Genomic DNA, 40,592 nt, shown 5'->3' on the forward strand with positions numbered 1-40,592 from the left:
CCGGATCCGGTGGCCCGGTCGGGGGTTCGGGTCGGGGAACATCCGCGGGCGGGTCGCGGTTGTATCCCCCGTACGACCGCAGCAGCGGGCGACATCACCGGCCTGTCCCGGCGTTTGTGGCCGGATGGGTGTGGTGTCCGGTTTCCGGGTCGTGATCGACTCGGCCGGGTGGGCGGATCCGTGGAATGCTCACCACCCGCCGACGGTTGTATCCCCGGTACGACCGCAGCAGCGGGACAGCCCCTCCGGTTTCCCCACCGAGAGCAGGGCATCCTCTTCTCTCCCGTTTTCGACCCACGCTCCCTGTCGGGGGTGTTCGGGTCTTTCATCCCCGGAAAATGGAAGGCGACCATCATGACTTTCGTCAACCGGTGGCTACCGGCCATCACCGAAACCCCGATCCGTAAGACCGCGCTCGGCATCGCCGGACTCGCCGTCGTCGGCGGCGCGATCGCCGGCCCCGCCGTCACCATGGGCACCCCGGCACCGTCGATGGACATGACCCCCACCGCCGTGACCCAGCAGATCGGCGACCTGGACAAGGGTCAACCGTCGAAGGTCCTCGACGTGAACTACGAACCGCAGTCGACGTACTTCTACTGCGCCCCGGCCGCGACCCGGATCGCACTGTCCGCGCAGGGACACACCCCCAGCCAGGACGACGTGGCCCGACAGCTGGGCACCACCGAGGCCGGCACCAACTCGGCCGAGGACACCACCCGCGTGCTCAACAACGCCGGCGGCAAGGACTACCACACCGTCGCCATCCCGGACGAGACCGCCAAGCCCGCCGAGATGGACCGACTCCAGGTCGACGTCGTACACGCCATCGACAACAACCGGCCGGTCGTGGCCAACATCAAGGGCACCGCGGTCGACACCGACGGCATGGCCCACTCCTACGAGGGCGGGCACTACCTGACCGTCGTCGGCTACGACGACCACGGCCGCAAGGTCAAGATCGCCGACCCGGCCGAGCCGAACCACAGCGAGTACTGGATGAGCACCATCAACCTCGCCAACTGGGCCGCCGAACGCGGCTACTCCGCCTGACCGACAAACCCGCACCACCACAAACGGGCCGGCTCCCCACCACGGGGAGCCGGCCCGTTCCGTCGTACCGCGTCACCCACCCACCCCCACCGGGTCGGTCGGCCGGCCGGGCGGTGGGTCTGTGGCGGGTCGGTCAGTCGGTCAGTCGGCCGGGCGGTGCTCGGCGAACCGGACGATCAGCCGGGAGACCACGATGGCGTAGCCGACCAGGACCAGGGCGAGCAGTGGCAGCAGGCTGACCGGCTCGGTGGCGACCACGGTGACGGCGACGACCAGGACGACACCGAGCGCCGCGAGGACCAGCCGCTGTCGGGGCAGCCGCCCCAGGGAGATCCGTTGCAGGGCAAGGCCGCAGCCGATCCAGGCGCAGAGCGAGACGGCCACCAGCAGACGCAGGATGCCGGGCAGTTCGCCCGCACCGGCGGCCACGTCGCGGACGATCTGTCCGAGGGCCCACCCGAGCAGCAGCAGGGCCGCTCCGAGCACCCCGTGCACCGCCGAGTAGCCGACTCCGGCGCGGAGCCGACGACTGCTCAGCCCGATGGTCACGAAGGTGGTGTAGACCCACCACACCGAGGCCGGAATGGCGAAGGCGACGGCCGCGCTCAGCACGGTCGTCGGCGTCGGGTGGCCCGGTACCGCGTCCAACAGGTCGGTCAGGCTCACCCCGAGCAGGATGATGGTGAACTGGCCGATCCGTTCGGGCAGGTGCAGCGGGTGGACCGGATGCCGGACCAGTCGGCGGCGGCCGAGCCACGGGGTCAGCAGCTCGATGGTCAGCGCGACGATCCAGAGCAGCGGTCGGACGTCCACCGGGGTGGCCAGCGACGCGGCCCAGAGCAGCCAGCCGGTGCCGAAGCCGACCAGGTAGACGGTGGTCAGCTCCCGTACGCCGGGACTGGTGCCGCGGACCCGGAGGTAGAGCACGAGCAGGGTGCCGCGTACGACGAGGTAGCCGATCGGCAGGAGCAGGGTGGTCGGCGCCTCCTCGGCGCCGATCGCCATGGCGCCGGCGCCGAGCATGCCGACGAGTACGGCGAGCCGGTGCGTGAAGTCGTCCGGGTCGAAGCGGGTGTCGTAGAACGCCTGCCCGCCCCATGCCCACCAGACGACCGCAAAGAGCCCGGCGGTGTAGAGGATCTCCCCGGGCGACGGGGTCGCGTCGTGCAGACGTTCCTGCACGGCGACCAACGCCAGCACAAAAACCAGGTCGAAGAAGAGTTCCAGCCAGCTGGCGTGGCGTTCCTCCTCCTCAAGGCTCGGTAGCGCGGACGGTTCGAGTCCCCAGCGGGCGGCCAGCCGGGGCGGGCGTGGTCCGGCGCGTCGGCGGGACGTCTCCGGAGCCTCCCGACGGCGCACCCGGGGAACACGGCGACTCAGACCGGGTACGCCCCGGCGGTGCCGGTTCGGCGTACCCGGTCCGCCCGCGTCCTCCCGCTCCGAGCTCACAGGCGGTAATCATCTCGGTTCGCCGTCCGGACCGGGACGCAAATCACAGACCCGCCCGCCGTACGCGTGGACGTCGCACAACATGAGAAGTTTTAGGGGGAAAAAGAGCTGGTTGAGGCTTTAATCCATCAGCCGTTCGGCTAGATTTCGCGGATACGAACGGGCTAAGGTGATGACCTGAACGGGCCACACACCACGTGCCCCGCCCACAAGCCACGAAACACGAACCAGGAACCACACGCGCTCGGTGCAGGGAGGACCACCATGACCGCGACCACCAACCGGCAAGTAGTCACACCCGACACCACCCCGGCCCCGGCACCCGACCCGGCCACCCTCACCGACAGCGCCACCAACCTCCTGCACACCCTCGCCGCCCTGCCCACCAACCACCCCGACCGGGCAACCCTGCGCGAGAAGACCATCGAAGCCTGGCTCCCCCTGGCCAACCACCTCGCCCACCGCTACAGCGGACGCGGCGAACCCACCGACGACCTCATCCAGACCGCCGCCATCGGCCTCATCAAAGCCATCGACAAGTACGACCCCACCCGCGGCGTCGACTTCGCCGGCTACGCCATCCCCACCATCATCGGCGAACTCAAACGACACTTCCGCGACCGCACCTGGGACATCCGCGTCCCCCGCCGCCTCCAGGAACTCCGCCTCGCCATCAGCGAAGCCAACAGCAACCTCCTGCAGACCCTCGGCCGCTCCCCCACCGTCACCGACATCGCCACCCACCTCAACCTCACCGAGGAAGAAGTCCTCGAAGGCCTCGAAGGCGCCCGCGCCTACAACGCCGTCTCCCTGTCCACCCCCACCGGCGACGGCGACCGCACCACCGAACTCGGCGACCTCCTCGGCACCGACGACAACGAATACGAACTCGCCGAACTCCGCGTCGCCCTCGGCCCCGCCCTCGCCACCCTCGACGAACGCGAACAGAAGATCCTCACCCTCCGCTTCTACGGCAACCTCACCCAATCCCAGATCGCCGAACAGATCGGCGTCTCCCAGATGCACATCAGCCGCCTCCTCACCCGCGCCCTCACCAAACTCCGCACCCAACTCGCCGACACGTACTGAGCGAGCGTGGGCCGGCTGGTCGCCAGGGGTCCCGTACACCGCGTGTCGGGGGGCCGCCGCCGTACGCCGGACCCGGGTAATCACGGCCGCGTAGCAGGTCCGGCGTCCGGTACTCTGTACGGGCTGGCGGGCTGTTAGCTCAATAGGCAGAGCAGCTGACTTTTAATCAGCGGGTTCTGGGTTCGAGTCCCAGGCGGCCCACATCAGAGGCCCAGGTCACCGGCATGATGCCGGGGCCTGGGCCTCCGCCGTGGAGGCTGGTGCCATTGCCCGGGCGACACGTCGACCCCGGTCCCGGCGAGGTCGGTGAACGTCACCCCATCGAGAGTGGATCATGAACGATTGGCTGATCCGTGCCGTACGGCGCGCGGATCTGGACAGGCTGACCGAGCTGGCGGGGTCGAGGGAGCGGGCCGAGGTACGTCTCCAGGCCGCCGAACGGGGCAACGAGGACATGCTCGTCGCCGTCGTCGCCGAGGATGTCGTAGGGGTGGTGAGCCTCCGGTGGCTGGACGGCTGCGACGCACCGAATCCGTGGCTGTACGGGCTGGCGGTGGTCCCGTCGGCCCGTCGTCGCGGAATCGGACGTGCGCTGGTCGAAGCTGGCCAGGCGACAGGCGCGGTGCGCGGCGCCGACATGATGAGCCTCGACGTGGATGTCGACGATGATGCCGCCGTCAGGTTCTACGAGCGGTTGGGCTACGTGATCGTCCGCCCGCACGAACACCACTGGCGGGCGATCGACCCGCGTACCGGCGGGATCACCGGTGAAGGAACGGCAGCGACCTGGATCATGCGTCGTCAACTTCGTTGAACGCGACACGGACCCCTCGCGGCACGGACACCGGAGGTGGCCCCGCTGACGACGTGGCACGGACACCGGAGGTGCCCCGCCTCGGTGACGGACGGCGACCGACCCGAGTGCGGCCGGGCTGCCGACGACGGCGACGGGACCGCGACGGAGGCGGACGGAGCGCCCGGCACCAGAAGGCCGCACCTGGTCCCGGAACCAGCCGGTACGACTAGCATTGTCCAGGTCATGCTGCTGCGGGTGCTTGGGCCGTTCGAACTCGAACTCCACAGGGGCGAACCGGTCGACCTCGGTGGCCCCCGCCAGCGCGCCGTACTCGCCCTGCTGCTCTCCGCCCGTGGCGAGGTCGTCTCCGTCGACCGGATGATCGACGACCTGTGGCGGGGCGAGGCGCCGCCCCGGGCCATCGCCTCACTGCAGGCGTACATCTCGAACCTGCGTCGCCTGTTGGAGCCGGAGCGGGAACGCCGGGCACCGGCCCGGCTGCTGGTGACCGCCCCGCCCGGTTACGCGCTCCGGGTGCCCACCGACGCCGTCGACGCCTGGCGGTTCGAGAAACTGCTCGCCGAGGCACGGTCGGTCAGCGACACCGAACCGGTCCGCGCCGGCCGGCTGCTGCGCACCGGTCTCGAACTGTGGCGCGGCAGCCCGTACGCCGAGCTGACCGGGGAGCCGTGGGTGCAGCCGGAGGTGACGCGGCTGGAGGAGCTGCGGATCGTCGCCCGGGAGCTGCTGCTCGAAGTGACCCTGCGTACCGGGAGCGCCGCCGAGGCGGTACCGGAGGCGGAGGCGCTGACCAGACAGGCACCGCTGCGGGAGGAGAGCTGGCGGCTGCTGGCGCTGGCGCTGTGGCGTACCGGTCGGCAGGGTGAGGCGCTCGCCGCGCTGCGCCGGGCGCGCGCGACCCTGGCCGAGGAGCTCGGCCTGGACCCGGGACCGGCGCTGGTCGAGGTGGAGAACGCGATCCTGGGCCAGCGCCTCGACCTGCTGCCGGCCCCGGCAGGGACGACGGCGACGGTGCCGGACGACGCCGCTGTGCCAGCACGCCCGGCGTCACCGCACGGCCGACCGCCGACCGTCGCGGCGCCGGAGGAACTGTTCGTCGGGCGGGAGGCGGAGCTGGCGCAGCTCGCGGAGAGCGCGGCCGAGGCGGTTGCCGGCGGACCCGGGATCGTGCTGCTCACCGGGGAGGCCGGCGCAGGCAAGACCAGCCTGCTGGCCCGGTTCCGGCGGGACCTCGCCGCCCACGGCTGGCTGGTCGCCGTCGGCCGCTGTCCGGAGGTCGACGGCGCGCCACCGGCCTGGGCGTGGGTCGAAGCACTCCGGCAACTGGCCAGGGAGGCGCCACCCGGGGACCTCGCCCCGGCGCTCGCCCCGCTGCTCGACGACAGCGATCGTGACCTCGGCGGCGACGTCGCCGCCGGCCGGTTCCGGCTGCACCGCGCCGTCGGCACCTGGCTACGCGCCGCCGCGGGCCGTGGACCGGTCGCCATCCTCCTCGACGATCTGCACGCCGCCGACGCCGAGACGCTGCTGCTCCTGACCAGTGTCACCGCAATGACCGACGTGGCCGTCCTGTTCGTCGCCGCCTTCCGACCATCCGACAACCACGAGCGGCTCGCCGAGAACCTGGCGGCGCTGGCCCGGCTGTCCCCGCGACGGATCCGGCTGGACGGGCTCGCGGCCGCCGACGTGGAGCGCCTCATCGGGTCGTTCACCCGGACGACCGTCGACCCGGACACGGTCGCCGCGTTGACCGAGCGGACCGGCGGAAACCCGTTCTATGTCCGGGAGGCGGCCCGGTTGCTCGCCTCCGAAGGGGCACTCGTAGCCAGGTCCGAGGTGCCGGCGGGAGTCCGCGACGTACTGCGCCGACGCCTTTCCCGGCTGCCGCAGCCGGCGGTCGCGGTGCTGCGCCTCGCCGCCGTCGCCGGGCGGGAGGCGGACGTGGAGACGCTGGTCGGGGCCGCCGACGCCGGCGAGGACACCGTGCTCGACGCGCTGGAGGCCGGTCTGGTCGCCGGGCTGCTCACCGAACCGGCGCCGGGGCGGGTCCGGTTCGTGCACGACCTGGTCCGCGACACCCTCTACACCGACATCTCCCAACTGCGCCGCTCCCGTCTGCACGCCCGGGTCGCCGCCTGCACCCGTCGGCTGCGCCCCGACGACTACCCGGCGCTGGCCCACCACTACGCCCGCTCCGCGTCGTCGGAGACCGCACGGCTCGCGGTCGACTACGCGGTCCGCGCCGCGAGCTGGCCGAACGGCGCTACGCGTACGACGCTGCGGTCGAACTGCTGGGCAGCGCCGTGGACAGCGCCGCGGCGGTCACCGGGGACCGGGACGCGCTGCGGGTGGATCTGCTGGGCCGGTTGCTCCGGGCCCAGGCCCGGGCCGGCGCGGTCGCCGCCGCCCGCCGGACCCGTGCCCACGCTGTCGAGGTCGCCGCCGCCTCCGGCCGCGACGAGCTGCTGGTCTCGGCGTTCACCGCGTGGAAGGTCGCCACGCCGTGGCTGATCCGGGCGTACGGCGTCGTGGAGCACCGGGTCGTCGAGCTGCTCACCCGGCTGCTGGCCAGGGACGACCTGACCCCGGTCGACCGCTGTCGACTGCTGGAGGCGCTGACCAACGAGCTCGACGGGGAGTCGGATCCACGTGGCCCGGCGGCCGGGCTGGAGGCGTTGACCATCTCGCGCGGCTTCGACGATCCCGAGCTGCGGGCCCTCGGGCTGGCCGCCCGCCTCCGTACCCTGCGGTTCGACCGGGAGGCGCGGCAGCGGCGGGAACTGGCGCGGGAACTTCGCGACCTCGCCACCAGGCACGGCCTGGTGACCTACCAATGGCTGGCCGAGCAGGCGCTCAGCCAGAGCGCCGCCGCGCTCAACCAGCCGGAGGAGCTACGCGCCAGCATCGACCGGCAGGCGGCGATGGTCAGCACGTACCAGCTCAACGAGGCGAAGGCGATCGGTCTCGCCACACAGGGCGCGTTCGCGCACATCGCCGGAGACTTCGTGACGGCGCAGCGCCGCTACGACGAGGCCGCCGAGCAGATGCGGCGACAGGGTTCGCTGCACGCCGACGCCCTCCGCTACTACGCCACCGCGACGCTGCTGATCAGCCAGCGGCGCCTCGGTGAGCATCTGGAGCCGACCCGGGCCGCACGGGAGATGTTCGGCCCGATCGTCGACGACCTGCTGGCGCTGGCACTCGTCCAGAGCGGCAGGCTCGACGAGGCCAGGGCGGTGCCGGTCGGCGTCCACCCCTACCGTCCCGACTACTTCCAGTCGACGCTGCTCACCGTACGGGCGATGGTCGCCGTGGCGCTGGACCGCAGGGATCTGGCCCAGCCGGTCATCGACGGGCTGCTGCCGGTCCGTGCACAGTTGGCCGGCTTCTCCAGCAGTGCGATCACGCTACGCCCGGTCGCGTTGACCCTCGGCGAGCTGTTCCGACTCCAGGGCCGCCCGGAGCTGGCGGCCTGGCACTTCCGGTTGGCGGCCGAGGTGGCCCGCCGGTGGGAGGCGCCGTACTGGCTGGCGGAGGCCGAGTCCGCGCTCGCCGCCTGACCGCGCTTCCCGGTCCGGGCTCGTCGCCTGACCGCGCTTCCCCGTCCGGGGTGCCGCACAGCGGGGCGGCGCGCGTTTGGTGATCTCCAAGTCGGCTGCAAGTCGCGTCGGGCAGGCTTCCACGGGCGGCGCCGGCGCAGGATCCGACGCCCCACGACATCAGAACAGTCATACCGGCAGCACCCCTCGGAAAGGTCGCAGTGAATCCCCACCACAACGAACCCATGGCCGACGTACGCGACATGTACATGGCACACGCCAACCTCCGTCGTGAGATCAGCCTGCTGCCGAAGCTCGTCGAAGGTGTCGCTCCCGGTGACACCAGGCGCGCGGAGGTCGTCGGTGCCCACGCCGAGCTGGTGTGCGGCGTCCTGCACCAGCACCACGAGGGCGAGGACCTGCTGCTCTGGCCTCGGTTGGCCGAGCGGGGCGGTGCGGAGGCCGAGGCCGTCGTTCCCGTGATGGAGGCGCAGCACCACGCCATCGAAGGAGCCAACGCGGAGGTGTCCCGGCTGCTCCCCGGCTGGCGGGCCACCGCACAGGGTGGTGTCGAACTCGCCGCCGCCTTCGAACGGCTGCGCGCCGCACTGATCGAGCACATGGCGATGGAGGAGAGCGAGATCCTGCCGCTGGCGGAGAAGTACGTCACCGCCGCGGAATGGAAGCAGATGGGCGAGCACGGAATGCGCGCGACCCCGAAGAAGCACCTCCCGGTGATCGTCGGCATGACGATGTACGAGGGGGACCCCGAGGTGATCAAGGGAGTTCTCGCCGAGGCTCCGCTGCCGGTCCGGCTGCTCATGCCGATCATCGGTCGGCGCGCCTACGCCGCCCACGCCAAGCGTGTGCACGGCACCGCGACCCCGCAGCGCTTCTCCACCGCCGCACGCTGACCGATAACCGGAGGACCACCGTCGGATGGCGGTGGTCGAGCCGCGGACGTCGGTGGCCGCCAACGGCAGGCGGTCCCGGCCGTGGCATTCCGCCATCGGCGGCTGAGCCGTACCGCAGAGGCGGTCACCCGCCGCACGCGGCGTAACCGATCGACGGCCTGCCGCACCACCATGACGGTGCGGCGGCCCGGTCGGGCCGGGCGACGTGCGGGGTCAGTTCGTCGGCAGCCGGTCCACCAGTTTGTCGGACTGGATCGGCAGCTCGCGGACCCGGATCCCGGTGGCGTGGTAGACCGCGTTGGCGACCGCCGCCGCCGAACCGACGATCCCGATCTCACCCAGTCCCTTGACGCCGAGCGGGTTGACCCGCTCGTCCGGGTCGTCGACCCAGCCCGCGTCGATCTGCTCCACGTCCGCGCAGGAGGCGATGTGGTACGTCGCCAGGTCCCGGTTCACCCAGTCGCCGAAGCGCTGGTCGAGTGCCCCCTCCTCGTGCAGGGCCATCGACAGTCCCATGGTCATCCCGCCGATCAGCTGGGACCGGGCGGTCGTCGGGTTCACCACCCGTCCGGTGGCGAAGACCCCCAACATCCGGGGGACCCGTACCTCGCCGCTGTCCATGTCGACCCGGACCTCCACGAAGTGCGCGCCGAAGGCGTACCGGGCGTACCGGGGCTGTTCCGCCGCCTCGGTCATGGTGTCCACCCGAACCGTCAACCCGTCGGCCGGCACGGTGCCGCCGTGCTGCTCCTGGAGTTGCCGACGCAGCGTCCGGCACGCCTTGTCCACCGCCCAGCCCCAACCGGCGGTACCGAACGATCCGCCGGCGACGAAGGCAGCCGGCAGGTCGCTGTCGCCGATGTCGACCGTCACCCGCTCACCGGGTACGGCCAGCGCGTCGGCGGCGATCAGCCACAGCGCCGTCCGGGCGCCGGTACCGATGTCGGTGGCGTTGATGCCGACCTCGTACGTCCCGTCCGGGTTCACCCGGGCGCAGGCATGCGCACCGGCTGCCCGGGCCGGGTAGATCGCCGAGGCCATCCCGGTGCCGACCAGGCAGCGGCCCTGTCGACGGACCCCCGGGGCCGGGTCCCGGTCCGCCCAGCCGAACCGGCGGGCGCCCTCCCGGAGACAGGCGACCAGGTTGCGGCTGGTGAACGGCAACCCCTCCTCCGGGTCGACCTCGGTGTCGTTGCGGATCCGCAACTCGACCGGATCCGTCCCGCAGGCCACCGCCAGCTCGTCCATCGCACACTCCAGCGCGAACGAGCCCGGACACTCCCCGGGTGCCCGCATCCAGGACGGCGTCGGTACGTCGAGCCGGGTCACCCGGTGGGTGGTCCGCCGGTTCGGCGCGGCGTACAGGCTCCGGGTCAGCACCGCGGTCTGCTCGGTGAACTCGATGCTGGTGGAGGTCTGGCTGATCGCGTCGTGGCAGATCGCCGCCAGCCGCCCGTCGGCGTCGGAACCGAGCCGGACCCGCTGGATGGTCGGGGTGCGGTAACCGAGCGGTCCGCAGATCTGCTGTCGGGTCAGGGCCAGCCGCACCGGCCGGCCGAGGTGCCGGGCCGCCATCGCGGCCAGCACCGGGGTGCAGCGCGGCGAACCCTTGCCGCCGAAGCCGCCGCCGACGTGCGCGGAGATCACCCGTATCCGGTCGACGGGCAGGTTGAAGAGCTGGCCCAGGGTGTCCCGGACCAGAGTGCCGCCCTGGCTGCTGTCATGCACCAGCAGCCGCCCGTCCAGCCACTGCGCGGTCGCGGAGTGCGGCTCCATCGGGTTGTTGTGGTACGCCGGGGTCCGGTACGTCTGGTCGAGCTGGACCTCGGACGCGGCGTACCCGGCCTCGAAGTCGCCGAGCCCGGTGTCGGTCGGGTACGACGGGTTCACCTTCTCCGGTTTGTACAGGCCCGGATGGTGTTCGGTGAGCAGGCTGCTGTGCGGTTCGGTGTCGTAGTCGACCCGCAGCAGCAGTGCCCCCTCCCGGGCCGACTCCAGGGTCTCGGCCAGCACCAGTGCCAGGAACTCGCCCCGGTAGTGCACCTGCGGGTGCTGCAACAGGAAGAGTTCGCTGCTCGCGGTCGACTGCAGTCGGGGGGCGTTCTCGTACGTCAGCACGTCCAGGACCCCCGGTTCGGCGAGGGTCGCCGTCGGGTCGATCCGGACGATCCGGCCCCTGGCCACGCTGGACTGCACCGCCCAGCCGTAGACCATGCCGTCCGCCGGGTACTCCGCCGCGTACCGGGCGGTGCCGGTCACCTTCGCCGGCCCCTCCAGCCGGGGGTGGGCCTGGCCGATCCCGACCGTCGAAGCGCTCACGTCCTCACCTCGCTGCGCTCGGCGCCGCCGTGAGCTGTGGGGCGGAGTTGGCTGGTTCGCTCGCTGCGCTCGCTCACGTCGTCACCTCGCTGCGCTCGGCCAGCTCGGTCAGGGTCCGGACGGTCAGGTTGCGGATCAGGGGGATCTTGAAGGCGTTGTGCGACAGCGGTCGGGCCGCCGCCAGTTCCTCCTCGGCGGCGAGTCGGAAGGTCTCCTCGGTGGCGGGCCGGCCGCGCAGGGCGTCCTCGGCAATTCGGGCCCGCCAGGGCCGGTGCGCGACCGCGCCGTACGCGATCCGGACGTCCCGGATCAGCGGGCCGTCCAGGTCGAGTGCGGCCGCGACCGAGCCGAGGGCGAACGCGAACGACGCCCGGTCCCGGGCCTTCCGGTACGTCGACCGGCGTGCGAACGGCAGCGCGGGGAGCCGTACGGCGGTGATCAGGCCGCCCCGGGCCAGCGTGGTCTCCTGGTCCGGGCGGTCCTCGGGGAGCCGGTGGAGGTCGGCGAGCGGGATCTCCCGGGGACCGGTCGGTTCTCGGACCTCGACCACCGCGTCCAGCGCGGCGAGCGCGACCGCCAGGTCGGACGGGTGGGTCGCGACGCACTGCGGCGACCAGCCGAGAATGGCGAGGTCGCGGTTCTGGCCCTCGATCGCCGAGCAACCGGTACCGGGTTCGCGTTTGTTGCACGGCCGGCTGACGTCCTGGAAATAGACGCAGCGGGTACGTTGCAGCAGGTTGCCGCCGATGGTCGCCATGTTGCGCAGCTGCCCGGTGGCGCCGGCGAGCAGCGCGCGGGACAGCACCGGGAAGTCCCGGCGGACGGTCGGGTGCGCGGCCAGGTCGCTGTTGCGGACCGTCGCGCCGATCCGCAGCCCGCCGTCGGGCAGCGGATCCACCGAGCCGAGCGGGAGTCGGGTGACGTCGACCAGCAGCCTGGGGCGGGCCACCCCGAGTTTCATCAGGTCGACGAGGTTGGTGCCGCCGCCGAGGTACGCCGCCTCCGGCTCGCCGGAGACCAGCGCCACCGCCTGGCCGGGGTCGAGCCCGCGTTCGTACCGGAACGCCCTCATGACGGGGGACTGATCTGGGACATATGCCCAGATTACTGGGAAATGTGGAGTCTGACCGGCTACTCGTAGCGCCAGACCCGCACCTCACGCTCGTCGGCGTGACAGGCGACCACACCCGGCACCACCGCGCAGAACGAGAGGGCGTGTGGGACAACGTCCAGGGTCCGGACAGCCGTCGCTCCCGGGGCGAGCAGCCCCAGCCAGGTCTGCCGCGTGTCGGTCTGGCGACGCAGCAGCAGCGGCGCCGGTTCCGACGGGGAACTGTCGGCCTCCCGCCACGCCGTCAGATCGGCCACCGTCCGGCCGGTGCCCGGGTCGACCACCCGGTGGACCCGGGGCTGTTCGTCGGACACGACCAGACCCGATCCGCTCGGCTGCAGCGATCCCGTCCTGGCCATCCGCCAGGCGACCGCACCGGTGGCCGGATCCCGTACCTCGACGCCGTTGTCGGGATCGCTCGTGCAGAGCATCGGTGCGCACACCCCGAAGTGCGGGCTGTGCAGGTCGGGTTTCGTCGCCTCCCACAGCCGCTGCCCGAGGTCCGTCGAGTACGCGGCCAACCCGGCGTCCCGTCCGGTCCGACTGAGCAGGAGAACGTCACCGAACTGTGCCGCGTACCGGACCGGCGGGACGGACCGGTCGAGCGACCAGCGGACCGCCCCGGTCCGGGGATCACGCAGCTCCACCCCGCCCTCGCGCGGGCTGACCAGCACCACCGGCTCCCGGCCGCCGCCGGCCGGCAGCGCGATCGCGGCGGAGACCAGCGGCGTCCTCCAGAGCACCGCCCCGGTGGCCAGGTCGACCACCTGGGCCGTCACCCCGATCGACTCCGCCGTGTAGGTGGTGCCGTCGGAGGCGACGTGCAGCACGGGCGCCGCAGGCACCGGCTCGCCGGGCTCGAACCGGGACTCCGGCGGGAAGACGTCGTTGGTGACCAGTGCCGTACTGGTGCCGGGAAGCGCCGTCAGCCAGTCGGGGAAGGACCAGAGCGGGCGGCCGGTCACGGCGTCCAACGCGGTGGTCCGGACCGACCGGTCGCCGGGATCGTTGCTGGTGGACAGCAGCAGCCCAGGTGCCTCGGACAGCTGGAGAGGTTCGCCGGCCGGCTGCGGAACACTCCAGATCCGCCGTCCCGTCAGGTCGTACGCGGCGATCCTGGCCTCCCCGCCCGCCGGCCGGTCGGCCACGTAGAGCCGGTCCCCGGTCAGCAGGAAGCGGTCGTCGACCGTCAACGGCACGGCGTACACGTCCCGCAGCGGCGACGGTGCCGGCGGGGCGGCTCCACCGGCGGTGAGCGCCAGGGCACCGACCAGGGCCAACGCGGCGGCCCGCCAGCGGTGTGCCGGCAGTGCCAGTGGCCGGCCCTCGTCCTCCACCGGCGGGTCGTACCGGTCGCTACCGAGGTCGATCACGACGGTCCCGTTGTCGTCCATCCGACCTCCGCGTCGATCCGACCGGCCGCCGTGCGGTCGTCCGCAGGACCGCCGGTGGCGTCCGGCCCGGCGCGTCGGGCACCGTCCGGAATGGTCGCCGGCTCGGCGTGCCGTCCGCACCCCGGGTCGGCCCATTATTCGTCATCAACCCGGCCAGCGGGATCCCGCCGGTCCGGCCGGGCGACTGACGGCGGGCGGCGGGTCAGAGCGGAGCGGCGGCGGTTGCGGTCGGCTCGTCGGCGGCCGGGACGACGTCCGCCACCACCAGGGTGACGTTGTCCGGCGCGCCCGCCTGGTGAGCCAGCTTCACCAGGTGGTTCGCGCACTGCTCCCGGTCCGGGTAGCCGACCAGCACCAGCGCGATGAGGTCGTCGGTGACGACGTCGGAAAGCCCGTCGCTGCAGAGCAGCAGCCGGTCACCCGCCGCCACGTCCAGTACGGCGACCGCCGGATCCAGCAGTTCACCCTGCACCACCCGGGTCACCAGGGAACGCTGCGGATGGTGGCGCGCCTCCTCCGGGGTCAGCCCGCCCTGGTCCACCAGCGTCTGGACGAAGCTGTCGTCCCGGGTCAACTGCCGCAGTACGCCGTCGCGGAGCAGATAGCCACGGGAGTCGCCGACGTGCGCCACGGCGAGTCGCCCACCGTGCAGCAGCATCGCCGTGACGGTGCTGCCCATGCCCCGGGTCGCCGGGTCGGCGTCGATCACCGCGCTGATCCGCTGGTTGGCGGTGCGGACCGCCTCGGCCAGCGCGGTGAGCGGTTCCCGTTCGTCAGCGGCCTGCTCGATCGGCGCCAGCGCGGTGATGACGATCTCGCTGGCGACCTCGCCGGCGGGGGCGCCACCCATGCCGTCCGCGACGGCGACCAACCGGGCGCCGGCGAAGGCCACGTCCTCGTTGTTGGCCCGGACCAGACCAGGGTCGCTGACGGCCAGGCTGCGCAGGATGAAGCTCATCCCCAGAGCTTGCCCCGCGACCGCGCCGATGTCTCTACGCAGTACTGCGTAGGGTGGACGCCATGATGCCGGTGTCGATGGTGGGACGCGCCGGCGAACTGGCCGAGTTCGCCCTGGCCTGGGCCGCCGTCGCCGGCCAGTCCCGCCCGCCCGGCGCCAGATCCGCCGCCGGTCAGCGCTCGTCGGGCGCCCGGTCCGCCGCGCCGGTCACCGGCCAGTCCCGCGCAGTGGTCGCGGGCCAGTCCCGCTCGTCGCTCACCGGCCAGTCCCGCACGCTTCGCGCCCGGTCCGCCACCGGCCGTCCCCGGGCGACCGGCACGGTGGTGGTCACCGGTGACGCCGGGGTCGGCAAGAGCCTGTTGATCGCCGCCGCGCTGGACGGGCTGGCGCCCCGACCGGCGACCATCCTGACCGGCGCCGCCCGGCTGCACAGCCCGGCCCCGTACGACTGGCTGGCCGCCGTGCTGAGCGGTCGGGACACCCGGGACATGCCGTTGCCCGCCGACGCGCTCGCCTGGCTGGCCCAGCACCCGAACACCCCCCGGGAGCGGTACGCCCCGGACGCCCTGCTGCGGCTCGCCGTGCGCACCGTACGGGCACTGGTCGGCACCGGCCCGGCGGTTCTGGTGGTGGAGGACCTGCACGCGCTCGACCCGGCCAGTCTGAACCTGATCGGTGAGCTGGCCACCGCGTCCGACCTGCCGGCCCTGCTGGTGGTCGCGAGCCGGCCGGCGGAGACGGCGGTGTCCCCACCGATCGTCGAGGCGACCCTGGCCCGGCTGGCCGGAGCACCCGGCGCGGTACGACAGCACCTCGCCCCGCTGGCCGTCGAGGACGTCGCGCAGGTGCTCGGCCAGGTCTACCCCGGTCCGGTCGAGGTGCCGGAGGACGTGGTGCTGGCGGTGTGGCGACGTACCAGGGGAAATCCGTACCGGCTGATCGAACTGCTGGCCACCGAGGGCAGGCGGGGAGTGGCGGAACTGGCCCGGGAGGTGCGGCCGGCGCCGGCCCCGTCGGTACGACCGGCCGCGCTGGTCGAGGTGACCGGCCGGGACGTCGAACTGACCGGACGGGAGGTCGAGGTGCTCGCCTGCCTGGCCGCCGGGATGTCCAACAAGCAGGTGGCCCGGTCGCTCGGGATCTCGGTCCGGACGGTCACCGTGCACGTGTCGAACCTGCTGCGCAAGACCGGCTCCGCGTCCCGGACCGAGGCCGCCCTGTGGGCGGTCCGGCAGCGGGTGGCCGACCCGGCGCGGCAGGGATGACGGCCTCCGACGGGCCGGCGGTCGCCTCCCCGGCCCGCGGACCGGGCCGACGGCCGGTCACCGCCACCCGGCGCCGGGCGGGCGGGGGGAGAGTTCCCGCCAACTGTCCGTGCCGGCCAGCAGGGCGCGGATCGTCTCGTACGCCGCTTCCTCGGTGTTGAACTCGTAGAACCGGGAGATCCCCTCGGCGCCGCCCGCGCGCTGTTCCACGTGCCACTGGTCGGCGTCGGCCCGTAGGTAGACATCGCGCCGTGCCAGGCGTCCCCACTTGCCGTTCCACCAGTGCTTCCGCTGCTCCACGACGGGAGCTTATCGAACGTACGTTCGAGTAGATCCCCGGGTCGGGGAAATCCGTCGCGGCGGGCCGGCCGTGCCTCGGCCGGCCCGTCCACGGCGGCGCGGGTCAGGGGCGGCGGGGCGCCGGCGGGTAACCCTGGCCGTACGGTTCACCGGGGTGACCCGGTTGCCCCGGCGCCGCTCCCGGGTGCTGGCCGGGGTGCTGTCCCGGCACCCGGCCGGCGGCGACCAGTGCGTCGCGGATGTCGGTGAGCAGCTTGATCTCCTCGCTCGGGGCGGCCGGCGGCGGTACCTCGCCGCGCTTGCGCCGCTCGGCGAGCTTGTTCATCGGGAAGACCACGAGGAAGTAGAGGACGGCCGCGGTCATGAAGAACGTGATGACCGCGTTGACGAACGCGGCCCAGTCGATGAGGACGTCGTTGGGCAGCTTCCACTTGCCCGCCGTGATCGCCGTGCCGCCGCCGATCAGGCTGATCAGCGGTTTGAGGAACGCCTCGGTGAACGCCGTGACCAGGCCGGTGAAGGCCGCGCCGATCACCACGCCGACCGCGAGGTCGACGACGTTGCCACGCATGATGAAATCTCTGAAACCCTTGAGCATCCGCGCCTCCGTGAGGGGTGTCGTTTCCGGGGTGTCGCCGATGGACAACCTATGCCCAGGGCGGCGTACTCGATCACGCGTGTCCCGGTCGTCGAATCGACGCCCGGCGGTGCCGCGGGTGTGGCCGGCCGCCCGGAGGTTTCGGCCGCCGATTGTCCGGCGTGACCGCTGCGGACCGTCCGGCGGCGGCGCGGGATGCGGATCGTCCGGCGCGGCGCGGCGCGGGATGCGGATGGAACGGCGTATACCGCCGAGACCGGGAGAATATCCGCATTACTAGGATCCTCGGCCATGATCATACTGCGTCGGTCCATCGGAGTCCTGTTAGGACTGATGGCCGCCATTGTGCTGCCGGGCACTCCACCGGCGATCGCCGACGAACCCGGCGCCGAACCGCCCAAAGTGGAGCTCGTGCTCGACGTGAGCGGTTCGATGCGGGCGAACGACATCAACGGCCGTAGCCGGATCTCCGTCGCCCAGCAGGCGTTCCGCGAGGTGGTGGACGCGCTGCCGGACGAGACCCACCTCGGCATCCGGGTGCTGGGCGCCACCTACCCGGGCGACGACAAGGAGAAGGGCTGCCAGGACACCCAGCAGATCGTGCCGGTCGGCCCGGTCGACCGGGAGCAGGCCAAGGGCGCCATCGCCGGGCTGCGACCCACCGGATTCACCCCGGTCGGACTCGCACTGCGCGGCGCGGCCCAGGACCTCGGTACCGGCGGCACCACCCGCCGGATCGTTCTCATCACCGACGGTGAGGACACCTGTGCGCCGCCCGACCCCTGCGAGGTGGCCCGGGAACTGGCCGCCCAGGGCACCCATCTGGTGGTCGACACACTCGGTCTGGCCCCCGACGAGAAGGTACGTAAGCAGCTCGTCTGCATCGCCGCCGCCACCGGCGGTTCGTACACCGCGGCACAGAGCGTGGAACAGCTCACCGACCGGATCAAGCAGCTGGTGGACCGGGCCAAGGACACCTACACCCGGACCCCGGCGATCGTCGCCGGTGCCGGTGAGTGCGCCAAGGCGCCGCTGCTCACCCCCGGCGTCTACACCGACCGGGAACGGTTCTCGGAACACCGGTGGTACCGGGTCGCGGTCCGGCCCGACCAGGAGCTGCGGGCCTCGATCAGCGTGGGTCTCGACCGCCCGCTGAACCGGGACTACGGCGTACTGCTGCGGGCCACCGCCGCCGACGGACGGGAACTCGTCCGGGGCACGGACGCCGGCAGCGGTCGTACCGACGTGCTCTCGGCCGGGCTGCGCTGGTCGGCGACGGATCCGGAGGAGGAGGTCGACGAGGAGACAACCGACGAGGAGGAACCGACAGCGACCCCCACACCCACGGTCTGCCTGGTGGTGAGCAACTCGTTCTCCGCACCGGGCCCGGTCGACGCCCAGACACCGGGAATGCCGGTCGAACTGACCATCGACGTGGTGGAACGTTCGCCCGCCCCGAACAGCCCGGGCCTGGGCCGGGGCTGGCTGCTGCTCGGCGTACTCACCGTGGCCGGGCTGCTCACCGGGCTGCTGGCCGGCTGGCTGACCCGCTGGTGGGTGGCCACCTGGAGGGAGAACTCGTGAACCCGACCATGCTCCGCCGTGCCGCGCTGCCGTTGCTGGCGGTCACCGCCGGCCTGCTGCTGCCGGCCGCCCCCGCTGCCGCCGCCCCGACCACACCCACCCCGTCACCCGGTGCGGTCACCGTGACCAAGGCCGGCACCTCGTTCCTGACCGCGACCGGGATCTCGGCCGGCCAGCCGGTCAAGGTGGCCGCCTCGACCGGCGACTACCTGTACTGGTCATTCCCGGCGTCCGCCGGCGAGACCAACAGCATCACGGTCACCGTGACACTCCCGACGACGGGCGGCCGGCACGGCGCCGCCACCTGGACCGTCGACGTCTTCGACGGGCTCCGCCGCCGTCAGGCCTGCACCGCCGGGGCGCAGACCCCGAGCGTGGGGAAGGACGACCCCCGGGTGGCGCTCGGCTGCACGCTGCGTACCGTCCGTCCGTGGGCCGAACCGTGGTCCGGTGACCCGCTGCCCGGCACGTACTACGTACGGCTCTCCGCCACCGATCTGCCGGAGCAGGACCTCGGACTCCCGGTGCAGGTGGAACTGCTGGTCAGCACCGTGGACGACGGTGGGACGGCGCTTGAGGACGGCAGGCTGAAGGCGCCACTCGTACCGGCGGTCGAACCCGGTGCGGTGCTGGCCGACGGCGCCACCCCGCAGAGCGCCACCCCGCGCCCCGACGCGTCCGGCCAGGCGGGAGGCGCCACCGGAGCGGACGACGGCTGGTTCGACGGGTGGTTCGACGGCTGGTTCGACGGGTTCTCCAGCCGCTGGATCTGGACCACGGCCGGAGGGATCCTGGCCGCAGTCGCGGGTGTCGTCGGCTTCGGCCTGACCCGGCGGCCCCGCCGCGTCGCCTCGCGCTGACGATCCGGCCGGGCCCCCCCCCCCCCCCCCCCCGGCCCGGGCGGCCCGCCCCCCCCCCCCCCCCCCCCGGGGGGGGGCCGCCCCCCCGCCCCGCAGGCAGGCCGACCGGGTCAGCCTGCGGGAAGATCCCGAACGCCCGTCAGGGGGGCGGAAAGCTCGTGCCCGTCATCCGGATGGAAAGGCGACAGCGCCCGTCAGCCGGGCGGGAGGTCTTCGGCGCCGGACCGTTGGAGCGGTCGGTGCCCCGGTCAGCCGCCCGTGATGGCGCCGCCGGCCACCGCCTCGTCGACCGACGGATAGGTGTGCAGCACCTCCACCAGCCCGCTCACCTCGAGGATCCGCAGCACGCCCCGACGCGGCCCGGCCAACCGCACCACGCCGCCGGCCTCGTCGGCGTTGTTCCGGGCACGGACGAAGACGGAGAGTCCGGTCGAGTCGCAGAAGGTCAGGTCGGCCAGGTCGAACACCAGTCGGATGTGGCCCTTCTCGAGCAGATCCGTGACCTGGTCCTGCAACCCCGGCGCGGTGGCCATGTCGAGTTCGCCCGCCACCGAAACGACAACAACGTCGGCGCGTTCTTCGATGTGCACCGTCAGGGACATTCGCGACCTCCTGGGATATCGGTCGAACCGTACTCCACAACCGGGCCGGTACGCACCGTGGGCGTTGGGGAGCCAGCGGCCGGGATGAGGTTACCCTGACCGCCGTCATGCGGCTCGGACGTGTACGCCTGGTGAGGACACGGAGTGGCGGAGCCGCAGCCGGACGATCCGGGAGTCGGCCGGGATGTCGTAGACGATCGCCCCGGTCACCCGGTTGCCGGGGTTGAGTTCGCCGAGAAACGTCGCCTGGTCGGCGTTGGCCAGCAGCCCCGCCCGCCGGTCGACGCCGAACCGCTGCCCCGTCGGCCCGTACGCGATCTGCAGGCTGTCGTCGAAGACCGTCGGCCCGGCGCCGAGGTTGCGGATCACCAGCCCGACCACGCAGAACTGGCCCGCCGCGAGGTCCCGGATGAGCGGGTCGCCCACCTCGGCGAGACCACACCGGATCTGGCGTACCCGGAATTCGAGGTCGCCGTCCCGGGCGGGCTGGTCCAGGCCGACCAGTTGCCGGTCCCGCCCGCGTAGCCCGCTGTACAGCTCCGGTCCCCAGGCCAGGGCGATCACCGCGGCCGCCACACAGCAGCAGGAGAGCAGCGCGGCCACGATGCCGAGGATGAACCACCACCGCCGGTCCGCCGGCCGGGCGAATTCGGGTACCGGCCCCGACGGCGTCTCCGCTTCCGTCCCCGATCCTGCCGATCCCGCCGCCGGGCCCGACCCGGGTTCCGCCGTCGACGGGTGCGCCTGCTCGGCCGCGTGCGGCGACCAGGACACCGGGTGCGGGTATCCGCTCAGTGGTGGGGTGCTGGCCGGGGTCTCCGGGGTGGACCAGTCCGGCGCGTCCACGGACCGGCCGGCGGTCGGGTCGGGCATCGGTTCCTGGTCCGGTCCCTCCGGCGGCGCCGGGTCGATCGCCCAGTCCCACGGGCGGGTACCCGCCTCGGTCGGTTCCTCGGTCCCTGGTCCGGTCGGGTACGCCGTCGTCGGTTCCTCGCCGCCCGATGACCCGGCGGATCCGGCACCGGGCTGGTGCGGATCATCGCCGGGCTGGTCGGGCCTGGTCATCGCGACCCCCGTCTTGTCGGCAGCGTTCGGACAAATACTAGGCTTTAGCCCGATTAGTCCTAGTGCGGATCGACATTCTCAGCGTCCGGTCGCCGCCGGCGAGAGTGGCAGGATGGCGGGGTGGATCTCGTAACCCTCGACGACGTCCGGCTCGCGGCGAAGGACCTGGCCGGTGTGACGGTGCGCACCCCGTTGCTGCCCTGCCGCTGGGACGACCAGCTCTGGGTCAAGCCGGAGAGCCTGCAGCCGGTCGGCTCGTTCAAGCTGCGGGGCGCGACCCACGCGGTGGCCCGGCTCGAACCCGCCCTGCGGGCCCGGGGAGTGGTCACCCACTCCTCTGGCAACCACGGGCAGGCCCTGGCGTACGCCGCCCGGGTGCACGGCGTGCCGTGCACGGTGGTGATCCCGGAGGGCGCCCCGGCGGTCAAGGTCGACCGGGTACGCGCGCTCGGCGCCGAGATCCGCCTGGTGCCGCCGGCCGACCGGCTCGCCGTCGCCGAGGAGATCGCCGCCGAGCAGGGCAGAACGCTGATCCCGCCCTTCGACGACCGCCGGATCATCGCCGGCCAGGGCACCATCGGACTCGAAGTGGTCGAGGACCTGCCCGACGTCGACGTGGTGCTGGTCCCGGTCGGCGGTGGCGGCCTCGCCTCCGGGATCGCCACCGCGGTCAAGGCCCTGCGGCCGACGGCGAAGGTCATCGGGGTCGAGCCGGAACTCGCGGCCGACGCCCGCGACTCGCTGACCGCCGGTGAGCTGCGCGTCTGGGAGCCGGCCCGGACCTACCGGACCAGCGCGGACGGGCTGCGGACCAGCCTCTCCGAGTTGACTCTCGCGCACCTGCTGGCACGACTCGACGGCATCGTCACAGTCACGGAGGACGAGATCACGGCGGCCACCGCCCGCCTGGTCCAGCAGACCCGGCTGGTCGTCGAGCCGAGCGGCGCGGTGGCCGCCGCGGCCCGGATGTTCCACGCCGCCGGGTTGCCCGCCGGTCGTACGGTGGCGGTCGTCTCCGGTGGCAACGTCGATCCGGCGGTGCTCGCGGCGGCGGCGACCCGACCCGACGTCGAGGGATGACGGCGTACGCGGCCGGGCGTACCGCAGACGGTGTGGAGGAAACGTGAGCAGCCATCCGGCCGGGGAGCACGCCCCGGGGACAGGCAGGAAACGGGTCCATCCACTGGTTGTCGTGGCCCTCGTACTGCTGACGGTGGTCGTCGGGCTGGTCCTCTACGCCAACAGTGGACTCGACCGGTCGGGCGTCCGGGCGGCCGTCGACGCGACCGCGCAGGAGTTGGAGCAGACCCCGGTCCAGGGCCTGGGCCTCAGCGTCTTCGACATCGAGGAGGCGGCGACCACGGCCAACCGGGGCGGCGGCGGTAAATTCGCCCGCAACGCCGCCGCCGACCTGCGGGTGAAGTCGGCCGGCGAGGACTCCCGGGGGGACCTCTACGAGTTCACCAACTCCGACGGCGACCATCCGATCTGCCTGGCTGTACGGGTCGACCCCGACCCCGGCGACCAGAACCCCTCGTTCCCGCGTACGTCGGTCTCCGACGGCCCCTGCTGAGTGGTGTAAGTAAGGGCCCCCTCTTATCGCTTTTTGTAGAGGAAGGGCCCCTTCCTAACCCCCGGGCCGACGGTCCGGGCGGCCCCGCGAGGGACGTTACCTACATTGGAACCATGGTTGACCGGACCGGCGCGAGCGCCTCGGAGAAGACGTTCGACGTGCTGGAGGCGCTGGTCGAGCACAGCCGACTGGCCGACATCGCGGCGGCCACCAGGCTGCCGAAGGCCACGGTGCACCGGATCCTGCAGGTGATGGTCGAGCGCGGCCTGGCCCGTCCGGGAGGCGCCGGCGACTACTTCACCGGGCCCCGGATGCTCGCGCTCGCCGGTCGGGTGATGCACCGGCTGGACCTGCCGTCCCAGGTACGGCCGCAGTTGGAGGAGCTGCAACTGCACACCGGTCGTACCGTCCACCTGGCCCTGCTCTCCGGGGACGAGGCGGTCTACGTGGCGAAGGTCGAGGCGGGCAAGCCGTACCAGCTCGCCTCCCGGGTCGGGATGAGCCTGGACCTGCACAGTACGTCGATCGGCAAAGCGGTGCTGGCGGCGCTGGACGACGCCGTGGTGGTCGCGTTGTCGGAGCGGACCGGCCTGCCCCGGCACACCCCCCGGACGATCGTCGAGGTGGACCGGCTGCTGACCGAGCTTGCCGCCGTCCGGAGCCGGGGCTGGGCCGAGGACCACGAGGAGAACGAACCCGGGGTCTGCGCGGCCGGTGCCGCCGTGTACGACCACACCGGCCAGGTGATCGGCGGGGTCAGCGCGGCGACGCTCAGCTACGAGGCGACCCACCAGCCGTCGCACGAGGTGGGGCGGCACGTCGTGGAAACCGCCGCCCAGGTTTCCCGGGCCCTCGGCGCCCGCGCCGTGCCGGGCTGAGCCGGAACGCCACGACCTGACGGCGGCAGGTCGGCATCGTCCCGGGTGATGCCACCGAGCGGCTCCGGCTCAGCGTCGACCGTAGCGCCGGCCGGTGGGACACCGGCGGCAGCCGGGTCAGACGTTGGCCGCTGCCGGCCGGAACCGGATTTCACATCGATGAATTGTTTCGCTGAGGTTGCGTTGTTCGACGACAGGGCCAAGACTGTGACGTAGATAACTATGGAACGTCGTTCCGCCTGACGAAACAGAAGCGGAGGGCTCTGCCATGGGGCGCGGAAACGATCGGAGCCGAGCCGACGCGCCGCCCGCGACCGGCCCCTCCTGGTCCACCGTCCCGAGTTCGGGTCCGCGCGACGATCCGACGGTGGACCGCGACGACGCCGGTGCCGTACCGGTGCCGTCGACCGTCTCCGCCGACGACCTGGTCGCCGCCGCGGCACGGATCCTCGTCGCGGTGGGCACCCCGGCGTCGGCGGCCGACACGGTGGCCCGATCCCTGGTGGAATCCGATCTGGTCGGACACGACTCTCACGGCGTACGCCGGCTCGTCCCGTACGTCCAGGCGGTGCGTACCGGCCGGATCGATCCCACCGCCTCGCCCGAGGTCGAACGCCGGCACCGGGCCACTGCGGTGGTCGACGGCCGGAACGGTTTCGGTCAGCTCGCCGCCCGGCTGGCGGTCGCCGAGGCGCGCCGGCTGGCCCGGCGGTACGGCGTCGGCGTGGTCACCATCGACAACTGCAACCACATCGGACGACTCGGCGAGTACGTACAGTCGCTCGCTGAGGCCGACCTCGTCGGCCTGGCCTTCTGCAACATCAACCCGACCGTGGCGCCGTACGGCGGTCGGGAGCGGCGCCTCGGCACCAACCCGCTCGCGTGGGCCGCTCCCCGGGCACCGGAGTCACCTCCGGTGGTGGTCGACTTCGCCACCGCCGGGATCGCCGAAGGCAAGCTGGCGCTGCTGATGGCGGCCGGGGAGCGGGTCGACACCGGCCTGCTGGTCGATGTCGCCGGCGAGGATTCCACCGACCCGGGCGACTTCTACCGGGGCGGCGCGCTGCTGCCCTTCGGGGCACACAAGGGCTACGGCCTCAGCGTGATGATCGAAATCGTCGGCGGTCTGCTCTCCGGCGCCGGGATCTCCAGCCTGCCCGGTTACGCCGACACCAACGGCACGGTGCTCGTCAGCATCGACGTCGGGAACTTCCTGCCGGTCCCGCGGTTCCGCGAGCAGACCGAACGGTTCTGCCGGCTGCTCGCCGACACCGCGCCCGCCGCCGGGCACGGCCGGGGTGGCGTACTGGTGCCCGGCGAGAAGGAGGCGCGGACCCGGGCCGGGCGGATCCGCGACGGGATAGCCCTCGCCCCGGCCACCTGGCGGGACCTGGCGTTGCTGCCCGGTGGGCCGGTCCTCGACAACCCCCCGCACCCGGCCGGGTCCCGTCCGCCGGCCGACACGGTGCCACCGGCGGAAACATCCTCACCGGCCGGATCCGAGTCACCGTCCGGGACACCGTCACCGGCCGGAGCCACGACCTCACCTCGACCCCCACGCGGTGCCGACGGCGTACCGCCACCCTCCGAGGAGGACCCCGATGAACCAGCCGGTGGAACACCCGGCCCCACCTGACCGGGAGAGCGTCCCGAGCGAGCCGGAGCAGACCACTCCGGCCGAGCTGCGCCGGGTCGTGTCGGCCTCGCTGGTCGGCACCGCCCTTGAGTGGTACGACTTCTTCATCTACGGCACCGCCGCCGCACTGGTGTTCGACGAGATCTTCTTTCCGGACGCCGAGCCGGCGGTCGGCACCCTGGTCGCGTTCGCGACGTTCGGGGTGGCGTTCCTGTTCCGGCCGGTCGGCGGGTTCTTCTTCGGGCGACTCGGCGACCGGATCGGGCGACGCTCCACACTGATCATCACCACCCTGGTGATGGGCATCGCGACCGGCCTGATCGGTCTGTTGCCGACGTACGACCAGATCGGCGTCTGGGCGCCGGTGCTGCTGGTGCTGATGCGGATCTGTCAGGGGCTCGGCGCCGGTGCCGAGTTCGGGGGCGCGTCGACCCTGCTGGCCGAACACGCCCCGCCGGACCGGCGCGGCTACTACGCCTCGTACGCCCAGACCGGGGTGCAGATCGGTCTGGTGCTGGGCACGGTGTCGTTCCTGCTCGTCGGCATGCTGCCGGACGCGCAGCTGGAGTCCTGGGGTTGGCGGATCCCGTTCCTGGTCAGCTTCGCGATGATCTTCGTGACGGTGTACGTACGGCTGCGGGTCACCGAGTCGCCGGTGTTCCGACGGATGGAACGCAGCCGTACCGTCGTCTCCACCCCGATCCTGGACACCCTGCGGATGTATCCGCGCAACTTCCTGGTCGGGATCGGCGCGCACATCTGCGACACCGCCATCGTCTACATCTTCGCCACGTTCAGCGTCGCGTACCTCACCAACGAGCGGGATCAGCCCCGCTGGGTCGCGCTCACCGGGGTGATCCTGATGGGCCTGGTGGTGATCGCGGTGCAACCGGTCTACGGGGCACTCTCGGACCGGATCGGCCGCAAGCCGCTCAACCTGTTCAGTGTCGTCTTCACCGCCGCCTTCGCGTTCCCGTTCTTCTGGCTGCTCGACACCGAGGTTCCGGTACTGATCTGGCTGGCCCTGATCATCGCCGGCGGTATCGGCTTCGCCCCGATGATCGCCGTCCAACCGGCGTTCTACGCCGAACTCTTCGGCGCCGGGGTCCGCTACACCGGCTTCGCCGCCTCCCGGGAGATCGGCGCGGCGATCTCCGGGTTCTCCCCGCTCGTCGCGGCGGCACTGTTGAGCACGGCGGGCGGCTCACCCTGGCTGGTCGCGCTCTGGATCATCTTCACCGCGGTGGTCTCCCTGGTCGCCTTCCTGGCCGCCCGGGAGACCCGGACGATGGACATCGGCGCCGTGCACGCGTACCAGAAGGGACCGGACGACGGGGCGACCGCGACCCCGCCGACGGCGGAGGATCCGCTGGAGACCGCGCGATGAACCTGGAGCAGACGGTGGCGGTCGTCACCGGCGGTGGCACCGGGATCGGCCGGGCGATCAGCCTGGCCCTGGCCCGGGCCGGCGCGGAGGCCGTCGTGGTGAACTTCAACCGGTCTGCCACGGAGGCCGAGGAGACCGTCGCCGAGGTCCGGCGGTGGGCCGGGCGGTCGCGGGCGATCGCCGCCGACGTGGCCGACGACGCGGCGGTACGCGCCATGGCCGACCGGGTACGGGCCGAGTACGGCCGGGTCGACATCCTGGTCAACAACGCCGGCGGCACCCGGATGGTGGAGCACGCCGACCTGGACGGGCTGACCGACGACATCTGGCACGAGATCCTCGACGTCAACCTGCTCGGGGCCTTCCGCTGCACCCGTGCGTTCGCGCCGGCGCTACGGGCCGCGCACGGGGCGGTCGTCAACATCTCGTCCATCTCCGGCTACCGGGCCGGCGGCTCGTCCATCGCGTACGGGGTGAGCAAGGCGGCGATGCTCCAGCTCACCCGCAACCTCGCGGTGGCGCTCGGCCCGGAGGTACGGGTCAACGCGGTGGCTCCCGGAACCGTGCAGCACACCCGCTGGCAGCCCGGCCTGCACGGCGAGCAGGGCTTCGCCGAGCGGGCCGCCCGGGAACGCGAGGTCGTCCCCCTGCGCCGGACCGCCGACCCCGAGCACGTCGCGCAGGCCGTCGTCGGGCTGCTCGGGATGGACCTGGTCACCGGTGAGGCGATCGTCGTCGACGGCGGCAAGCACGTCGTCTACTGAAAGGAAGGGCCCCTTCTTATCGCTTTTTGTATAGGAAGGGGCCCTTCCTAACACCCACGGCGGTCGGGATCAGGAGAACGTGATCGAGCCGGTACGGGGCCGTCGTGTCATGGCTGACCGTCAGGCGCGCCGCCACTTCTGGTTGCTGGCGCCGGTGCACTCCCAGAGCTGCAGCTTGCCGCCGTTCGCGCTGTTTCGGTCACGTACGTCGACGCACTTGTTCGCCTGCGGGTTCACCAGGTCACCGGCGGCGCTGAGGACGAACCGCTGGGCCGCGTTGCCGTTGCAGCCGACGATCTGGATGTTGGCGCCGTTCGCGGTCGAGGCGTTCGCCACGTCCATGCACTTGCCCATCGCCCGGACGGTGCCGTCGGCGGCGAACGTCCACTGCTGGGCGGCGGTGCCGTTGCAGTCCCAGATCTGCAGCTGGGTGCCGTCGGCCGGGTTGGCTCCGGGAATGTCGATGCACCGGTTACCGAGTCCGATGATCGAACCGGCGGGGCCGGGGTTGCCGCCACCGCCCGAGTTCCACGCCCAGACCCGGACGTAGTCGATCAGCATCTGCTGCGGGAACGTGCTGGTGGCGTCGGGGTAGCCCGGCCAGTAGCCGCCGACCGCGACGTTCATGATCATGAAGAACGGGTGGTCGAATACCCAGCGGTTGCCGTTCAGGTCGGCCGGGGTCTTGCGGGCGTACTGGATGCCGTCGACGTACCAGGTGATCGAGTCGGGCGCCCAGTCGACGGCGAAGGTGTGGAAGGCGTCGGCGAACGCCTGGCCGCCGGGCAGCGTGTAGCGGGAGCTGATCGCGTTGCCGGCGGAGTAGCCGGGGCCGTGCAGGGTGCCGTAGAGGTTGCCCGGCTCACGGCCGATGTTCTCCATGATGTCGATCTCGCCCATGTCCGGCCACGGCATGCCGCCGAGCATCCAGAACGCCGGCCAGATGCCCTGGCCGCGCGGGACCTTGATCCGGGCCTCGAATCGGCCGTACGTCTGGGTGAAGGTGTTCGCGGTGAGCAGCCGGGCCGAGGTGTACTCGCAGCGGCCGTAGTGGCACTGGTAGTTGTTGGGGTTCTCCCGGCGAGCGGTGATCACCAGGTTGCCGTTGCCGTCGTGGGCGGCGTTGCTGGTGCTGTTGGTGTAGTACTGCCGTTCGTTGTTGCCCCAGCCGCCACCTCCGATGTCGTGTCTCCACTTGTTGCCGTCCGGCGCGGTGCCCGCCGCGGCGTTGAACTCGTCGCTCCAGACGAGCGCGCCGGGTTCGGCGCTGGCGGGGCTGGCCGGGGTGGTGGCCGCGAGCGCGCCGGCCAGGCCGACGCCGAGTAGCGCGAGGATGAGGGGGGTTCGTCGCGTACGCATGTAGATGGTTCTATATCACCTGATAGTTTCTGGCAAGGTTCTTAACTAAAAGTCTTGTTCGGATCGTGGAATGACAAACGGGGCTGGCGCCACGCCAGCCCCGTCGGTCGTCGGCGGAGGTCCTTCCGCTGCCGGCGGCGCGTTCAGCCCTGCGCGTCGAGCCGCGCGAGGATCCAGGCCGCGACGAAGGCCTCCTCCTTCCAGGAGTCGTAGCGGCCGCTCGGGCCGCCGTGGCCCGCGCCCATCTCGGTCTTGAGCAGGAAATCCCCGTCCGGCACGGTGGCCCGCAGCCGGGCGATCCACTTCGCCGGCTCGTGGTAGAGCACCCGGGTGTCGTTGAGGCTGGTCACCGCGAGGATCGCCGGATAGTCAACCGCCGCCACGTTCTCGTACGGCGAGTACGACTTCATGTACGCGTACACCTCGGGGTCGTCGAGCGGGTTGCCCCACTCCTCCCACTCGGTGACGGTGAGCGGCAGCGACGGGTCCAGGATCGAGTTCAGCGGGTCGACGAACGGCACCTGGGCGACGATGCCGGCGAAGGCGTCCGGCGCCAGGTTCGCCACCGCGCCCATCAGCAGCCCGCCGGCCGAACCGCCCCGGGCGACGAGCCGCGAGGGCGTGGTCCAGCCCGCCTTCACCAGGTGCCGCGCGGCGGCGACGAAGTCGGTGAAGGTGTTCTTCTTGGCCAGGAACTTGCCGGTCTCGTACCACCGCCGGCCCAGTTCGCCGCCGCCGCGTACGTGCGCGATCGCGAAGATGACGCCCCGGTCCAGCAGGGACAGTCGGGGGATGGAGAACCACGGGTCCATGCTGGCCTCGTACGACCCGTAGCCGTAGAGCACGCAGGGTGCGGAACCGTCCCGGGGCGTGCCGACCTTGCAGACCAGCGAGACCGGCACCCGGGTGCCGTCGTCGGCCAGCGCCCAGTCGCGGTGCTGCTCGTAGCCGGCCGGGTCGAAGTCGCCGAGCACCGGCTTCCGCTTGCGCAGCACCCTCTGCCGGGTGACCAGGTCGTAGTCGTAGACCGAGTCCGGCGTGATCAGCGAGGAGTAGTGGAACCGGATGGTGTTGGTCTGGTACTCCGGGTTGCTGTCCAGCCCGACGCTGTAGAGCGGCTCCGGGAAGTCGATGTCGTACGACCCGGTGCTGCCGTCCGGCAGTACCCGGATGCCGGTCAGCCCGCCGGTGCGCAGCGACACCACGATGTGGTTGGCGAAGGCGTCCACCGACTCCAGCCGGGTGCCGGGGGAGTGTTCGATCATCGGCACCCAGTCGCCGGGGGCGTCCGCCGAGGTGTACGCGAGCGCGAAGTCCTCGGCGTTGTCGTTGTGCAGGATCAGGAACCGGTGGCCGTGGTGCTCGATCGAGTACTCGACACCCTGCCGCCGGGGTGCGACGACGGCCGGTACGCCGGTCGGGTTCGCGGACGGGATGACCCGTACCTCGCTGGTGATCTTGCTGTGTGCGTCGATGACGATGAACTTCTCCGAGCGGGTCAACCCGACGCCGACCCAGAACCGCTCGTCGCTCTCCTCGTAGACGATCTCGTCGGCGGTCGCCGGGGTGCCGACGGTGTGCCGCCACACCCGGTGCGGCCGCCACGCCTCGTCCACGGTCAGGTAGAACAGGATCGAGCCGTCGGCGGACCACGCGCTGCCGTAGAAGGTGTCCGGCACCTCGTCGCCGAGCACCTCACCGGTCTGCAGGTCCTTGACCCGCAGGGTGAACCGCTCGTCGCCGTCGAAGTCGGTGGAGTAGGCCAGCCAGCGCTCGTCCGGGCTGACGTCGAAGGTGCCGAGCGCGAAGAAGTCGTGACCCTCGGCGAGCGCGTTGCCGTCGAGCAGGATCTCCTCGCCGTCCAGCGGCGCGCCGTCGGCCGGTGTCGGCGGCTCGGTCTCCCCGTCGGCGACCGCGCGCCGGCAGTGGATGCCGTACTGCTGTCCCTCGACCGTCCGGGTGTAGTACCAGTACCCGTTCTTCCGGGTCGGCACCGAGAGGTCGGTCTCCTGGGTGCGGCTCTTCGTCTCGTTGAACAGGGTCTCCCGGAGCGCGGCCAGCCCCGCCGTGCGCCGTTCGGTCCAGGCGTTCTCGGCGTTCAGGTAGGCGATCGTCTCCGGGTCGTCCTTCGCGGCGAGCCAGGCGTACTCGTCGAGCACGGTGTCGCCGTGGTGGGTGCGCTCGGAGGGCACCCGCTTGGCGACGGGGGCGGCGGTCGTCTCAGTGTTCACCCGGTCACGTTACCGTCCGGCTGGACGTCCGGCCCGGCTCAGGCGTTGTCAAAAATTAGTACACCTGTACGATGGCGGGGTGGGGGAGATTTTCGCGCGACCGGACGGTGACGAGCAGATACGCCGCCGGCTCGCCGCGATCTGCGGTGACGGTTTCGCCCGTCGTGCCGGGGCGGCCGACGAGGTGGCCGGCACCCTGGCCCGGTGGGTGGCCGCGCCGGCCGTGCCGGGTGCCGTCGCCGAGGTGGTCCGGCTCGCCGGGGAGTACGACCTCTCGGTCGTCGCCCGGGGCGCCGGCACCAAACTCGACTGGGGCGCCACACCGTCCCGGGTGGACATCGTGCTGGACACCGGGCGACTCGCCGGCGTGTGGCGCCACCCCACCGACGACAGCCTCGTCGAGATCGGCGCCGGTACCCCGGTCCGCGCGGCCGAGACGATCCTGGCCCGCGTCGGCCGTCGGCTGCCGCTCGACGTGCCGTCGGCCGGCGCGACCGTCGGTGGCATGGTCGCGGCCGGCGAGGGCGGTCCGTTGCAGCGCCTGCCCGGACCTCCCGGTGAACACCTGGTCGGGGTCGGTTACGTCGACGCCGCCGGGACACTCGGCCACACCGGGCTGACCGGGGAGCCGCCCGCCCTGGCCGAGCGGGCCGATCCGGAGCTGACCCGGCTGCTCTGCGGCTCGCAGGGCGCACTCGGCGTACTGGTCTCGGCGTTCCTGCGGGTGCAGCCGATCCCGGAACGCCGGGCCTGGGTGACCCGCTCGGTGTGGACCCCGCTGGAGATGCACGACCTGGTCCGCCAGATCCTCGCCACCGGGCTGGCGCCGACCGCGATCGAGGTGGACCTGCCGGCGGGCGAACCGACCCGGCCGACCGTCGCCCGCCGCACCGGCGGATCCCGGGGACATCCACCGCCCGACCATCCCGCCGGGTCCGCCCGACGGGCACGTCCGGCCGGCCGGGGTTCCGGCTCCCTCGCCGTCCTTCTCGAAGGCGGCGCCGCCGACGTCTCCGGACGGGTGTCGAAACTCAGCCAACTGCTCGGTGGCGACGTCCGTGCCGACGACAACGCGCCGACCTGGTGGCGACGTTATCCGTTCCACCCCGACGAGATCGCCCTGCGCATCGAGGTGCCCGCCGGCGACCTGCACGCCGCCATCTACGCGCTGCGGGACGCGGCCGGGGTGCCGGTGCCGGTCCGTGGCTCGGCCGGGCTCGGCGTCGTGCACGCCGCGTTGCCGGCCACCACCCCGCCCGAGCAGGTCGCCGCCATCCTGACCGGGGTACGCGCCGTCCTGTCCGCCCGCGCCGGGCGCTGTCTGGTGGTGGCCGCGCCCGCACCGGTCCGGTCGGCGGTCGACCTCTGGGGCGAGGTGCCCGAGCTTCCGCTGCTGCGTCGGCTCAAGCAGCGCTACGACCCGGCCCGTCGGCTCGCGCCCGGCCGCTACCCGGGCGGGCTCTGACCCCGGCCGACCCGGATCTCCTGCCGCCCAGCGGCGTCGGCCGAGCCGCGCCGCCGAGCGGATTTCCTTCCGGCCAGCGGCGTCCCGGCCGAGCCGGGCCGGCCGTCCGGCCCGGGGTGGTCAGACCAGCGCGTCGTTGCGCAGCACCAGGATCGCGATGTCGTCCCGGGGCGACTCGGCGGAGAAACCGATCACCACCGAGCGGAGCCGGGCCGCCACCACCTCGGCCGAGTAGCCGGCCAGCGGGGTCGCCGCGTCACGCAGGCGTTCGAGGCCGAAGAGCTCCCGGCCGCGTCGGCGCTCGGTCACCCCGTCGGTGTAGAACACCAGCGCGTCCCCGGGCGCCAACCGGATGTCCGCCACCGGGGAGGCGATCGTGTCGAGCAGCCCGAGCGCCGTACCGCCGGCACCCACGAACGAGGCCTGTCCGTCACCGTCGAGCTTCAGCGGCCGGTCGTGACCGGCCAGGTGCAGTGCCACCTGCAGGTGACCGCCCGGCTCCCGGCGTACCGCGGCCAGGGCCAGCGTGCAGTACCGGCCGCCGCCCCGGTCGACCAGCGTGCCGTTGAGCCGGGTCAACGCCTCCGGCAGCGGCCGGCCGTCCCCGGCCAGCACCCGGAGCACGTCCCGGACCAGGCCGGTCACCGTCGCCGCCTGGACCCCCTTGCCGGAGACGTCGCCGACCGCCACCAGCCAGCGGTCCTCGGAGAGTGGCACCACGTCGTAGAAGTCGCCGCCGACGTCGGCGGCGTCCCCGGTCGGGACGTACTCGGCGCCGAAGCCGATGCCGTCGACCACCGGCAGGACCGGCGGCAGCAGGGACTGCTGGAGGGTCTGTGCGACCTTGCGCCGCTCGTCGTGGATCCGGGCGTTCTCGATGGCCAGCGCGGCGCGCCGGGCCACGTCCTCCAGCACCGCGATCTCGTCGGGGTCGTGCCGGTGCCGTTGGTGGCGACCGACGGCCAGAGTGCCGAGCCGCTGTCCCCGGGCGACCAGCGGTACGGCGATGCCGTCCAGCGGCGGTCCGATCGGGATCTGACCCGGGCCGCGTACCGCCTCACGCAACCGGGCCTGCACCGATTCGGCGCTCTCGTCCTGCAGCGTCTTGTGCAGCTCGGGCAACAGTGCCTCGTCGGCGTGGATGGCCGCCGCCAGCCGCAGCCGGCCCCACTCGTCGACGGTGTGCACCGCGCACCACTGACCCAACCGGGGCACCACGAGCTGCGGGACGAGCGCCATCGTCAGGTCGACGTCGAGCGACTGGGCGAGCAGCTCACTGGCCTCGGCGAGGAAGGTGAGCCAGGTCTGCCGGCGCAGGTCGGCCCGGCGCAACCGGTCGTTCTCCAGGTGCAGGGAGAGCCGTTCGGCGACCAGTGCGGCGAGCGGGCGGGCGTAACCGGAGGGGGCCGCGTCCAGCTCCAGCTCCCCGGCGTACGGCCGGTGCACGGTGAGCGGCACCCGGAGCAGTTCGTCGCCGGGCCGGGGCTGCCGGCCGTACCGGGCGAGGAGCTGCCAGCCGGCGCCGTCGCCCCGGTCGAGGCGTACCGCGCCGCCGGCCGCCCCGACCATGTCGCCGACCCGGACCAGCAGGTCGGCGGCGAAGGTGGGGAGCGGGTCGTCGGCGTACGGGTCGGGAGCGGTCTGCATCAGGGCGCTCATCGCGCCGGCGCTCGGCGCGGACGGGGCGGCCGGTCGCGGGGCGACGGGGGCGTTGGGTACCGGTACGCCCCGGCCCGGCTCGTGTGGTCCGGCGTCCGGGCGGTCGTTCCCCTTGCGGTCCAGGCGGAACCAGACGCCCTTGCCGCTGGCCTGGTGGGTGGTACCCCAGCGGCTGGCGAAGTGGTCGACCAGGAGCAGGCCCCGGCCGCGCTCCGACACCTGGGAGATGTCGGTCAGGTCGTTGCGGGGGCGGGCGGTGACGTCGTCGATCGGCCCGGCGGCGAAGTCGGAGACGGTGACGGTGAGTCCGGAACCGTCCGCGACGACCTCGATGTCCAGCTCGGTGCGGGCGTGTTCGACGGCGTTGGTGGAGAGTTCGGTGGTGAGCAGCAGCGCCTCGTTCAGCAGCTCGTCGAGGCCCGCCTCGGCCAGCACCGATCGGACCAGGGCGCGGGCCGCCGCCGGGGTACGGCGGTCGGCGGGCAGCCGAACGCGGCGTACCTGGTCGTCCGCGCCGCCGGTCACGGTGCCGTCCGTCTCCGCTGACACTCTGTCGACTCCTCCACCAGCCGGATTCGAGATCCAAGCAACACTATCCGGGCAAGGTGACTCACCCCAGCTTGCGGCCTCGACCGGCCGGAACCCGGGCCGCGCTAGGCTGAAGGATGCCCCAACCGCTCCTTATGTCCCCTTTGTTGACTTCTGTTGCCTCGGGTCGGGATCGACGATCGACGCGCGCCGCAGGGTGGCATCTGTCCCGCGAAAGGCACAATGATGGGGGCGTCGCGTCGGAGCGGAGCCGCGGAGGCGCCTCGGAGATGCGGCCGGGACCATCGAGTGGGCGCCGACTGGCGTGGGTCGCCCACCTGCCATCACACCTGAGCGAGGGACGATGACCACGGCGAACCAACTGTCTGCCGCTGAGCGATCCGGCGCTGAGGACGCGGTGCTGCTCGGCGAACTCGCCGAGGCGCTGCGGCGGGTCCGCCGGGGCGACTTCAAGGTACGCCTGCCGCGTCGGACCGGCGCCGCGGGCGAGGTGGCCGACGCCTTCAACGAGGTGGTGTCGCTGCAGGAGCGGCAGCATCTCGACCTCCGCCGGATCAGCCGGATCGTCGGCCGGGACGGCCGGCTCACCGAGCGGCTGGACGAGGAGGGCATGGAGGGTGCCTGGTCGGAGGGGCAGCGGGCGATCAACTCGCTCATCGACGACCTCGGCCGACCGACCACCGAGATCGCCCGGGTCATCGTCGCGGTCGCCGACGGCGACCTCTCCCAGCACATGGATCTGGAGATCGACGGGCGACCGCTGCGGGGCGAGTTCCTCCGGATCGGCCGCACCGTGAACACGATGGTCGACCAGCTCTCGTCGTTCTCCAACGAGGTGACCCGGGTGGCCCGGGAGGTCGGCACCGAGGGTGAGCTGGGCGGGCAGGCCGACGTACGCGGCGTCGCCGGCACCTGGAAGGACCTCACCGACTCGGTGAACACCATGGCGTCGAACCTGACCTACCAGGTGCGGTCGATCTCCCAGGTGACCACGGCGATGGCCCGGGGCGACCTGTCGCAGAAGATCACCGTCTCCGCCAAGGGTGAGGTCGCCGAGCTGGCGCACACCATCAACGGGTTGACCGACACCCTGCGGCTCTTCGCCGAGCAGGTGACCCGGGTGGCCCGTGAGGTCGGCACCGAGGGCAAGCTCGGCGGCCAGGCCCAGGTGCCGAACGTCGCCGGGACCTGGAAGGACCTGACCGACAGCGTCAACTCGATGGCGTCGAACCTGACCGCCCAGGTGCGGAACATCGCCCAGGTCTCCACGGCGGTGGCCCGGGGCGATCTGTCGCAGAAGATCACGGTGGCCGCGCAGGGCGAGATCCTGGAGCTGAAGGACACCGTCAACACGATGGTGGACCAGCTGTCGTCGTTCGCCGACGAGGTGACCCGGGTGGCCCGCGAGGTGGGCATCGAGGGCAAGCTCGGCGGCCAGGCCCAGGTACGCGGGGTCTCCGGCACCTGGCGCGCGCTGACCGAGAACGTGAACCAGCTCGCCGGCAACCTGACCTCGCAGGTCCGGAACATCTCCCAGGTCTCCACGGCGGTGGCGAAGGGTGACCTGTCGCAGAAGATCACGGTCGACGCCCAGGGCGAGATCCTGGAGCTGAAGTCGACGGTGAACACGATGGTGGACCAGCTCTCGTCGTTCGCCGACGAGGTGACCCGGGTGGCCCGGGAGGTCGGTACCGAGGGCAAGCTCGGCGGCCAGGCGGAGGTGAAGGGGGTCTCCGGTACCTGGCGGGACCTGACCGACAACGTGAACTCGATGGCGTCGAACCTGACCGCCCAGGTCCGGAACATCGCTTCGGTGACCACCGCGGTGGCCAAGGGTGACCTGTCGCAGAAGATCACCGTGGACGCCCGGGGCGAGATCCTGGAGCTGAAGTCGACGGTGAACACGATGGTGGACCAGCTCTCGTCGTTCGCCGACGAGGTGACCCGGGTGGCCCGGGAGGTGGGCACCGAGGGCAAGCTCGGCGGCCAGGCCCAGGTACGCGGGGTGGCCGGTACCTGGCGGGACCTGACCGACAACGTGAACTCGATGGCGTCGAACCTGACCGCGCAGGTCCGCAACATCGCCCAGGTCTCCACGGCGGTGGCGCGGGGCGACCTGTCGCAGAAGATCACCGTGGACGCGCAGGGCGAGATCCTGGAACTCAAGCAGACCGTGAACACCATGGTCGACCAGCTCTCGTCCTTCGCCGACGAGGTGACCCGGGTGGCCCGGGAGGTGGGCACCGAGGGCAAGCTCGGCGGTCAGGCCCAGGTGAAGGGCGTCTCCGGCACCTGGCGCGACCTGACCGACAACGTGAACTCGATGGCCTCGAACCTCACCTCCCAGGTGCGGAACATCGCCTCGGTCACCACGGCCGTGGCGAAGGGTGACCTGTCGCAGAAGGTCACCGTGGACGCCCGGGGCGAGATCCTGGAGCTGAAGGGCACCGTCAACACGATGGTGGACCAGCTCTCCTCGTTCGCCCAGGAGCTGACCCGGGTCGGCCGGGAGGTCGGCGTCGAGGGCAAGCTCGGCGGTCAGGCCCAGGTGAAGGGCGTTTCGGGTACCTGGCGGGACATCACCGAGAACGTCAACCAGCTCGCCTCCACCCTGACCACCCAGCTCCGGGCGATCGCCCAGGTCTCCACGGCGGTCACCACCGGCGACCTGACCCAGCGGATCGCCGTACAGGCGCAGGGCGAGGTCGCCGAGCTGAAGGACAACATCAACCAGATGATCGTCACCCTGCGGGAGACCACCAAGAAGAACGCCGAGCAGGGCTGGCTCGACTCGAACCTGGCCCGGATCGGCGGTCTGCTGCAGGGCCAGCGGGATCTCGGCGAGGTCTGCCGCATGATCATGACCGAGGTGACACCGCTGGTCGACGCCCAGCTCGGCGCGTTCTTCCTCGCCGACACCAGCGACGAGGCGGCGATGCGGCTCCGGCTGACCGCGTCGTACGGCTACGTCGCCCGGCACCACGACGTCACGTTCGGCCCCGGTGAAGGGCTGGTCGGCCAGGCCGCGCTCTCCCGGCGCACCATCCGGCTCGGCGCACCCCGGGACGGCAGCCTGACGCTCCGCTCCGGACTGGCCGCCACCGCCCCCGCCGACCTGGTCGTGCTCCCGGTCCTCTTCGAGGGCGAACTGCTCGGCGTGATCGAGTTCGCCAGCGTGTCACCCTTCTCCGACCTGCACCTGTCGTTCCTGGAGCGGCTGGTGCTCACCATCGGCATCGCGGTGAACACCATCCAGGCCAACCGGCGTACCGAGGAACTCCTCGCCCAGTCCCAGCGGCTCGCCCACGAGCTGCAGGAACAGTCCGCCGAACTGCAGCGGACCAACGCCGAACTGGAGGACAAGGCGAAACTGCTCTCCGAGCAGAAGGGCAACATCGAGACCAAGAACCGGGAGATCGAACTGGCCCGGATCGGTCTGGAGGACAAGGCCCAGCAGTTGGCCCGCGCCTCGGCGTACAAGTCGGAGTTCCTGGCCAACATGAGCCACGAACTGCGTACCCCGCTCAACTCGCTGCTGCTGCTGGCCCGGCTGCTCGCCGACAACTCGGAGCAGAATCTGAGCGAGAAGCAGATCGAGTTCGCCCGGACCATCCACAGCGCCGGCTCCGACCTGCTCTCGCTGATCGACGACATCCTCGACCTGTCCAAGATCGAGGCGGGCCGGATGGACGTCACCCCGGCCGAGGTGCGGTTCTCCGAGATCCGCGGCTACGTCGAGCAGGCGTTCGCGCCACAGGCGGAGGAGAAGGGCCTGGACTTCCAGGTCCGCGTCTCCAAGGAACTGTCGCCGAGCGTGGTCACCGACCCCCAGCGTCTGCAGCAGATCCTCCGGAACCTGCTCTCCAACGCGGTCAAGTTCACCGACAACGGTGCGGTCACGCTGCGGATCGGTCCGGCCTCGGCGCCGGAGGGCAGCTTCACCGACGTACCGGCGCTGGCCGCCGCCCGGCAGGTGGTCGCGTTCACCGTCATCGACACCGGGATCGGCATCTCCGACGACAAACTCGGGTTGATCTTCGAGGCGTTCCAGCAGGCCGACGGCACCACCAGCCGGCGGTACGGCGGCACCGGCCTCGGGCTGTCGATCAGCCGGGACCTGGCGCGGCTGATCGGCGGCACCATCACCGTCTCGTCGGCACCCGGGCAGGGCTCGACGTTCACCCTCTTCGTACCGGACGTGCTGACGCCGGACGCGGTGGTGACCCCACCACCGGTACCGCTGCCGGCCGCGCGGGTGACCCCCGCCGGCACGCCGCCGATGCTGCGGGTCCCCACCGAGCCCGACCGGCCGGTCTCGCCGGCCTCCCGGCAGCTCGACGGCGCCACCGTGCTGATCATCGACGACGACGTCCGCAACGTCTTCGCCCTGACCAGCGCGTTGGAGCTGCACGGCATGACCGTGCTCTACTCGGACAACGGGGTGGACGGGGTACGCCTGCTGGCCGAGCATCCGGAGGTGGACATCGTGCTGATGGACGCGATGATGCCGGACCAGGACGGGTACGAGACGACCCGGGCGATCCGCCGCAACCACCGGTTCACCGACCTGCCGGTGGTCTTCCTGACCGCCAAGGCGATGCCCGGCGACCGGGAGTCGGCGCTGGGCGCCGGAGCGAGTGACTACATCACCAAGCCGGTGGACCTGGACGAACTGATCGAGCTGATGGCGTCCTGGGTGCACGGGGACGGACGGGACACCGCCGGGCCCGGGGCGGGCAACGAGGGGACGATTCGGTGAGCGAGCTGGCCAAAGCCCTGCTGGTCGACGACCGGCGGGAGAACCTGATGGCGCTCGAGGCCATTCTGCAGGGCCTGCCGGTGCAGCCGGTCGCGGTGGAGAGCGGGGAGGCCGCGCTCAAGCAACTCCTGGTGGAGGACTTCGCGGTCATCCTGCTGGACGCCCAGATGCCGGACATGGACGGGTTCGAGACCGCCAGCCACATCAAGCGGCGGGAGCGTACCCGGCACGTGCCGATCATCTTCCTCACCGCCGCCGACCGGGACGCCCAACTCGCCCTCCGGGGGTACGCGGTCGGCGCGGTCGACTATCTGACCAAGCCGTTCGACCCCTGGGTACTACGGGCCAAGGTGTCGGTCTTCGTCGAGCTGTGGGTCAAGACCCGGCAGCTCGCCGCGCAGTCCGTACTGGTCCGGGAGCGGGACGCCCAGTGGCGGGGGTTGACCGAGGCGGTCGACGAGGCGGTGTCCCTGTTGCGGTCGGACGATCCGCAGGGGCGGGACCGCGCGGTGGAGGTGCTGGAGGAAGCCCGCTGGGGCGCGGTCGCCTGACGCCTGCGCTCGTGTGCCGGGGTGAGGAGTGGGTTGGGGCCGGCCTCCCCGCTCTGGGCGGTCAGGCTTGATCCCGAAGCGGGCAGGCCGGCCCCCAACCCCGCTCGGGGTCGCGCGCCGCGTGGAGGCTTCGGCCTCAGGCCGGCTCAGGCCGGTACGACAACCAGCTCCGGGACGACCGCCCTGAACGGGTCAAGCCTCGTACGGGTCAGCCGGTGGCCTGCTCGTTGCGGATCATCAGGGCGGAGCGGAGCCCGGTGATGTCCAGCACCCGCAGGAGGAAGTCGCCGACGTTGGTCAGCATCAGCAGACTCTGCGCGTGACTGGCCTTGCGACTCAGCACCACCAGGGTGCCGAGTCCCTGCGAGTCGCAGAAGGTGACCTCGGCCAGGTCGAGAACGATCCGGGACGGTGCGTCGTTGAGCACCTCGTTGACGACACTCGACAGCCTGCCGGCGGTGAGCATGTCGATCTCGCCGCCGAGGTGGAGGATCACCTCGTCGGGATTCCGCTGCACCGCGATGCTCAGCTCCGCACGGTTCACCCGATCAGCCTATCGCGACCTGGCCGAACCGGCCTGTTGGTGACCCGGCTGGTCCCGTCCGCTATGCGGTCACCTGTCCGAACCGGTGGCGCCCTTTTGGGGTCGAACCGGACGGGCGCCCACCGAATGTGGGGCTCCCCGAGGTGGGCTGCGACGTCGTCCAGGCGCGGTGGAACCACCCAACCGACGCCGAACCGGACAGGTCCGCGCGGAGATCAACCACGGCAGGGGTTGGGGGCGGATCGCCCGCGACGGGATCAAGCCTGACCGCCCAGAGCGGGTGATCCGCCCCCAACCCCCGACCGTGACCACCTGGACGC

The 40,592-nt window shown here is 71.9% G+C and carries 30 protein-coding genes and 1 tRNA gene; 18 read left to right on the forward strand and 13 right to left on the reverse strand.

The features are described 5' to 3' along the window. Positions 1-354: 354 nt before the first annotated feature. The gene (locus tag V1633_RS21745) at positions 355-1,053 is read left to right on the forward strand and encodes a C39 family peptidase (protein ID WP_331216224.1); all 699 of its coding nucleotides are present in this window, start codon (positions 355-357) and stop codon (positions 1,051-1,053) included. Positions 1,054-1,194: 141 nt separating this feature from the next. On the opposite strand, the gene V1633_RS21750 is transcribed toward V1633_RS21745, so the two are convergent. Then, on the reverse strand, positions 1,195-2,502 hold the full coding sequence (locus V1633_RS21750) for a low temperature requirement protein A (protein WP_331216225.1): 1,308 nt from the start codon (positions 2,500-2,502) through the stop codon (positions 1,195-1,197). 264 nt (positions 2,503-2,766) lie between these two features. Between V1633_RS21750 and V1633_RS21755 the strand changes: the two genes are divergently transcribed. The 5 genes from V1633_RS21755 to V1633_RS21775 all read left to right on the forward strand — a co-directional run bounded on the left by V1633_RS21755 (position 2,767) and on the right by V1633_RS21775 (position 8,861). After that, complete coding sequence (locus V1633_RS21755) at positions 2,767-3,591, forward strand: SigB/SigF/SigG family RNA polymerase sigma factor (protein WP_331216226.1); 825 nt, start codon at positions 2,767-2,769, stop codon at positions 3,589-3,591. 128 nt (positions 3,592-3,719) lie between these two features. Then, positions 3,720-3,792: transfer RNA gene (locus V1633_RS21760), tRNA-Lys, on the forward strand. A 133-nt stretch (positions 3,793-3,925) separates the two neighbouring features. After that, the gene (locus V1633_RS21765) at positions 3,926-4,405 is read left to right on the forward strand and encodes a GNAT family N-acetyltransferase (RefSeq protein ID WP_331216227.1); all 480 of its coding nucleotides are present in this window, start codon (positions 3,926-3,928) and stop codon (positions 4,403-4,405) included. 225 nt (positions 4,406-4,630) lie between these two features. After that, positions 4,631-6,919 carry a BTAD domain-containing putative transcriptional regulator gene (locus V1633_RS21770; protein WP_331216228.1) on the forward strand — a complete coding sequence of 763 codons (2,289 nt, stop codon included), beginning with the start codon at positions 4,631-4,633 and terminating at the stop codon, positions 6,917-6,919. 1,273 nt (positions 6,920-8,192) lie between these two features. Further along, positions 8,193-8,861: a hemerythrin domain-containing protein gene (locus V1633_RS21775; protein ID WP_331216229.1), complete on the forward strand. Its 669-nt coding sequence runs from the start codon at positions 8,193-8,195 to the stop codon at positions 8,859-8,861. A 213-nt stretch (positions 8,862-9,074) separates the two neighbouring features. Here the strand turns inward: V1633_RS21775 and V1633_RS21780 are convergent, their stop codons facing one another. The 4 genes from V1633_RS21780 to V1633_RS21795 form a co-directional block, all read right to left on the reverse strand. Next, positions 9,075-11,180, reverse strand: coding sequence for a xanthine dehydrogenase family protein molybdopterin-binding subunit (locus V1633_RS21780; RefSeq protein ID WP_331216230.1), 2,106 nt, complete (start codon positions 11,178-11,180; stop codon positions 9,075-9,077). A 73-nt stretch (positions 11,181-11,253) separates the two neighbouring features. Further along, positions 11,254-12,252 carry an FAD binding domain-containing protein gene (locus V1633_RS21785; protein WP_331216231.1) on the reverse strand — a complete coding sequence of 333 codons (999 nt, stop codon included), beginning with the start codon at positions 12,250-12,252 and terminating at the stop codon, positions 11,254-11,256. A gap of 59 nt (positions 12,253-12,311) precedes the next feature. Beyond that, entirely contained in the window at positions 12,312-13,685 is a 1,374-nt protein-coding gene (locus V1633_RS21790) for an outer membrane protein assembly factor BamB family protein (protein WP_331216232.1), read from the reverse strand. Positions 13,686-13,887: 202 nt separating this feature from the next. Then, a complete protein-coding gene (locus tag V1633_RS21795) occupies positions 13,888-14,643 on the reverse strand; it encodes a PP2C family protein-serine/threonine phosphatase (RefSeq protein ID WP_331216233.1) in 756 nt (251 codons plus the stop codon). Between the two features lie 62 nt (positions 14,644-14,705). Here V1633_RS21795 and V1633_RS21800 point away from each other — a divergent pair, with 62 nt between their 5' ends. Continuing rightward, positions 14,706-15,908 (forward strand): LuxR C-terminal-related transcriptional regulator, encoded by a 1,203-nt coding sequence (locus V1633_RS21800; RefSeq protein ID WP_331216234.1) that lies wholly within the window; start codon positions 14,706-14,708, stop codon positions 15,906-15,908. Between the two features lie 57 nt (positions 15,909-15,965). Here the strand turns inward: V1633_RS21800 and V1633_RS21805 are convergent, their stop codons facing one another. Both V1633_RS21805 and mscL read right to left on the reverse strand, forming a co-directional pair. Next, positions 15,966-16,208 (reverse strand): hypothetical protein, encoded by a 243-nt coding sequence (locus V1633_RS21805; protein WP_331216235.1) that lies wholly within the window; start codon positions 16,206-16,208, stop codon positions 15,966-15,968. 103 nt (positions 16,209-16,311) lie between these two features. After that, complete coding sequence (gene mscL / locus V1633_RS21810; RefSeq protein ID WP_331216236.1) at positions 16,312-16,806, reverse strand: large conductance mechanosensitive channel protein MscL; 495 nt, start codon at positions 16,804-16,806, stop codon at positions 16,312-16,314. 291 nt (positions 16,807-17,097) lie between these two features. On the opposite strand from mscL, the gene V1633_RS21815 reads away from it, so the two are divergent. Together V1633_RS21815 and V1633_RS21820 are read left to right on the forward strand one after the other, a co-directional pair. After that, on the forward strand, positions 17,098-18,390 hold the full coding sequence (locus V1633_RS21815) for a VWA domain-containing protein (protein ID WP_331216237.1): 1,293 nt from the start codon (positions 17,098-17,100) through the stop codon (positions 18,388-18,390). Between the two features lie 8 nt (positions 18,391-18,398). Then, positions 18,399-19,250 (forward strand): peptidase, encoded by an 852-nt coding sequence (locus V1633_RS21820; RefSeq protein ID WP_331216253.1) that lies wholly within the window; start codon positions 18,399-18,401, stop codon positions 19,248-19,250. 248 nt (positions 19,251-19,498) lie between these two features. Here V1633_RS21820 and V1633_RS21825 read toward each other — a convergent pair whose 3' ends face one another. Then, positions 19,499-19,852, reverse strand: coding sequence for an STAS domain-containing protein (locus V1633_RS21825; protein ID WP_331216238.1), 354 nt, complete (start codon positions 19,850-19,852; stop codon positions 19,499-19,501). A gap of 105 nt (positions 19,853-19,957) precedes the next feature. Continuing rightward, positions 19,958-20,917 carry a DUF4352 domain-containing protein gene (locus tag V1633_RS21830; protein WP_331216239.1) on the reverse strand — a complete coding sequence of 320 codons (960 nt, stop codon included), beginning with the start codon at positions 20,915-20,917 and terminating at the stop codon, positions 19,958-19,960. A gap of 120 nt (positions 20,918-21,037) precedes the next feature. Between V1633_RS21830 and V1633_RS21835 the strand changes: the two genes are divergently transcribed. The 6 genes from V1633_RS21835 to V1633_RS21860 all read left to right on the forward strand — a co-directional run bounded on the left by V1633_RS21835 (position 21,038) and on the right by V1633_RS21860 (position 27,155). Further along, the gene (locus tag V1633_RS21835; RefSeq protein ID WP_331216240.1) at positions 21,038-21,997 is read left to right on the forward strand and encodes a threonine ammonia-lyase; all 960 of its coding nucleotides are present in this window, start codon (positions 21,038-21,040) and stop codon (positions 21,995-21,997) included. A gap of 43 nt (positions 21,998-22,040) precedes the next feature. Next, positions 22,041-22,490, forward strand: coding sequence for a hypothetical protein (locus V1633_RS21840; protein WP_331216241.1), 450 nt, complete (start codon positions 22,041-22,043; stop codon positions 22,488-22,490). 113 nt (positions 22,491-22,603) lie between these two features. Continuing rightward, positions 22,604-23,368 carry an IclR family transcriptional regulator gene (locus V1633_RS21845; protein WP_331216242.1) on the forward strand — a complete coding sequence of 255 codons (765 nt, stop codon included), beginning with the start codon at positions 22,604-22,606 and terminating at the stop codon, positions 23,366-23,368. Positions 23,369-23,735: 367 nt separating this feature from the next. Continuing rightward, positions 23,736-25,004: an Ldh family oxidoreductase gene (locus V1633_RS21850; RefSeq protein ID WP_331216243.1), complete on the forward strand. Its 1,269-nt coding sequence runs from the start codon at positions 23,736-23,738 to the stop codon at positions 25,002-25,004. Continuing rightward, complete coding sequence (locus tag V1633_RS21855; RefSeq protein ID WP_331216244.1) at positions 24,970-26,391, forward strand: MFS transporter; 1,422 nt, start codon at positions 24,970-24,972, stop codon at positions 26,389-26,391. The genes V1633_RS21850 and V1633_RS21855 overlap by 35 nt, the downstream gene beginning before the upstream one ends. Further along, positions 26,388-27,155, forward strand: coding sequence for an SDR family NAD(P)-dependent oxidoreductase (locus tag V1633_RS21860; RefSeq protein WP_331216245.1), 768 nt, complete (start codon positions 26,388-26,390; stop codon positions 27,153-27,155). Before V1633_RS21855 ends, V1633_RS21860 begins: the two co-directional genes overlap by 4 nt. Before the next feature lie 120 nt (positions 27,156-27,275). Here V1633_RS21860 and V1633_RS21865 read toward each other — a convergent pair whose 3' ends face one another. Together V1633_RS21865 and V1633_RS21870 are read right to left on the reverse strand one after the other, a co-directional pair. Further along, on the reverse strand, positions 27,276-28,514 hold the full coding sequence (locus tag V1633_RS21865) for a family 16 glycosylhydrolase (RefSeq protein WP_331216246.1): 1,239 nt from the start codon (positions 28,512-28,514) through the stop codon (positions 27,276-27,278). 143 nt (positions 28,515-28,657) lie between these two features. Continuing rightward, positions 28,658-30,745, reverse strand: coding sequence for a S9 family peptidase (locus V1633_RS21870; protein WP_331216247.1), 2,088 nt, complete (start codon positions 30,743-30,745; stop codon positions 28,658-28,660). Positions 30,746-30,824: 79 nt separating this feature from the next. Here V1633_RS21870 and V1633_RS21875 point away from each other — a divergent pair, with 79 nt between their 5' ends. Beyond that, the gene (locus V1633_RS21875; protein WP_331216248.1) at positions 30,825-32,210 is read left to right on the forward strand and encodes an FAD-binding oxidoreductase; all 1,386 of its coding nucleotides are present in this window, start codon (positions 30,825-30,827) and stop codon (positions 32,208-32,210) included. Positions 32,211-32,330: 120 nt separating this feature from the next. Here V1633_RS21875 and V1633_RS21880 read toward each other — a convergent pair whose 3' ends face one another. Next, the gene (locus V1633_RS21880) at positions 32,331-34,418 is read right to left on the reverse strand and encodes a SpoIIE family protein phosphatase (protein WP_331216249.1); all 2,088 of its coding nucleotides are present in this window, start codon (positions 34,416-34,418) and stop codon (positions 32,331-32,333) included. Between the two features lie 343 nt (positions 34,419-34,761). On the opposite strand from V1633_RS21880, the gene V1633_RS21885 reads away from it, so the two are divergent. Then, positions 34,762-39,177, forward strand: coding sequence for a HAMP domain-containing protein (locus V1633_RS21885; RefSeq protein ID WP_331216250.1), 4,416 nt, complete (start codon positions 34,762-34,764; stop codon positions 39,175-39,177). Beyond that, positions 39,174-39,728 carry a response regulator gene (locus V1633_RS21890; RefSeq protein WP_331216251.1) on the forward strand — a complete coding sequence of 185 codons (555 nt, stop codon included), beginning with the start codon at positions 39,174-39,176 and terminating at the stop codon, positions 39,726-39,728. The genes V1633_RS21885 and V1633_RS21890 overlap by 4 nt, the downstream gene beginning before the upstream one ends. 208 nt (positions 39,729-39,936) lie before the next feature. On the opposite strand, the gene V1633_RS21895 is transcribed toward V1633_RS21890, so the two are convergent. Further along, the gene (locus tag V1633_RS21895) at positions 39,937-40,272 is read right to left on the reverse strand and encodes an STAS domain-containing protein (RefSeq protein ID WP_331216252.1); all 336 of its coding nucleotides are present in this window, start codon (positions 40,270-40,272) and stop codon (positions 39,937-39,939) included. Positions 40,273-40,592 lie beyond the last annotated feature (320 nt).

Source organism: Plantactinospora sonchi (assembly GCF_036422035.1).
In the GTDB taxonomy this organism is placed as follows: domain Bacteria; phylum Actinomycetota; class Actinomycetes; order Mycobacteriales; family Micromonosporaceae; genus Plantactinospora; species Plantactinospora sonchi.

Excerpts from the sequence above, each read along its gene's own strand:
- V1633_RS21770 (WP_331216228.1), top strand. The coding sequence starts at position 4,631 with ATGCTGCTGCGGGTGCTTGGGCCGTTCGAACTCGAACTCCACAGGGGC.
- V1633_RS21825 (WP_331216238.1), bottom strand. The coding sequence starts at position 19,852 with ATGTCCCTGACGGTGCACATCGAAGAACGCGCCGACGTTGTTGTCGTT.
- V1633_RS21785 (WP_331216231.1), bottom strand. The coding sequence starts at position 12,252 with ATGAGGGCGTTCCGGTACGAACGCGGGCTCGACCCCGGCCAGGCGGTG.
- V1633_RS21885 (WP_331216250.1), top strand. The coding sequence starts at position 34,762 with ATGACCACGGCGAACCAACTGTCTGCCGCTGAGCGATCCGGCGCTGAG.
- mscL (WP_331216236.1), bottom strand. The coding sequence starts at position 16,806 with ATGCTCAAGGGTTTCAGAGATTTCATCATGCGTGGCAACGTCGTCGAC.
- V1633_RS21745 (WP_331216224.1), top strand. The coding sequence starts at position 355 with ATGACTTTCGTCAACCGGTGGCTACCGGCCATCACCGAAACCCCGATC.
- V1633_RS21860 (WP_331216245.1), top strand. The coding sequence starts at position 26,388 with ATGAACCTGGAGCAGACGGTGGCGGTCGTCACCGGCGGTGGCACCGGG.
- V1633_RS21795 (WP_331216233.1), bottom strand. The coding sequence starts at position 14,643 with ATGAGCTTCATCCTGCGCAGCCTGGCCGTCAGCGACCCTGGTCTGGTC.
- V1633_RS21830 (WP_331216239.1), bottom strand. The coding sequence starts at position 20,917 with ATGACCAGGCCCGACCAGCCCGGCGATGATCCGCACCAGCCCGGTGCC.
- V1633_RS21800 (WP_331216234.1), top strand. The coding sequence starts at position 14,706 with ATGATGCCGGTGTCGATGGTGGGACGCGCCGGCGAACTGGCCGAGTTC.
- V1633_RS21865 (WP_331216246.1), bottom strand. The coding sequence starts at position 28,514 with ATGCGTACGCGACGAACCCCCCTCATCCTCGCGCTACTCGGCGTCGGC.
- V1633_RS21845 (WP_331216242.1), top strand. The coding sequence starts at position 22,604 with ATGGTTGACCGGACCGGCGCGAGCGCCTCGGAGAAGACGTTCGACGTG.
- V1633_RS21855 (WP_331216244.1), top strand. The coding sequence starts at position 24,970 with ATGAACCAGCCGGTGGAACACCCGGCCCCACCTGACCGGGAGAGCGTC.
- V1633_RS21775 (WP_331216229.1), top strand. The coding sequence starts at position 8,193 with ATGGCCGACGTACGCGACATGTACATGGCACACGCCAACCTCCGTCGT.
- V1633_RS21815 (WP_331216237.1), top strand. The coding sequence starts at position 17,098 with ATGATCATACTGCGTCGGTCCATCGGAGTCCTGTTAGGACTGATGGCC.
- V1633_RS21790 (WP_331216232.1), bottom strand. The coding sequence starts at position 13,685 with ATGGACGACAACGGGACCGTCGTGATCGACCTCGGTAGCGACCGGTAC.
- V1633_RS21820 (WP_331216253.1), top strand. The coding sequence starts at position 18,399 with ATGCTCCGCCGTGCCGCGCTGCCGTTGCTGGCGGTCACCGCCGGCCTG.
- V1633_RS21765 (WP_331216227.1), top strand. The coding sequence starts at position 3,926 with ATGAACGATTGGCTGATCCGTGCCGTACGGCGCGCGGATCTGGACAGG.
- V1633_RS21755 (WP_331216226.1), top strand. The coding sequence starts at position 2,767 with ATGACCGCGACCACCAACCGGCAAGTAGTCACACCCGACACCACCCCG.